This is a genomic window from Sorangium sp. So ce131 (assembly GCF_051519095.1).
Lineage (GTDB): Bacteria > Myxococcota_A > Polyangia > Polyangiales > Polyangiaceae > Sorangium.
The window spans coordinates 10,072,560-10,130,230 of sequence record NZ_CP150455.1; the positions used below are offsets into that span (position 1 = coordinate 10,072,560).

Genomic DNA, 57,671 nt, shown 5'->3' on the forward strand with positions numbered 1-57,671 from the left:
CGGCGACCTCATCCACCGCCTGCACCACCGGCCCACGTCCGACATCCTCGGCGCGCTGCTCGCCGAGGTGCGCAGGTTCGCCGGCCCGGCGAAGCAGATTGACGATCTCACGGCGCTGCTCGTCAAGCGCGACGCCTGACTTCCCCTCCCCGCGTCCTTGCGCTAGCTAGGCGCGCGATGAGCGCCGCAGCAGACCCCTCCGCCGCCCCCTCCCCCGCGCCTCCCCCGTTCCCCGGCGATCCGCCGGTCGATCTCGCGCTCGCGCAGGCGCACAAGCTCTCGGCGAGCGAGTGGGAGCGCGCGCGCGAGCGGCTCGGGCGGCAGCCGACGTTCACCGAGCTCGGGGTGCTCAGCGTCATGTGGAGCGAGCACTGCTCGTACAAGAGCTCGCGCGTGCACCTCGCCCGGCTGCCCACGACCGGCCCGCGCGTCATCCAGGGGCCCGGCGAGAACGCCGGCGTCGTCGACATCGGCGACGGGTTCGCGGCCGTCTTCAAGATGGAGTCGCACAACCACCCCTCGTACATCGAGCCGTACCAGGGCGCGGCCACCGGCGTCGGCGGCATCCTGCGCGACGTCTTCACCATGGGCGCCCGGCCCATCGCCAACCTCGACTCGCTCCGCTTCGGCCGGCCGGACCACCCGCGCACGGCCGCGCTCCTCCGCGGCGTCGTCGCCGGCGTCGGCGGCTACGGCAACTGCATCGGCGTGCCGACCGTCGGCGGCGAGCTCTTCTTCGACCGCGCCTACGACGGCAACTGCCTCGTCAACGCCTTCACCTGCGGCGTCGTCCGCGCCGATCGCATCTTCTACGGGCGCGCGAGCGGCGTCGGCAACAACGTGCTCTACGTCGGCGCGAAGACCGGGCGCGACGGCATCCACGGCGCCACCATGGCCTCCGACGAGTTCTCCGAGGGCGGCCCGAGCCAGCGGCCCACCGTGCAGGTCGGCGACCCGTTCATGGAGAAGCTCCTGCTCGAGGCCTGCCTCGAGATCTTCGCCGAGGACCTGCTCGTCGGCGTCCAGGACATGGGCGCCGCCGGGCTCACCTCGTCGTCGGTCGAGATGGCGGGCCGGAGCGGCAGCGGCCTCGACCTCAACCTCGACCTCGTCCCGCGGCGCGCCGCCCGGCTCACGCCGTACGAGATGCTCCTCAGCGAGTCGCAGGAGCGCATGCTCCTCGTCGCGAAGCCCGGGTGCGAGGCGCGCGTCATCGAGATCTGCACGAAGTGGGAGCTCGACGCGGCGATCATCGGCAAGGTGACCGACACGGGCCGCTGGGTCGTGCGCGCCACGCCCGGCTACGACCCGCTCGGCGGCGCGGCGGCCGGCCAGCAACAGGCCCCGGTCGTGGTCTGCGACATGCCGGTCGACTTCCTGACCGACGCCGCGCCAAAGTACGACCGCCCGCAGCGCGACGACGCCACGCTGCCCGCGCGCCGGGCGTTCGACCCGCGCGTCATCCCGGCGCCGCCCTCGTGGAGCGAGCTCTTCCTCGCGATGGCCGGCTCGCCGAACCTCGGCTCGCGCGCGTGGGTGTGGCGGCAGTACGACCAGATCGTGCGGGGCGGCACCGAGGTCCGGGCGGGCAGCGACGCGGCCGTGGTGCACGTCCCGTGCGAGCGCGACGGCCAGCGCGTCGAGAAGCTCCTCGCGTTCTCGAGCGACTGCAACGGGCGCCTCTGCGAGCTCGACCCGTTCCAGGGCGCGGCGATGGCGGTGGCGGAGGCGTGCCGCAACGTCGTGTGCGCGGGCGCGGAGCCGATCGGCCTGACCGACTGCCTGAACTTCGGCAACCCGGAGCGGCCGGAGATCATGCGGCAGTTCGCCCTCGCGATCGACGGCATGGCCGCGGCGTGCCGCGCGCTCTCCGTGCCCGTCGTGAGCGGCAACGTCTCGCTCTACAACGAGACCGACGGCCGCGCGATCCTGCCGACGCCGACGGTGGCGGTCGTCGGGCTCATCGCGGACGCGGGCGACGTGCTCCGGGCCTCGTTCCCGGCCGAAGGCCTCGCGGTCCTCCTGCTCGGCGATCCGCGCGGCGGCCCGCTCGGCGGCTCGGAGTACGTCGCGCGCCACACGGGCGAGGTGAAGGGCGAGAGCCCCGCGATCGACCTCGAGCGCGAGGCGCGCCTCCAGGCCCTGCTGCTCGCGCTCGCGCGCTCGCGGCCGCGGCTCCTCCAGAGCGCGCACGACATCTCGGACGGCGGGCTCGCGATCGCGCTCGGCGAGTGCTGCGCCGCCGCCGACGACCCGACCGCGGCGGTGGGCGCCAGCGTGCGGCTGCCCGACGGCGCGCGCGAGGAGCTCGCCGAGGCGCTGTTCGGCGAGGCGCCGAGCCGGATCGTCGTGAGCGCCCGGCCCGAGGACGTCGCGGAGATCGCGAAGAAGGCCAGCGCGGCGGGCGTGCCGTGCGTCGAGATCGGCAAGACCGGCGGCGCCCGCCTCACGATCACGTCGGGCAGCGCCGCGGTGATCGACGTGGCGCTCGGCGCGCTGCGCGAGGCGCGCGAGCGCTGCCTCGAGCCGATCGTCGGCGCGTAAGCAAGACAATCAACCCCATCAGGGCCCGCCCTGCGCTCGTCCGGTCCGGCCCCGCCCGCGGGACGGAATCCCCCGCGTTTGTCGCTGTCCGCATTGCGTGCGCAGCGTGGACAAGCGAACCTCGTGAACATGGCGCTGCGCAAGGCTGTGATCCTGCTCGTCGACGACAGCGAGATCGATCGCCGGATCTACGGACGGTATCTCAGGGACTGGGCGGACATCGAGGTCACGCTCATCGAGGCGCCGACGGGCAAGGCCGCCCTGGAGGCGTGCGCAGAGGTCGCGCCGGACTGCATCCTCCTCGATTACCGCCTGCCCGACGTGGACGGGCTGGAGCTGCTCGAGCAGATCAAGCGCATCACCGATGCCCCGGTGATCCTGATGACGGGCCAGCCGGCGCCGATGATGCTGACCCACGCGCAGTCGCTCGGCATCGCGGGGTACCTCTGGAAGGAGGTGCTCGGCTCGGCGAGGCTCCGCGAGGCGATCCTCATCGCGCTCAGGGTGGGTATCGACGCCGCGCTGCAGCGCGCGCCCGAGCGGGTCGGCTGACGGTATATTCCCCGCATGAAGCGCTGGCTCCCGCTCGGTCTCATCGCCGCCGGCGTCGCCCTCGCCGCCGCGGCGCTCCTGTCCTCTTCCTCCGAGGAGGAGCGGATCCGCGAGCGGCTCACCCAGCTCTCCGAGGCGGTGCGCATCGACGAGGGCGAGCGGAACCCGCTGGTGCGCCTCGGCCGCGTCCGCGGCGAGTTCGCCGAGATCTTCACGAAGGACGCGCGCGCGAGCGTCCCCGAGCTCGACGGCCGGATCTCCGGGCGGGACGAGCTCGCGGCGGCCGCGGCCAAGGCCGCGGGGCTCTACCAGTCCGCGGACGTGAGCTTCGGCGACGCGGAGATCCGGATCGACGAGGCCGGCATGACCGCCGAGGTCGTCGCCACCGCCACGATCGCCGGCGCCCGGCATGGGCAGCCGGTCCGCCGCGACGAGCGGCCCGTGACGTTGCGGCTCGAGAAGATCGACGACGAGTGGAAGATCGTCTCGGCCACCGTCGAGCCCGAGCGAGGGCCCGGCGACGACGGCCCCTGAGCCGCGCCCGGCCCCGGGATCACGGGTCCGTGAGCGGCGCCTCGGCGAGCGTGAAGTAGAAGATCGCGCCCCCGCTCGGGTGCGAATCCGCCCAGATCTTCCCCTTGTGCCTGCCCACGATCCGCTGGGTGATGGCGAGCCCCGAGCCGGTCCCTTCGCCGTGGTGCCCCGCGTACGACAGCCGCTCGAACATCTTGAAGAGCCGGTGCCGCTCGCCCTCGGGGATGCCCACGCCGTTGTCCCTGACGTAGAAGACCGTGGGGATGGAGGTCTCGTCGAAGCCCACCTCCACCCAGGGCGCGTCGCTGCTGTTGTACTTGATCCCGTTCGTGATCAGGTTGGCGAGCACCTCGCCGATCCGGACGCGGTCGCAGAACACCGCCGGGAGCGGGCGCGGCACGTGGACCTCGGCGCCGCGCGCCTTGAGCGAGCCCGAGAGCCGCACCGTGACGTCGGCCAGCACCTGGTTGAGGTCGACCAGCCCGAAGGCGAAGTCGACGTTGCCGAGGCGGGAGTACTCGTAGAGCGAGTTGATCAGCCCCATCGTGCTGGCGGAGAGATCGCTGATCCGCTGCAGGTTGCCCTGCGACTCCGCCGAGAGCGCCGCCCGGTCGTCCTCGATCACGAAGCCCGCGAGGGACTTGATGCCGCGGAGCGGCTCCTTGAGGTCGTGCGCCACGATGTAGCCGAACTGCTCGAGCTCGGCGTTGCTCTTCTCGGCCGCGGCGCGGGCGTTCCTCTCCCGCACGACCTGCCGCGAGAGATCGAGGTCGATGAGCGCGCGCCGCAGCTCCTCGGCGGCCTCGACCTCGGCGGGCCGGAAGGCGACGGCGGTCTGCTCCACGGTCTGCTTCCAGAGCGCGAAGGAGCGCCGGGGGCCGAGCACCGCGCCCTCCGCCGAGCTCTCGACCGGCTTCTCGGGGTTGCCGCCCCAGCGGACCGTCTGGATCACCTCGGGCCGCAGCCAGACCACGTACCAGGGGTCCGGCTCCGGGATCGAGAGGCACAGGAGGCCGCTCGCGACGTCCTTGATGCGGGCGAACGCGGGATCGAGCCTCGACAGGGAATCGGTGTGGAAGACCGGCTGGTCCGCGACGTGGCTCTGGAGCCACGCGTGCAGGCCGCGCAGCTCCTCGGGCGCCGGCGCGAGCCCGATCGGGCGCACCACGTCCCCGTGGTAGACGGCGCCGCCCGTCGCGTCCGCGAGCGAGAGGAGGTCCGCGGCGCTCTCCTTGAGCCCGGTGACGAGGTCCTCGTGGCGCGAGACCGTCGTGATGATCCGGGCGGTGAGCGACCGCATCTCCTGCACCCGATCCCTGCCCTCGAGCTTCTCCTTGGCCACGAGCTGGAGCGACAGGAACCTGCCGCAGAGCTCGCACGCCTGCCGGATCTCGTACGACAGCGGCCTCGCCGTGCGGTGGTGGCAGGCGATGAGCCCCCAGAGGACCCCGTCGCGCAGGAGGGAGACGCTCATCGACGCGCCGACACCCATGTTCTTGAGGTACTGGATGTGCATCGGCGAGACGCTCCTCAGCACGGAGAAGCTCAGGTCGATGGGCCTGCTCGGCTCGGGGACGATGTCGGCCGGCTGGTACGCGACGTCCGGGATGATCCGGAGCCAGCTCCGCGTGTAGAGCTCGCGCGCCTGCGGCGGGATGTCGGAGGCCGGGTAACGCAGCCCGAGGTAAGGCTCGATGTCCGCCTCCCTGGCCTCGGCGATGACCTCGCCGTTCCATTCGCGGTCGAACCTGTAGATCATCACGCGGTCGTACCCGGTCAGGCGCTTGACCTCCTCGGCGGTCGCCTCGCAGGCCTCGGCGAGCCCCGCCGCCCCCTGGATCCGCTCGATCGCCGCGTGCACGGCGCGGTACACGCCCGAGAACGACACGCCCCCGTACGAGGCCACGGGCTCGACCTCCACGATCAGCTGCTCGCCCGCTCGGTGCGCGATCGCGTCGAACCACGCCGTCGCGCCCGCCCGGGCGGCGTTCACCTTGAGGGGGTTCAGCGCGGCGGGGTCCGCGGACCGGAGGACGGACTCGATGTCTGTGCCCTCCGCCGGCCGGAGGAAGTCGAGGAGCGAGCTCCCGAGGAGCTGCTCGGGCTCGCGCCCGAGCAGCGCCCCGGCGTTGCGGCTGGCATGCCGGACGGCGAGATCGCGCGGGGAGAGGACGAGCAGCGCCCCGTGCGGCTGGATCCTGCCCGGGATATGGATGGGCTCGACCGCGCAGTTCGTGAGATCGACGCGCTGCTCACGCCCGCCGTGCATCTGCATCCTTGGCTCTCCTTCGCTGAAGCGCCCCTCGCGGAGGGAGGCAGCACGACGCGGGGGAGGCGTCGCTCCTCCGCGGGCCCGCGGTGTTACTGTGATTTGGTCTCGAGGTCGAGAAGTTCGGGCCGGATGGCCCGGAGCCCGCGGCGCGCACCGAGAGAGGCCGGCCGCTCGCCGCTCGCCGCATCACGCCCGGCTGCGGGCGGCGCGAAGAACGCTGCCGCGCGGCCGTCCTGCGCGCAAAAGAAAGGCCGGTCGGGAAGATCCCGCCGGCCTGAAGCCCGCCGCAGCGGGCCCACCGGGTCCGCAGGATCGCCGAGGAGGGGGGGAACCCTCGGCGGCCTCTGCTATGGCCCGGTCACGAGAAGACGAAAGCCAGACAAGTCAGCCAAGCAAAACGAAGGGTCCGACAAGTCAGTCAAGCAAGACGAAGGACAGCAAGGAAGCTCAAGCGACCGCGAAGGAAAGTAAAGCGAGAAGGATAAGAGAACGCTGAATTCTAGAGAGAGCCAGAGGAACAAGTCAAACAAGAAGATGAAGTGAAGCGACGAAGCAAAGAATCAAGCACAAGCTGGGTCAGGCAGAAGCCAAGCACCAGGCGGAAGCAAAACGTGAAGCCAGAGTCGAATCCGAGAGCAGCGTAAGCGGTAAGAGAAGCTCAGACCAAGATCGACGGGTTCATCACGATAAGCCAACCGAAGCACCTGCGCGCGTCGCGCGCCTGTTCACCACCCTCCTTACTCGCCTCGCAAGGCGGCTGTCATCCCATGAAAACGAAGTCCTCGCCGACGGGCGGCGACAAGTGGATGAAGGAGCTCGACCGTCATGACGCCCAGGTGGCGGCATCATCACAACCGCGCGGCGCACGCTGCCGTCGGCCCCTCGCCCGGCGACCCCCGAAGACTTGGGCATCACCTGCGGTTCACACTGCGAACGACGTGCCAGGGTAGTCGCACCCTTCCACTCCCCGTGAAACAGAACGGCGTTCGGGAGCGACATCTCGCGGACACATTCAGCAACCGGCGGGCCAACGGCGGAAGCGCCTCAGAACCCGGACGCTCGGCCCCGAATTCCGCAGAGAACTTGCTCCCCGGCGACGAATCGTGCTGCTGCGAGCTCGGAGCGCGGCGTACATTTCCGCAGGTGCCGCTTTGATCCAAGGGTGGATTCCGATCCAGAACGCAGACCCAACCTGGACATGAACAGGTCCTCTGCGGACGTCAGCAACCCCCCGGATCCGTGCGACGGAATCGAAGAATTGCGCTGATACGGCATAAGCTCACGTGAGTCCGCCGGCAGAGTACAACGCGGCGCACCGCAACCCACAACGGCGCAACGCGCTGCAACAGACCACGGCGCAACGCACAACCACACACCGCGGCGCAGCGCACAGCCACACACAGCGACGCGACGCGCGACCACGCCGCGACGCGGCGTGGCGCGTTACCCGTAGCGCGTTACCTGCAGCCGGCCTGGATCAGCGGCTCGACCACCTTGCCGATGTTCTCCTGGGGCGCGGAGAAGTGGTGGTCCTCGAGCTTCCTGAGCGCGCCGAGGAACCTCGGCCAGCTGCCGCCGCAGGTCGCGAGCAGCGCGCTGAGCTCCGGAGCGCCCGAGTTGTAGACGCGGAACTGCACGAGCGCGGCGTTGTTGAGCGGGCGGCGCGCGCCGATCTTGGCCGCGAGCCGGGCGAGCACCGCCTGCTTCTCGGCCCGCTTCTCGGCGTCGGGCGCCGGGGACGCGTAGAGCCGGTTCAGCTCGACGTAGGCCGCGTGCAGCGCGCTCACCCGCGCCTCGCTCCGCTCCTGCCCCCTCAGGTAGGACACCTTCTCCACGGAGGAGGGGCCCACCCGCTCGTCGAGGTACACCTTCGCGAGCTCGTTCCCCACGAAGTTCGCGAGGCTCTCGTTCAGCCGCGTCTGGCCCTTGAGGTACAGGGTCGCGTGCAGCGACTCGTGCAATACCACGTTGGCGAGCTCGCCGAGCGCCTCGTCGCCGTCGTCGATCATCGTGGACAGGACCGGATCCTCGAGCCAGCCGAGCGTCGAGTAGGCGCCCGCCGGGCGCACGTCGACGTCCCAGCCGGCCGCCTTGAGCGGCGCCGCGAACGCCTTCGCGTCGTCGAGGTCGAACCACCCGAGATAAGGCACCGTGCCGACGATCGGGAAACTCCATGTCTTCGAGCGGAACCGGAGCGGCTCGCACGCGCTCACCACCCACACCGCGGCCGGACGGTCCAGCTCGACATACGTGCGGTAGTTGTCGGTCGGGGTGAGCCCGTGGCGCTCCCCGAACCGCTTGATGTGCGGGACCTCGCGCAGCAGCGCGCGCGTCCGCCACGGCCGGCGGGCGTCGCTGGCCGCGTCCTTGAGCGGCTCCGCCCTCCACGCCATCGAGATCTGCCCGAGGCTCGCCTGCGCGACGTAGCGGACCTGGGTGCACGCGGAGAGCACGGAAATCAGCGCCAGCGCGAGGAGCGCGGCCGCCCCGCGCGGGAGGGAGGGAGCAGGAGGCGCCGGGGACGCCGCGGACGGCGCAGGGGAGCAGCGGCGGGCGCGCGGCGTGAGACAGGAGGGCGCGGCGCCGCGCGGGGCGGTGGCCGGTGGCCTTTGGCTCATGAGCTAGCTGATAGCTGGCCGCGCGGGCTTCACAAGATCTTCCACGCGCCTCCGCGCGCTTGCGCGTGATGCGCGCGCGCACGCGCGGGCGGAGGCCCCCGCCCGGCTCTCCCTGGAAGGGAAGTTCAGGCCGATTTGGCCACGGCGCGCGACGGCTCGGGGCGGCGCCCCGCGGCCCGGGGAGCGGCCTGCACGGAGGAGACGAGGGGCGCGCGCTCCCGCGGCGGAGGCTCCTCCGCGGCGTAGAGCGCCGCGCGCGCGAGCGGGATCTCGCGCTGCGGGCCGTTCGCAAGGACCATCTGGACGAAGCTCAGGTGCCCTGTGCGGAACGCCGCGACGGCGGAGGCCAGATAGAACTCCCACGTCCTCATGAACACCTCCCCGAAGCCGGTGACCCGCGCGATCCTCTCCCGGTTCTCGAGGAAGTTCCGGCGCCACCCCTGCGCCGTCAGCGCGGAGTGGCGCCGCAGGTCCTCCGCGTCGAGCACGTCGAGCCCGCGCGCCGCGGCGCGCGCCGCCATCCCCTCCAGCGAGGGCGCCCAGTAGCCGGGGAAGATGTGCTTCTCCACGAAGGGGTCTGTCCGCGGCGACTCCCTGTCCCGGGTGACGCTCTCGAGCAGGCAGAGCCCGCCCCGGGCGAGCAGCGCCTTCACCCGATCATAGAACACCTCGATGCGGCGCCCGCCGGCGTGGCACATCGATCCGAACGAGACGATCCGGTCCCAGCACGCCTCGTCCTCGAGCTCCTCGCAGCCCATCACGCGGACCTCGACCGGCAGCCGCCGCGCCGCGGCCTGCTCGCGGATGTACCGCGCCTGGTTGTCGCAGAGCGTGACGCCGAGGCACTGCACGCCGTAGGTCTCCGCGGCGTGGAACATGAAGTGGCCCCAGCCGCACCCGAGATCGAGCAGCCGCTGCCCGCGCCGGAGCGCGAGCTTCCGCGCGACGAGGGTGAGCTTGTGCGCCTGCGCGTCGTCGAGCGCCTCGCCCGCAGACCGGAAATAAGCGCACGACGTCTGAAGGCGCCTGTCGAGGAAGAGCGGATAGAAGTCGTTCCCGAGCCCGTAATGGCGCTCGACCGCGAGCTTCTCTCGCCGGGACGCGCCGCCGAGCAGCGAGGGCTTCAGCGCGTCGAGCACCCGCGCCGCGCCGCGCTCGAGCGGCAGCTCGAGCGGCGCGAGGCGCGGCAGGCGATCTCCCACGGTCCGCGCGAGCTGGAACAGCCCGGTCAGCGCGTCCTCGAGATCTCCCTCGAACACCAGCTCGCGCCGGACATACGCCTCGCCGAGGCCCAGCGTGCCCCGGAGCGCCGCCTCGCAGAGCGCCCGCCTGGTCCGGAACGTGACGGCGAACTCCGGCGCGCCCGCGCCGAAGCGCAGCCGCTCGCCGCCCCAGAGGCGCAGCTCGAACGGGATTCCGTCGTGGCGCTCCAGGAGGCGCGCGAGCGCCTCCCTGAACGGACGGGACAACAGGGACACTTCGCCCTTCCTGACGATGAACATCGAACCACCCCCACGCGGCCCCCCGGCCGCACGACGAGCTGAGCCGAACTGCGGCCCTCCGTCAAGCGCCATGTCGTCCACTCAATACACGACCGGAAGCTGCGGAATGCCCATGACGGCATCCGGAAACATTCACGACATGAACTCTCTCTATGCCCTCGCGAGAACAGAATACGGACAAGAAGAACGGAATCGCGAGGTCCGTGCAGCGCTGGAGGGGAGTCAGGGAGTTCCTGGTGGAGCGCGCGGTCGTGGCGCGCGGACGGGCGCTGCGGCAGCCTGGGTGTTCGTCGCGCGCGGCGCGGCGGCCTCGCGCGCGGCGACGCGCTCCGCCGCGGCGTGCACGCCGCGCGGGAGCGGCCGCGCTGCTCGGCGCTCGCGCCTCGACGACGCTGCACCCGAGGGCGCGGCGGCGGCCAGGGCCTTCACGGCGAGGTCGAGGGCGGCGGCTCGCCGTCGTCGGCCCTGATGCCGCCGCCTTCTCCGCGGGGTCGCGGGCTAGCGGGGCGAGCAGGAGATCGACGTCGCGCTCGGCGAACGCGCGGCGCTCGCGCTCGGTGAACGCGCGCGCCCACGCGACACAGGAATCGGCATACCGGAGCACATGCGCGCAAGTCGCTGGACTCCACCTTCCATGCACCCTCCTTGCAACGCGACGGCGCGCCTCCGCGTCTTCCGTTTCGCCGAGAGAAGGGCTCTACTGGATTGTGGGGGGACCGCGGACGAGCGGAAGACGACGAAGACGACACGCTGCATAGAGAACGACGTCGGCCATGGCCGACGTCGTCATCGAACGCGGCGGCGCCGGACGGCGAGCGGCGCGGCCCCGCCCCTTGAGACCAGAGGAGGAGGCATCAGTGAGCCAGGCTCGACCTCATGTGCTGGTCGTGGACGCCGAGAAGAGGGTCCGCGACAGGCTTGTCCACGAGCTCAACGACGGCGGCTTCGACGTCACGTGCGTCGACAGCGGGCTCGCCGCGATCGAGCTCGTCAAGGCGCGCCGGTTCGACCTCGCGGTCGCCGACGTCAGGGCGCCGGGCATGGACGGCCCGGAGACGATCGCCGCCCTCAAGGCGATCAGCCCGGACCTCGAGATCATCGTCGGCGCCGCGCGCCCGAGCGCGCAGGCCGCCGTGGAATGCATGAAGAGCGGGGCGTACGACATCCTCGAGAAGCCGTACGACATCGAGGACATGAAGCGCCTGCTCGGCGCCGCCATGCTGCGCACGCACCTCGATGCCGTCGCCGCCGTCCACCAGGCGAGCGCCGCCCTCGTCGCCTCCCTCGCGCGGAGCGACTTCCCGGAGCGCGCCGCCGATCTCGCAGGAAAGGTAATTTACACCACGTCCGCGGCGCTCGCGCTGGCGCGCGACGCGCTCGACGCCCGGGACGAGGAGGTCGCGGTGTACCTGGCGGCCTCCGGCGCGGCGGTGCCCGCGGCCTTCGTCGCGCGGCTCGCCGCCGAGGTGGAGGGCGCGAGCTCCCCTGTCCGGCTGTCCGCCGAGGACGCGCCCGAGCTGCTCCGCACCGACGAGGGCGACCGGTTCGGCGCGGCCATCGTGGCGCCGCTCCGGCTGGGCGAGTGCTGGTTCGGCGTCCTCCTGGCGCTCCGCGACGAACGTCTGCCGGAGTTCACCAGCCAGGAGGAGCAGGCCATCGGCATCTTCGCCATCGAGCTGGCGCTCGCGTTCTACGGCCGGAAGGCCCGGCGAGCGCGCGGACCACGCGCCGCCTGACGGCCGCCGGCGCGCCGACACGCGGACCGCGCGCCGCCTGACGGCCGCCGACGCCGACCGCGGGATCCGCCCGGCGATCGCGGGCCGAGACGCCCGCAAATTCTTCGGTGGCGGCGCGCGAGATTCCCTCTGGCGAACGCGAGCACACCCCACTAAAGGAGGGGGGCGATGAGCTCCACTGCTGCCCCATCGACTCTTCCCACCCGGGCCCAGCGCGTCGCACTCTTCTACCGGGACCTCGTCGGCAAGAAGTTCGCGATGGCGCTGAGCGGCGTCGTCTTCTTCGGCTTCGTCATCGGCCACATGGCCGGCAACCTCCAGGTCTTCCTCGGCCGACAGAAGTTCAACGACTACGCCGCCTTCCTCCACGGCACGCCCTCGCTGCTCTGGGGGACGCGGCTCGTGCTCCTCGTCTCGTTGATCGTCCACGTGTACACGGGCATATCGCTCGCGCGGCACAGCCGCGCTGCCCGGCCGGTCCGCTACCAGGTGAAGGGGCAGCGGCACCCGAACGTCGCCGCCCGCACGATGCTGCTGAGCGGCGCCGTCCTCGGCGCCTTCATCGTCTATCACCTGCTCCACCTGACGGTCGGCGCCGTGCACCCCGACTTCGTGCCGCTCGACGCCTACGACAACGTCGTGAAGGGCTTCAGCGTGGCGCCGGTGGCGATTGCTTACGTCGTGGCGATGAGCCTGCTCGCGCTGCACCTCTACCACGGCGCGTGGAGCATGTTCCAGTCGATGGGCCTCACCCACCCGCGCTACACGCCGGCGCTCAGGAAGTTCGCGGCCGCGGCGTCGATCCTGCTCGCCGTCGGCTTCTCCTCCATCCCGCTCGCCGTCCTGTTCGGCATCGTCCGCTGAGCCCGGAGCGTCGTCACACCATGCAGCTCAACGCCAAGATCCCCGACGGTCCCATCGAGAAGAAGTGGGACCAGCACCGCTTCAACCTGAAGCTCGTCAACCCGGCGAACAAGCGGAAGTACACGGTCATCGTCGTCGGGACCGGCCTCGCGGGGGGCGCCGCGAGCGCGACCCTGGCAGAGCTCGGCTACAACGTGAAGAGCTTCTGCTTCCAGGACTCGCCGCGCCGCGCGCACAGCATCGCCGCGCAGGGCGGGATCAACGCCGCGAAGAACTACCAGAACGACGGCGACAGCATCTACCGCCTCTTCTACGACACCGTGAAGGGCGGCGACTACCGCGCGCGCGAGGCCAACGTGTACCGGCTCGCGCAGATCAGCGTGAACATCATCGACCAGTGCGCCGCGCAGGGCGTGCCGTTCGCGCGCGAGTACGGCGGCGTGCTCGCGAACCGCTCCTTCGGCGGGGCGCAGGTGTCGCGGACGTTCTACGCGCGCGGGCAGACCGGGCAGCAGCTCCTGCTCGGCGCCTACCAGGCGCTCGAGCGGCAGATCGGCCTCGGCAAGGTGAAGATGTACCCGCGCACCGAGATGCTCGACCTCGTCGTCGTCGACGGCAAGGCGCGCGGCATCGTCACGCGCAACCTGATCACCGGGGCGATCGAGACGCACCTCGGCGACGCGGTCGTGCTCGCGTCGGGCGGCTACGGGAACGTCTTCTTCCTCTCGACGAACGCGAAGGGCTCGAACGCCACGGCCATCTGGCGGGCGCACAAGCGCGGCGCGCTCTTCGCGAACCCCTGCTTCACGCAGATCCACCCGACGTGCATCCCCGTCTCCGGCGACTACCAGTCGAAGCTGACGCTCATGAGCGAGTCGCTCCGGAACGACGGCCGCATCTGGGTGCCGCTGAACGCGGGCGACACGCGCGCGCCGGAGAGCATCCCGGAGCACGAGCGGGACTACTACCTCGAGCGCCGCTACCCGAGCTTCGGCAACCTCGTCCCGCGCGACGTCGCGTCGCGCGCGGCGAAGGCGGTGTGCGACGAGGGCCGCGGCGTCGGGCCGACCCGGCTCGGCGTGTACCTCGACTTCTCGGACGCCATCCGGCGCCTCGGCAAGGCGGCCATCGCCGAGCGCTACGGCAACCTCTTCGACATGTACGAGCGCATCACCGGCGACGACCCGTACACCGTCCCGATGCGCATCTACCCCGCGATCCACTACACGATGGGCGGGCTCTGGGTCGACTACAACCTGATGAGCACGGTCCCCGGCATGTTCGTGCTCGGCGAGGCGAACTTCTCCGATCACGGCGCGAACCGCCTCGGGGCGAGCGCGCTCATGCAGGGGCTGGCCGACGGCTACTTCATCATCCCCTACACGATCGGCGACTACCTCGCCTCGACGAAGCTCGAGCGGGTCGACGACACACACGCCGCCGTGCGGGACGCGGAGCGCGACGCGCGGGCCCGGCTGACGAAGCTGCTCGGCACGAACGGCTCGCGCACGGTCGACTCGTTCCACCGCGAGCTCGGCAAGATCATGTGGGAGCACTGCGGGATGGCGCGCAACGCGACCGGGCTCAAGGGCGCGCTCGCGCGGATCCCGGAGCTCCGGGAGCAGTTCCACCGCGACGTGCGCCTCTCGGGCTCGGACGTCGGCCTGAACCAGGAGCTCGAGAAGGCGGCGCGCGTCGCCGACTTCTTCGAGCTGGCCGAGCTCATGTGCCGCGACGCGCTCAACCGCGAGGAGTCGTGCGGCGGGCACTTCCGCGAGGAGCACCAGACGCCGGAGGGCGAGGCGAAGCGCGACGACGCGAACTTCACCTACGCCGCCGCCTGGGCGTGGAGGGGCGAAGGCCAGGCCCAGGAGCTCCACAAGGAGCCGCTCCAGTTCAACGAGGTTCACCCCACGCAGCGGAGTTACAAATAATGCGCCTCACGCTCCATGTCTGGCGACAGAAGGGCAAGTACGAAGTCGGCCGGTTCGTGACGTACGAGGTGCCCGACGTCAGCGAGCACATGTCCTTCCTCGAGATGCTCGACGTGCTCAATCAGCGGCTCATCCTGAAGGGCGAGGAGCCGATCGCCTTCGATCACGACTGCCGCGAGGGCATCTGCGGCATGTGCGGCTTCATGATCAACGGCCAGGCGCACGGGCCCCTCCGTGGGACCACCGTGTGTCAGCTGCACATGCGTCACTACAAGGATGGCGACGTGTTGTGGCTCGAGCCGTGGCGCGCGCAGGCGTTCCCGGTGGTGAGCGACCTCGCCGTCGACCGCAGCGCGTTCGATCGCATCGTGGCGGCCGGCGGCTACATCTCGGTGCCGACGGGCAGCGCGCCGGACGCGAACGCGGTCCCGGTGCCGAAGCCGATCGCCGAGCGCTCGATGGACGCGGCGGCGTGCATCGGCTGCGGCGCGTGCGTCGCGTCGTGCCCGAACGCGTCGGCCTCGCTCTTCACCGCGGCGAAGCTCACACACCTGAACCTCCTGCCGCAGGGCCAGCCGGAGCGCGACGAGCGCAGCCTCAAGATGGTGGGGCAGATGCGCGTCGAGAACTTCGGCCACTGCACGAACATCGGCGAGTGCGAGGCGGTCTGCCCGAAGGAGATCCCGCTCGACGTGATCGCGACGATGAACCGCGACTACCTGCGCGCGACGCTGCGCCACCGCGACGTGCAGGCCAAGGGCGGCACCGGCTGAGCCGCGGGCGGGCGCGCCGCCGCCGCCGCCGCCAGCAGGCGCGCCGCGCCGCGCCGCACCGCCGCCGCTGTCCCTCCTCTCCTTCCTCCCCTTCCCAGGCGCTGCCCCTTATCCAGGTGCCGCGGCGCCCCGCCCCGCGCATCCCGTCCCGAACGGCGGCGTCCGTCGCGCCCAGCCGGCAGCGCCGCCGTGCCCACAACCACCACCCTTCCCCGCGCGGCCCACGCGGCGGAAGTGTGCTCCCCGGATGACGCGGGCGATCTTCTCGGATCCATCGCTGGCCGTACGGTGGCCCCTCGCCCGCGCGCAGGCGTGGACCGCACGCGCCTAGGTGCCGCGGCCCCGCGATCCCACGCCGCGCGCTGACAGGCAAGCTGTGCATGCAGCAAAGCATTGATGTGTTCGCCGTGACATCCACGCGGGGCGATCCGAGATCGACCGAGGTTGAGCGCCCGCGTGCTCCTGTCCACCTCCAGGGCCGGGAGGCGCGCCATCTGTGGAGAACACGTCAGGCGTTCCCCGAACGCCGGCTCAGGGACATCCTAGATCCTGAGCGGCGCGCGGAGGCGGCTCGTACAGCGATCAAGGGATAACCACTCGTGATGTTTCAAGAACATCTCGATGCGATTCGCGCCGACACGAGTAGGCAGTTCCCTAATCGAACCAAGCCTGGACACTTCAGTAGCAGCGCAACGAGCGAAGGTGTCGAGACGATCTCCCGCACGGCAAAAAAACATGTCAGGTTCAACGTCCACTTGTTCGAGCTCGCCAGTTGCCATAGGCTTGAAAGCTGTCCGGAACGGGATCACACGTCATAAGACAATTGTGGTGACCCCACACGGTGTCGTAGACTAGGTGGAGCGTTGAGCGCCGCGGCGAGGGGGGGCTCCCGCCGCGAGCGATCCTGGGTTCAAGTCAGATCAGCTCTCTCTGCACGGAGCCGGTTCAAGGGGGGACCGGCAGCAGAGGGGGCCGGGACATTCTCCATAGCGGCCGCTCGCACCGCGGATCGACAGATCCGTTTTGGGTACGGGAACGACGCGCGTCGGGACCGCAGGCCAGATCAGGCTGGGTCGTACGCGCCCGCGCGCTCCGCAGGCCGGCGCCGCTGCCCCGCTCGGGGAGCGCGCGCCCTCGAGGCCGGCGCGGATGTTTGAGCACCAAGCACACCAGATCTCTCTGACGGGTGGAAGAAGCAGGAGGGGACCTTCATGAGCAGCTGCATCGACGGCCTTAACGTGCATCCCAGGAGCGTTCACGATGCTGCCGTCGTCCTCGACACCCTGACGGAGCGGCTCCTCAGGGTGGACGATCCGCGCGCGGCGTTCACCGACGTCTACGGCGTCGTCACCCGCGCTGTCGCGGCGCAGGTCGAGCGGCCCGGCGGCATGTTCCTCGAGCCGGCGTGGATCTCCCGCCTGGCGGGCCGGTTCTGCGAGCGGTACCTCGCGACGCTCGGCGCCTGCGAGCGGGGCGCGGCGCAGGACTGCGGCGCCTGGCGCATCGCGTACGCGAGCGCGTCCTCGCGGTTCGCGCTGCCCGTGCAGAACGCGCTGCTCGGGTTCAGCGCCCACATCAACTACGATCTGGTCTTCGGGATCCACGCGACGATCGTGGAGTTCGGGCACGGCGGCGACGCGAGGATGCTCGCGCGCCTCAAGCACGATCACGATGCGGTCAATATGCTGCTCCGCCGCTCGATCCCCGAGGCGCTCGCGCGGCTCAGCGCGCGGCACCGCTGCGGCGTGAGCTCGTTCTTCCGCGAGACCGCCCCGGAGACCGCGAGTTGGTTCGCCATGGAGCTTCTCTCGCGCTGGCGCGAGCGCGTCTGGGCCGACGTGCTCTCCCTGCTCGCGGCGCGCGGGTCGAGCGAGCGGGAGGCGCTCGCCCGCGGCGTGGAGCAGCGCTCGGCCCGCATCGGGCAGCTGCTCGCGCTGCCCGCGATCCACGTCGCCTCGAGCCCGGCGCGGCGCCTCGCGTCCGTGGTCTCTAGCGTCTCGAGCGCGGCGTGAGCGCGGGCGGGGCCGGGCCGGCGGCCTGCGCCGTCGTACACTACGGGCATGAGCAAGGTCCCCAAGGAACCGCCGGCGGGCGAGATCACCCCGGAAGCGCTGTACCTGCGGCGGCGCGAGCTCCTGAAGAACGCGGCGCTCTTCGCCGGCACGGCCTCGGCCATCGGCGGCGGCCTCGTCTGGCTCACGGGCGGCGCGGCGCGCCGCGCCGGCGGTGAGGCCGCGCCCGGCGGGGAGGCCGCGCCGCTCGCCAGCGCGCCGGCCGAGCTCGCCGCGCCGCCCGCCGGCGCGGGCGGGAGGGGCGCGTTCGTCACCGACGAGGCGCGGACGCCGTACGAGGACGTCATCTCCTACAACAATTTCTACGAGCTCGGCCTGAGCAAGTCCGAGCCGGCCGCGAACGCCGGCCGCCTCCGGCTGCGCCCGTGGACGGTCGCGTGCGAGGGTGAGATCAAGAAGCCCGCGGTGATCGACCTCGACACGCTGCTCGCGTGGTTCCCGCTCGAGGAGCGCGTCTACCGCATGCGCTGCGTCGAGGCGTGGTCGATGGTGATCCCGTGGCTCGGGTTCCCGCTCGCGGCGCTGCTCAAGCGCCTCGAGCCGACGTCGCGCGCCCGGTACGTCCAGTTCACGACGCTGCTCGACCCGAAGCAGCTGCCCGGCCAGCGCAGCGACGTGCTCGACTGGCCCTACGTCGAGGGGCTGCGGATCGACGAGGCGATGCACCCGCTCACGATGCTGGCGGTCGGGCTCTACGGGAAAACGCTGCTCGGCCAGAACGGCGCGCCCATCCGCCTCGTGGTCCCGTGGAAATACGGGTTCAAAGGGTGCAAGTCGATCGTGAACATCAAGCTCACCGAGCAGCAGCCGAAGACGAGCTGGAGCCAGGCCGCTCCGGACGAGTACGGGTTCTATGCGAACGTGAACCCCGCGGTCGATCACCCGCGCTGGAGCCAGGCGACCGAGCGGAGGATCGGCGAGCTAAGGCGGCGCCCGACCTTGCCGTTCAACGGCTACGCGGAGGAGGTCGCCGGGCTTTACAGCGGCATGGATCTCCGGGAGAGCTTCTGAGCATGAGCTCGCCCGCCATCACCGGCTCGCCGGCAGCACCGACGGCGCCGGCGCCGGGCCCCGCGCCGGCGCGCAGGCCGCCGCTCGGCGCCGGGGCGCTGGCGGGCCGCAGGTTGCCCTGGCTCGAGCCCGCCGTCGTCACGGGCGGCCTGATCCCGCTGGCCGTGCTCGCCGCGCGCGCCGCGACGGACGCGCTCGGGCCGAACGCGATCGCCGAGGCGCTCAACCAGCTCGGCCTGCTCGCGCTCGTGCTGCTCGTCGCCTCGCTCGCGGCGACGCCGCTCAAGCTCGCTTCGGGATGGACGTTCCCGATCCGCATCCGCAAGGCGCTCGGGCTGCTCGCCTTCTTCTACGCGTGCGCGCACTTCCTGATGTACGCGGTCCTGGATCAGGGGCTCGACGTCCCCGCCATCGTCGAGGACATCACGGAGCGCCCCTTCATCCTCGCCGGCTTCGTCGCGTTGCTCCTGCTCGTCCCGCTCGCGGCGACGTCGACCGCGCGCATGCTGAAGCGCCTCGGGTTCGCGCGCTGGAAGCGCCTGCACCGCCTCGCGTACGTCGCCGCCGTGCTCGGGGTCGCGCACTTCTTCCTGCGGGTGAAGCAGGACACGACGGAGCCCCTGATCTACGCGGGGCTGCTCGCGCTGCTCTTCGGCGCGCGCGCGGTGGGCGCGCTCGCATCGCGCGTCGCCGGGGCGCGGCGCGCGCGCGGGGCCTCGGCGGCGCGCGCCGCGGCGCCCCGGTCGGATCCGCCGGCGCGCTGACGACCCGGCGCCCGGCGCCCGGCGATACCGCCGCGCTGCAGCATGAGTTCGGTTACGATCGCGCCTCCACCTTGGAGGCGTGAGGACCGCAGCATGAAGCTCTTCACCATCGGGGACAGCATCTCCCAAGGCGTCATGTCGCTCGGCGTGGCGCGCACCCACCTCGCCTACGCGACGTGGATCGCGCGCTCGCTCGGCGTCGACGTGGGCGACGCGCTCTCGAGCCCGGCGTACCGTGTGCCCGACTACCCGGTCCACGGGCTTCTCCTCGACCTCGAGGTGGTGCTCCGCCGCCTCTACCTCGCGTTCGGCTCCAGGATCGACGGCCTCGAGTGGGCCGCCTTCGCCGGCGAGATCAGCCGGGTGCTCGACGAGTCCGAGGACTACTACGAGCGGGGCGAGGGGGCGGGGCCCTACCGCGGGGGGAGCGTGCCCTGGTTCCACAACGTCTCGGTGTACGGCTTCGACGTGGCCGACGCGTGGCTCGTGACCCCCGCGATCTGCAAGCAGCGGATCGCGGCCGCGCCCGGGGCCGGCGACGGGTTCCTCCAGGGGCCGAGCGCGTCGTTCTACCGGACCGCGCTGCGCGTCCTCAACCCGTCGCGCGACGCGCGCTTCGACGGCTACACGCAGCTCGACTGGCTGAGCCACCACGCGCGCGGCGAGGGCGTCGAGAACCTCCTGCTCTGGCTCGGCCCGAACAACGCGGTGGGCTCCGCGATCCTGCTCAGCATCGCGGCGACGGAGGACAGGCCGGACCGCCGGCCGGTCTCGCTCAGCTTCGACGAGCGCACCCGGGCGCAGTGGAACCTCTGGATGCCGGACGACTTCGTCGCCGAGTACGACGAGCTGCTCGACCGGATCGACGCGGTCATGCGCCGCAACGAGAGCCCGGGCTGGCGCGTGTTCGTGGCCAACGTGCCGCACGTGACGATCGCGCCGATCGCCGCGGGCGTCGGGGACCCGCTCCCGGGTGTGCCGCGCTACTTCCCCTATTACACCTACCCCCCGCTCGCGCAGAGCCCCCGCCTCATCGAGGCGGGCGCGCCGCACCTCACCGCGGACGACGCGCGGCGCATCGACACGACGGTCGACGCCTGCAACACGCACATCGCGCGGCTCCTGGAGGAGAGGAACACGCGCCACGGCGAGCGGCGGTACCACCTCGTCGACATCTGCGCGGGCCTCGACCGGATCGCGTACAAGCGCAACGGCGGCGAGCCGCCTTACGAGCTCCCGGCGTACTTCCACGACCACGTCGCGCCGCCGATGGACACCCGCTACTACCACGTCGACCGCGCGGGGCGCCGCAAGGCGGGCGGCATCGTCAGCCTCGACGGGGTGCACCCGAGCGTCATCGGCCAGGGCCTGCTCGCGCACGAGTTCCTCAAGGTGATGAAGGAGGCCGGCGTCCAGGGCGCGGACCCGAACCACCTGCCGTGGCCCAGGATCGTGGCGAGCGACACGCTCTACCAGGATCCCATTCCGCTCATGGAGGAGATCTACGAGCACGAGGCGCTCGCGGCCGCGGCGCTGTCGGCGCACCGCGCCATCTTCGGCGGGTTCCAGGGGCGCCGCGGCAGCATCAAGGACTTCTGAGGCAGGGACGCCGGCGCGCTCAGGGCACCGCGGGCGGGCTGCCGCGCAGCATGAAGTAGATGAGCACCCCCGTGACGGACACGTAGAGCCAGAGGGGGAACGTCACCCGCGCGACCCGGGCGTGCTTCGCGAAGTTCGCCTTGTAGGCGAAGTAGAACGACGTGAGCGCGAGCGGCACGATGCCCGCCGACAGCACGATGTGCGAGATGAGGACGAAGAAGTAGACGGCGCGGATCGGGCCGGTGCCCTGGTAACGCGTGTCCCCGTGGACGAAGTGGTACGCGAGGTAGCCGACGAGGAACAGCGACGAGGCGACGAACGCCGAGACCATCAGGTACTTGTGCACGACGATCGCGCGGCGCTTGATCGCGATCCAGCCGGCGACGAGCAGCGCGGCGGCGGTCGCGTTCAGGGCGGCGTTCAGCGGCGGCATGAAGCGAAGATCGGCGCCGCCGGCGCCGCGCCGGATGATCAGGATGTAGGCGAGGAACGCGAGCGCGGCCGCGGAGAGCACCGCGTTGAAGATGTAGAACGAGCGATCGCTCGTGCGGGTGAGCAGGCCGACGGGCTTCAAGGGGCTCGAGGCGTGGGTCGACATCGCGCGGTCCATACCAGAGGGGCGCGCTCGGCGCGAACACGAGCGGGCGAGCGGCCCGGGCCAACGCTGGCCTCGCCGAGCCCGGCGCCGCGCCGTCTCGGGCGCTGCGGGTAAGCGCTCGCGCCTACGCGGAGCTCGGCGCCCGCCCGATCGCGGGGCTCCGGTCCGCGTTCCGCAGCGGCTCGCGCATGGTCACGAACTCCTCCGCCGCCGTTGGGTGGATGCCGACGGTGGCGTCGAACTGCGCCTTGGTCGCGCCGCACTTCAGCGCCACGGCGAAGCCCTGGATGATCTCGCCGGCGTCCGGGCCGACCATGTGGCAGCCGAGCACCCGGTCGGTGGCGCGGTCGACGACGAGCTTCATCATCGTCTTCTCCTCGCGCCCGGACAGGGTGTGCTTGAGCGGACGGAAGATCGAGAGGTAGACGGCGACGTCGTGGTGCTCGCGCGCCTGCGCCTCGGAGAGGCCGACCGTGCCGACGTTCGGCTGAGAGAAGACGGCGGTCGGGATGCCGGCGTAGTCCATGGGCCGGTGCTCGCCGAGGAAGAGCCGCCGCGACAGCGACATCGCCTCGGCGATGGCGACCGGCGTGAGCTGCACGCGCGCGATCACGTCGCCGATCGCGCAGATCGACGGGACCGACGTGCGGAACGTGTCGTCCACGAGGATGGCGCCGCCGTCGTCGACCTGGACGCCGACCTCCGCGAGGCCGAGCCCCTGCGTGTTCGGCACGCGGCCGGTCGCGTAGAGGATCTGGTCGGCGGGAAGCTCGGTGCCGTCGGCGAGCTCGGCGGAGAGCGCGCCGTCGCGCCGCTCGATCTCCTCGACACACGCGCCCAGGCGGAGGTCGAGGCCCTTCTTCTGGAGCTCGGCGGCGAGGAAGGTCCGGATGTCGTCGTCGAAGCCGCGCAGGAGGTGCATGCCCCGGTGCACCAGCGACACCTTGGCGCCGAGGCCGTGCAGGATGCTGGCGAACTCGACCGCGATGTAGCCGCCGCCGACGATGATCACGCGCCGCGGCAGGTCGTCGAGGTAGAACGCCTCGTCGGAGGAGATCGCGAGCTCGCGGCCGGGGAGCTCGGGGATCCACGGGCGGCTGCCGGTCGCGACGAGGATGTGCTCGGCGGTGACCGCGACGCCGTCGATCTCGACGGTGTGCGGGTCCACGATCTTCGCGCGGCCCCAGCGGACCTCGGCGCCCGAGTTCTTCAGGAGCCGCTCGTAGATGCCGTTGAGCCGCTCGATCTCCTTGTTCTTGTTGCGGAGGAACGTCGGCCACGCGAACGAGGGGCCGCCGTGCCCATCGCCGCCCGCGGCGGCGGCGCCGTGGCCGGGCACCGTCCAGCCGTAGCCACCCGCGTCCTCGAAGTCCTCGGCGAAGTGCGAGGCGTAGACGAGGAGCTTCTTCGGGATGCACCCGACGTTGACGCAGGTGCCGCCGAGGTGGCGCGCCTCGGCGACGGCGACCCGGGCGCCGTACGAAGCGGACATGCGGGCTGCGCGCACGCCGCCGGAGCCGGCGCCGATGACGAACAGATCGTAATCGTACTTGGACATGGGGGACGACTATGCCCCACGACGGGCGCGGTCGCCGCGCCGCGCGCGCGGACCCGGCGCGGGTTTCTGCTAGGGTGCCGCCGTTGCGCTCCTCGCCCCACACCGGACCCCTCGGCGCCGCGCCTGCGCCCGCGCCCGCGCCGGAGCCGCGCGACGGCGCTCTGCCCGAGCGGGGCGCGCCGCGCCCGCGCGACGGCGCTCTGCCCGAGCGGGGCGCGCCGCGCCTCCTCCGCCACGCGCGGCGCGCCCTGCCCTTCGTGCTCGCGGCCGCGCTCGTCGCCTTCACGCTCGGCCGGCTCGACGTCAGCAAATTCCTTGCCGCGCTCGCGCACGTCGACGCCCCGCTCTTCCTCGGGTTCGCCGTCCTCTTCGTCCTGGCGCTGCTCGCCGCCGACACGTTCGCGACCGTGCTCGTCTACCGGCGCGCCGTCGCCCCGGTCGCCTTCCGCGATTTCTTCGTGCTCCGCGGCGCCTCGTACCTCCCGTCGCTGCTCAACCACCACGTCGGCCAGGCGTTCATCACGGTCTTCCTCTCGCGCGTGCACGGCGTGCCGCTCGCGCGCGTGGCGGGCGCGACGCTCGTGGTCTACGCGTCGTGGCTCGGCTGCCTGCTCGCGCTGGGCGCGGTCGCCTTCCCGGCGAACGGCGCGTCGCTCGGCTGGTCGGCGCTGCTCCTCGCGGCCGGCGGGCTCTACCTCGCGCTGCTCGCGCTGCGCCCCGCCCGGCTCGCGCGCGCGCGGCTCCTCGCCCCGCTCTTCGAGGCGGGCGTGCGCGGCCACCTGCTCGCCCTCGCCGCGCGGGTGCCGCACCTCGTCGTCCTGTTCGTCGGCACCTGGCTTCCGTTCTGGTTCTTCGGCGTGCGGATCCCCGTCGGCGCCGCCCTGACGTACATCCCGATCCTGATGGTCGCGGTGACGCTCCCCCTCACCCCGCAGGGCTTCGGCACACGCGACGTGCTCGCCGCCGCGCTGTTCGAGCGCTTCGCCGCCGGCGCGACGCACGAGGAGCGCCTGGCCGCCATCGCCGCCTCGACGACGGCGTGGGCCGTGGCGATCACCCTCGTCGAGGCCGCGCTCGGCCTGGCGCTGCTCCGCGTCGCCCTGCCCGGCGAGGGGAACAAGGACCGCGCGGAGCTCTCCCGGGAAGCGGCCTGACGCAGGGCAGGGCCGCCGTCGCCGCGGCGATCTCACGTCGAGACGGCGGCGCGAGGCGGGCGAGGCGGAACCCGGAAGGCGCCCGGCGAAGGGGGCCGGAGCGAACCATCTCCAAAGCAGATGGGTCCCATGAACTTAATGCCGATTCACAAGATGGGTCGCCGGGCACAAGCTACGGGCATGAACAACACGTCCTCGATGCAGATTCGTCGGTCCGGCGAGCGCGGCTATGCCGATCACGGGTGGCTCCAGTCGTTCCACACGTTCTCGTTCGCCAACTACTACGACCCGGAGCACATGGGGTTCCGCGCGCTGCGGGTCATCAACGACGACCGTGTCGCCCCGGCGCGGGGGTTCGGGAAGCACCCGCACCAGAACATGGAGATCGTCACGTACATGCTCGATGGGGCGATCGAGCACAAGGACAGCATGGGGAACGGGTCGGTGATCCGCCCTGGCGAGGTCCAGCGGATGTCGGCGGGGACCGGCGTGTTCCACAGCGAGTTCAACGCGTCGAAGGCCGATGTCGCGCACCTCCTGCAGATCTGGATCGTGCCGGACAAGAGCGGGTACGAGCCGAGCTACGAGCAGAAGGCGTTCTCCCGCGAGGAGCGGTCGGGTCGGCTGCGCCTCGTGGCGTCGCGGGACGGGCGCGAGGGCTCGGTGACGGTCCACCAGGACGTCAGCGTGCTCGCGGGGCTCTTCGGGCAAGGTGATGAGGCGCGGTACGAGCTCGCGGCAGGGCGGCACGCGTGGGTCCACGTGGCGCGCGGGCGGGTCGAGCTGAACGGGACGGCGCTCGAGGCGGGCGACGCGGCGGCCATCGGCCCGGGAGGAGCGGTCGAGCTGCGCGGCGGCGAGGCGGGCGAGGTGCTGGTGTTCGACCTGGCGTGAAGGGGTGGCGCCTCGACGAGGGGCGCCTCGCGGCGCCGCGGGACAGAGGGCTCACTCTCCGCTCCTCGGAGCGGCGAGATCACGAGCCCTCGACCCGCCGGAGCAGCCCCTCGACCACCACGTCGGGCACCCACCCGCTCCACCCCACCGCGATCACGTCGTCCCCTTCCCTCACCGCGCCTTGCACGCTCGCCGACGTCACCAGGATCGCCTTCGGCCAGCCCGACAGGTGCTCGGCGTACTCCCACCGGTAGAGCATCGCCTCGTGAAAGCCCTGGAGCACGTACCCCGGGTCTTCCGTCAGCTTGATCTCCACCACGGCCGCCGTCCGCTCGCCGCCCTTCTCGACCACCACGGTCGCGTCGGGGCGCATCCTCCCGGTGTGGCCGAAGTAGTGCCGCGCTCCGAGGTCACACGCGCCGGCGTCGAGGTGCGACTGGTTGTAGAAGACGCGCACGCGCGCGCCGTCGTCGCGCGCCAGGGTGGCCACCTCGCGCCGATCCCTGCGCACGAGGCTCCGGTGGAGGGTCCAGCGCCCGCCCTCGGCCTGCTCGAGCCGCGCCCACATCGCCTGGAGCAGCCGCATGACGACGGCGATCTCGAACCGCGCGTGGTCCTTGAGCGGCCGGAGCGCTCCGTCCGCGACGACGGCCGCGATCCGCGCCGGGTCGTCCGCGTCCAGCCCGCGCCCGAGCGCGCGGTGCCACCCGAGGGCGGCCGCGTGGCACGGGTGCCGGCTCCCGTGCGCCGCCTCCTCGTGGCGGGGCCCGGGCCGCTCGCGCGGCACCTCGCGCAGGACCGTCGACGCGAGCAGGTGCCGGAGCTGGCCCTCGCACGCCGCCGCGTCCGTGCCCCATCCGGAGCCGCCCAGCACCTCCGCCTGCCGCAGGTCGACCAGCACGTCCAGCAGGCGCTCGGCGGTCGCGCGCACGAGCACGTTCTCCGGCAGGGCGAAGCTCCTCTGCCGCGCGCGGGTCACTAACCGGGTGCGCTGGCCCGCAGACCAGAAGGCGAGCGTCGGCTCGAGATCGAGCCGCCCCTGGAATCCGCCCTCCCACTCGCGCCGCGACACCTCCGTCTGCGACGGCAGCGAGCGCACGAGCTCGGGCAGGAGGCGAAAGGAGAAGGTCCGGAGCGCCTCCATGCGCGGCGAGAGCGTGCTCGCCGCCCGGAGCAGCGCGAGCTCGTGGGGTCTGCCCGTCAGCCGCTCGAGGAACAACGCGGCGTCCTCGGCGGAGAGCGACGTGCGCGCCGAGTCCGGCAGGAGGTAGCCGGGGAAGTGCTCGCGGAGGAAGGCTTCCCAGGGCGCGCCCGTCATGCGCGCCGGAACGTCAGGTGGGGAAAGAGCTCCTGGTAGCGGCGCGCCAGCGCGGAGGTGGCCTCTGCCGAGGTCCAGCCCGCGAGGCTCGCGAGCAGCAGGTCGAGCGCCTTGGACGCGGGATCCTGCTCGAGGCCCTCGAGCTGGGGCAGGAGGTACATGGCGACGGCCTCCGCCATGCCGTCGCCGGACGCCTGCCGGCGGCGCATGTAGCGCACCATGTCGAAAGGAGCCAGTTGCGACGAATCGAGGATTGGGTGGTGGTTCTCCACACCGTGTCGAGCAGGGCGGGCAACAGCTCGTTGACACGCGCGGTGTCCGCGCGACCGAGCGCGCTCGCGATGACCAGCACCTCGATCAGCCCCGTATACGTCCGGTGCAGGCGCTCGAAGAGCGCGCGGGGCAGCGGGTCGAGCAGGTAAGCTTCGCCGTCCGGCGTGAGCGCGAAGCGCCCGTCGCGCAGCTGTGCGAGGCCGAGGTTCAGGAGCAGGTTGGTGTACCCGCTCCGCGCCGTCGCGCCGGTGACCTCGTATCGTTCCCGAAACAGGGTGGAGAGCTCCTCCTCGGTGAGCGGCTGCTCCCGGAGCTCGTCGAGCAGATCGTCGAGCGTCTGTTTGAAATGCCGGACACCTCCGGGCAGCGACCATAGAGAGTCGCGTCGAGCCTCCGCGGCGGGCGCGCCGCCCTGCACCCCGCTGCGCTCTTCGCTCGAGGCCCCTCCTGACCCATTCGTTCCAGCGTCGAGCAGCCGGTCGGGGTCGAACGGGAGCTTGCCTTTGATGCCTTCCTGCTCGCCGCGCACGAAGAACGGCAGCTTCAGGAGGGCAATGTGCACGAGCCGCGCAAAGCCCTCTCGCGGAGAAGGGAGCACGTCCCCCTCTGGCAGCTTCACCGAGAACGTCTCGGCCCACCACGGCGAAATGAGCGGCAACTCCGACCGGTCCACCGCGGTCTTGATCTGATGTTTCCGGCGCAACGCGGTCTCGACGTCGTGCTCCTTGCGCTTGAACGGGCTGAACGATGTGCCGATCGCGACGCTCTGCCCATCCTGCCCTTCGCGCAGGGCGAGCGCGACCGAGATCCACGATATCTCCTGGTTGGTCAAGGCGATCGCGGCCTTGATCCTGGTGAGGTGTCGATAGGCGTTGGTCGTCTGCCACCAGGCGACCTGGAGCAGCAGATCGACGCTCCCCCCTGGCCAGGAGCACCCGACGAGCACCGCGCGCGGGAGCGGGCCATCGACGGCCTCGTCCAGGCCGAGGAGCCCTCGCGCGGGCCACGGGGGCGAGGCCAACCGATCCACCTGCACGTCGACGGGGGTCCCCACGACCGAGAGCTTCAGCGGCTCCGCGGCGTCGAGGATGGCGCGCACCGCGCGCAGGGCGATCCGGTTTGCGTCGGCCCTTGCCGTCGGGGAGCTCTGCGTCACTGCCCGTTCCTCGACCTCATCAGGCGCGCCATCTCGAGATCGTCGGGCTTCCCGCGCTCCTCGAGCGCGCGGGCGACGCGCGCGTGGTCTGCCGGCGACCGGTTCTGGCTCAGCTTGAACTTGGCCTCGACCCGCTCGATGTCGATTGAAAATCCAACGATTCCCTGGACGAGGCCCTCGAGCACCCCCTCGTCGAGCTTCCCCGTGCTCCACGGCTCCGCGGCCCCGCGCTCGTGGATGGCGGCGAGATCGTCGACGAGCTTCACCAGCTCGTCGCGGCTCATCGGCCCTGCCGCGCGCCCGTGCGCGTGCACCACGGCGTAGTTCCATGTCGGCACCTGCCTCGTGGGCTGCTCGTACCATCGTGGCGAGACATAGCCGTGCGGCCCCGAGAACACGGCGACGACCGGTCTCCCTTCCGTCGCCAGCTTCCAGATGCGGTTCCCCCGCGCCATGTGCACGCGGAGCCGCCCCCACGCCCCCGCGTCGCGATCGATCACGAACGGCAGGTGTGCGATCTCCACCCCCCCGTGCTCCTCCGTCACCATGAGGCAGCCGAAGCTGTATCCCTCCATGATGTCGAGCACCCGTTCACGGTCCGTCTCGACAAACAGCCTGGGCGAGTACATCCCGCGAGCATACACCCCCGCCCCACCCCGGGGAACAACCCACGCGGCGGCCAGCTCGCCGGCGCGCTAGGTCGACACGCCGCGATGCCGCGGTGGTCTCGCCCTCTCTCCGGGCCCTACACCACGGCGCGCAGCTCGAGACCGACGTCGCGCGTGAGCCACCAGCGAATGGCCGCGAACTCCGTGCGGCTCGACGACGCCACCGCGACGGCGAGCGGGGCGCCCGGCAGCCGCTTGGCCACGATCACGGAGTCGCCGGTCTCGACGATCTTGGTGATGTCGCTGGAGAACCAGGCGAGGCGCATCTCGTTCTCGTCCACCATGGCCTGGAAGCGCGGCCAGGCGTCGTCGCGCGGGCCGGCGTGGGCCAGCGTGGCCTTGAAGGGCCTGGGCTGGTAACGGACCCTGACGAACACGGGGAGGCAGAGCCACTCGGAGAGCGCCCCGGAGACGACCTGCGCGTGCGCGGCCGGGATGCGGCCGAAGTCGCCTCCGATCACGGAGTGCATGGCGACGACCCTCGGCTCGCGGCCCTCCGTGTGGTGGAGGAACAGATCGAGATAAGGGTCCTCCTGCGAGACGCCGAAGAGCTCGTACTCCGCAGGGAGCGATCCCTCCGTGCTCTCGTACGCGCCCACGAGGGCGTCCGCGTCGAGGTCGAGCGGATCGACCTTCATCCCTCCGGGCGCGCCGAAATGCTCCAGGAAGCGGCGGTGCGGCGCGCTCGGCGGACGCCCCAGCGCGCGCTCCAGCGCGGCGAGGCTCTCCGGGGAAGCGCCGCGGTGGACATCGATCGTCGGTTCCAGGCTCGTCATGTAGGTGACGGCTCGATCCACGGGGTCGTCGTGCGTCTCGCTCATGGCCTCTGTCTCGCTGGCTCAGAATCCGCGGTTGATGGGCGCCGGCGCCGGATCGGGGTTGGGCAGCACGAACGGGAACGCGTCCGCGCGCGGGTTGCCGCCGAACTCGCAGATCATCCGCCCGATGTAGATCCGGCAGTTGTTGCACGAGGCCTGGAACTGGCCGTCGACCCGGGCGCTCCGCGTGGCGCCCACCCAGATCTCCGCCATCGAGTCGATGGTGAGGCCGAGGTGCAGCGCGTGGCTGAGGAGCTTGGTCGCCGCGCACTCACCGAACGTGTTGCCGATGTTCTGCAGCGGGTTCGTGGGATAGGCGGTCGTGTTGCGTGTGGCGTTGTGGATCGTCGTCGCCGCCGGGGGCGCCGGAGACCAGTAGCCGTTGGGCTGGACGCCTGCCCCTCCGGGGAAAGAGCCCGAGATCGCGCGGAGCCGCACGGGGTTGCCCGCGCTGTCCTGCCCGCGCAGGACACCGAACATCTTGGGCTTCTTCAGTCCGTACGCCGCGGGATTGGGAGGCACGCGGAAGAACTTGACCGGGATGTTCGCGAGCCACGGCCAGCCCTGGTTCCCGATGTGGTTGTTCAAGGTGATGTTGGCGGCGTTGTTCTTCACGGCGTTGCTGCCGACCGCGGCGTTCCACGCGTTCCAGTGGACGGCCACGCAGTCCTGGATCTGGTTGCGCAGCTCCAGCGCGTCGATCGCCGCCTCATTGCCGGCGAAGTCGGGCTCGATCCAGTGATAGACGGTGCCCTGCTGGGCGTTCGAGCAATCCTCGCAGAGGTGCCCGTGGTGGTGCGGCACCGCCGGAAGGGCCGTGGCCACGCCGTTTCCCAGGACGTGGGCGAGGACCGGCGCGCCGTGGGGGCGCTGCCGGGTCGCCTCGTGCGGACAGGCGCCGCCGGCCTGCGCCTGGATCGGGACGCGGACGGCGACCGGCGGCAAGACGGCCGGCGTCCAGCGGATCTGCGAGCACATCGGGACCACGTCCACCTGCGCGGTGGCCCGCACGGTGCGCCCCATGGCCGTGTACGCGACCCGGAAGCTCCCCGTCGCGCGCGTGACGCCCTCCACCTGGATTGCGGCCTGGTTGCCGGGGTTCGCCCCGCCCTGGAACCGGACGATACCCGCGTTGAGCTCGGTCCACGCGTACGTCCCCGCAGCGGGCGCGCCGACCGCCGTGAGGGTGCATGTCGCCGGCGCCACGTTGGGAAAGGGGAGCAGCGTCTGCGGGTTGGGGCCGCCGCCCACGGTCTCCTGGATGAACACGGAGACGACGTGGCAATTCATGGTGGCCGTCGCCGTCACCCCATGAACGGCATAGTGCACCTGCGCCGTGGTGCTGCCGCCGGCGACGCTCTCCAGCGTGATGTTGGCGCTGTTGCCAGGGTTGGCGTGGCCCTGGAAGTCGGCGATGGTGGGATGCGCGATCTGCCAGGTGAACACACCGCCGCCCGGCCTGCCCACCGCCTGGAGAGGCGACGTGTCCGGCGGCTGGCCGCCCTGGTGCGCCAGCACCAGCGGCCCGGCCTGCACGAAGGTCACCTCGACGACGTGGACCAGCGCCGACGCGGAGGCCGTCACGCCCGCGAAGGTGTATTCCACGGTCACGCGCGAGCTCCCCGGCGCCACCGTCTCGAGGGTGGCCTGGGCGGCATTGCCGGGATTGCCGCCCTGGAAATCGAGGTGTGTGCCCCTGTTGGCGATGGTCCAGCGGTAGACACCGCCGCCCGGCGTCCCCTGCGCGTTCAGCAGGAGGGTGTTCGCCCCCGCGCCGGGTGCGTGGCAGAGCACCGCCGCGACCGGCGCCTGCTGCAGCGTGACGTCGACGACGTGGACGTCGACCTCCGCGCTCGCCCGCGCGGTGCCGACCGTGTATCCCACCTGGACACGCGCGGTGCCGGCCGCGACCGGATCCAGGGTGGCGGTCGCGGTGTCGCCGGGCGGCCCACCCTGGAATTGTACGCTGCCCCCGTGCATCAAGACCCAGTCGTAAACGCCGTGCGCGGGGCGGCCGTCGGCGTGGAGCACGACGGACGCCGGCCCGTCCCCGGGGTGCGGCAGGAGGATCGCGGTCTGGGGCGCCTCGCGCAAAGCCACATCGCAGACGTCGATCGTGATGGTGTCGCTGACGGTGCAATTGGCCACCGTGTAGCGGACGTCGACGTGCACCGTGCCCACGTTCGCGGTCGCGACCGTGATCTGATTGGTGTTGCCGGGGTCCGCCCCGCCCTGGAACTGGACGACGCCGGACGCGATGCTCCAGGCGTGGACGCCGCCGCCCGGCGTCCCCACCGCGTCGAGCACGAGCGTGCTCGGCGCCGGGCCGGGCGCATAACGGGTCAACGACGCCGCGGGCGCCTGCGTGATCCGGACCTCGCAGACGTGGACCTGGATCGTGTCGTGGGCCGTGCAGCCGCCGAGCTGGTAGTCCACATCGACGGTCACCGTGCCGGGCTGGACGGTCTCGATGGTGATCTGATGGACGTTGCCGGGGTTGGCGCCGCCCGGGAACCGGGCGGCCGCGCCCGTGATCCGCCAGGCATAGACGCCGTTGCCCGGCGCGCCCTGCGCGTGCAGCGTGAGCGTGTTCGCCGCGGCGGGCGGCGTGTGGCACGGGACCGCGGCGACCGGCGCCTCCTGGATGCGCACGGCGACCACGTCGACGATCGCCGTGTCGGTCGCGGTGATGCCCTGGTAGGCATGCAGGATCTCGACGGTCTCGGTGCCCGCCTGCTGGAGCGCGAGCGTGAGGGTCGCGCCGTGCACGTGCGGCGGGAGCGCGATCGCGCCCTGCGGCGCGACCGGCCTCCAGGTGAGCACCCCTCCGCCGGGCGGGGTCCGATTGACGGCGTGGAGCGTGAGCGTCCCGGCGGCGAGCGCGACGGCGACGCGCGGCGCCTCCTGAATGGCGATGGTCACGACCACCCGCGCCTCCGAACAGCGCTGGACCGGCACCACCGGCGGCGCGGCGCTGAACGCCTCGGCCTCTTGCTCGATGAGCGCCAGGAGCCGCTCGAGATCCGGTTTGGACGGCACCGGCAAGGGCGGCGCGAAGGGCGGGAGATCGGGCTTGGGCCGCGGGACCTTGGGCTCCTGCGCGAACCGCGGCGCGACCTCGGTCGGCTCGGGGAAAGGGCTTCGACGGGACTCGCTCATGACCCTCGATGAGCGCGATGGTATCACAGGGTCGATCCGAGAGGATCGAGAGCGTGCGCCCGCATAGCCTTGCGCTGCGCGGCGTCGCTCTGTACAAGAAACCATGCTCGTGATTCGCGGCGCGCAGATGGAGGCGCTGGGCGGGGAGCTGGAGGCTCGCTTCGAGCGCCGCGTCATCGATAGCGTGAAGCGCCTCTGGCCGGGGGCGTGCGAGGCGCGCGGCGGCGACGCGGAGATCACCACCGCCGTGCGGGCCGCGCTGGAGAAGGGACAGCGCTACGGCCTCGAAGCGGAGCGCGATCTCGTCCGCTTCGTGCATCTCGTCTTCATGCTGGGCGACGCGTTCGACGCGGACGGAGGGCACGATTGGGCGCACGCGGCGCTGTCCGATTCGGCGCTCGCGCCGTCCGCGAAAATCGACGCCTTGTTCGAGCGGCTCGCGCGCGGCTGATGGGCCGCGAATAGCTCATCGGCCTTTCCGTCCCCGCCCCTCTCCGTCACGGAAGAACACAAGGTCCCAGCCGGCTCGACACCCCGGGCACGCCTTGTGTGGCGCGCACCATAACGTCCCAGCGAGCGAGGCCCGAAGGGAGACATGCCGGCGGTGTCCCCAGCTTCAGCTCCCACGCCCCCGCCTCGGCGGATCGCCAGCGCCCCCCGCGCCACGCCGGCGAGCGCGGACCCTCCCGCCGGCGCGCTCCCCCGGCGGGGCCGCCCACCCCCACGTGCCCCTTGCATTTCCCGGTCGATTTGGATCTCCTCTCGCTCCCATGCCCGACCAGCGACGCACGATCGAGCACGACCGCCTGGAGCAGGACGAGCACCGCCAGACGTACTGGAAGCGCTGGGGCCCCTACCTCTCCGAGCGCCAGTGGGGGACCGTGCGCGAGGACTACTCCGCGTACGGCGACTGCTGGAACTACTTCCCTCACGACCACGCCCGGAGCCGCGCTTACCGCTGGGGAGAGGACGGCCTGCTCGGCATCTGCGACACGAAGGCCCGGCTGTGCTTCGCGATCGCCCTCTGGAACCACCGCGACCCCATCCTGAAGGAGCGGCTCTTCGGCCTGACCGGCCCCGAGGGCAACCACGGCGAGGACGTGAAGGAGTGTTACTTCTACGTCGACTCGACCCCGACGCACTCGTACCTGAAGGGCCTCTACAAGTACCCGCAATCCGAGTTCCCCTACGCGTGGATCGTCGAGGAGAACCGCCGCCGCAGCCGGCACCAGCCGGAGTTCGAGCTCGCCGACACCGGCGTCTTCGACCAAGATCGGTACTTCGACGTCCAGGTCGAGTACGCGAAGGCGTCCCCGAACGATATCCTGATCTGCATCACCATCAAGAACCGCGCCGACGTCGCCGCGCCGCTCGACGTGCTGCCGACCCTCTGGTTCCGCAACACCTGGTCCTGGAACCGATCCGGCGAGGGGTACGCCCCGAAGCCGGAGCTCTGGCAGACCGCGCCCGGCGCCGTCTCCGCGGAGCACGAGCAGCTCGGCAAGATGACGCTCTACGCGGAGGGCGAGCCGGAGCTGCTCTTCACCGACAACGAGACCAACGCCGAGCGGCTCTTCGGCGTGGCGTCGCGGTCTCCCTACCGGAAGGACGCCTTCCACGATTACCTCATCCGCGGCGCGCGCGACGCCGTCAATCCCGCGAAGCGCGGCACCAAGGCGGCGGCGCATTACCGCCTCGTCGTGCCCCCGAGCGCCGAGGTGACGCTCCGGCTGCGGCTCGTGGCCGACGCGGAGGCCCCGGCGGCGCCCTTCGGCCCGGACTTCGACGCCACCTTCGCCGCGCGCCTCCGCGAGGCGGACGACTTCCACGACAGCGTCGCGCCGGAGAACACCTCCGCCGAGGAGCGCGCGGTCCTGCGGCAGGCGTACGCCGGGCTGCTCTGGTCGAAGCAGTTCTACCATTATGCCGTCGGTGAGTGGATCGAGGGCGACCCGCCGCTGTTTCCGCCGGAGTCGCGGCGACACGGGCGCAACGCCGAGTGGCGGCACGTCTACAACCGCGATGTGATCTCGATGCCGGACAAGTGGGAATATCCCTGGTACGCGGCGTGGGATCTCGCGTTCCACATGATCCCGTTCGCCCGGATCGATCCGGCGTTCACGAAGGACCAGCTGGTGCTGTTCCTGCGCGAGTGGTACATGCACCCGAACGGGCAGCTGCCTGCGTACGAGTTCGCGTTCGGAGACGTCAATCCGCCGGTGCACGCCTGGGCGGCGTGGCGCGTGTACAAGATCGCGGCGCGCCGCGGCGAGCGCGATCGCGCCTTCCTCGAGCGGGTGTTCCAGAAGCTCTTGCTCAACTTCACCTGGTGGGTCAACCGCAAGGACGAGGACGGCAACAGCCTCTTCTCCGGCGGCTTCCTCGGGCTCGACAACATCGGCGTCTTCGACCGCTCGCGGGCGCTGCCGACGGGCGGCCGGCTGGAGCAGGCCGACGGGACGGCCTGGATGGCGTTCTTCTGCGGCACCATGCTGTCGATGGCGCTGGAGCTCGCGCACGACGACCCGGTGTACGAGGACATGGCGACCAAGTTCTTCGGCCGCTTCATCGCCATCGTGGACGCCATGAACGAGTTCGGCGGCACCGGCCTGTGGGACGAGCAGGACGGCTTCTACTACGATCACCTGAACGTCGACGGCCGGGCCATGCCGCTCCGGACGCGGTCGATGGTCGGCGTGATCCCGCTGTTCGCCGTCGAGGTCCTGGAGGACGACACGTTGAGCCGGCTCCCGGGCTTCCGGAAGCGGATGCTCTGGTTCCTCGAGAACCGCCGCGATCTCGCGCGCCACATCGCGCACCTCGAGGGCCGGCAGGGGCGCCGGCTGCTCGCGGTGCCGTCGCGGGAGCGGCTCGAGCGGGCGCTGCGCTACGTGCTCGACGAGTCGGAGCTCCTCTCGCCGTACGGCGTGCGGTCGCTCAGCCGCCATCACCTGCAGCACCCGTACTCGCTGTGGGCGAACGGGGAGCTCTACACGGTCGCGTACACGCCGGGAGACTCGGATACCGGGCTCTTCGGTGGCAACTCGAACTGGCGCGGCCCCGTATGGTTTCCCCTGAATTTCCTCCTCGTCGAGGCGCTCGAGCGGTATCACCACTTCTACGGGGACACACTCCGCGTGGAGTGCCCCACGGGCTCGGGTCGGTTCATGACGCTCGACGAGGTGGCCGGCGAGCTGTCGCGCCGCCTCGGCGCGCTGTTCCTGCCGCGGGAGGACGGCTCGCGGCCGTGCCACGGGCCGGATCCGCGCTTCGCCTCGGATCCGCACTGGAGGGACCTCGTGCTCTTCAGCGAGTACTTCCACGGCGACGACGGGCGCGGCGTGGGGGCCAGCCATCAAACGGGCTGGACCGCGCTCGCGGCGCGCTTCATCGAGGGCAGCGCGCAGCGGCGCCGGGCGCCCGAATGAGCGCGGCGCGCCCGGCGCGCCCGGCACGCGAAGCGCGAGCGGCTCCGGGGCGGCGGTGAGCTCGTCCTTCCTTGCTCGCGAGGCGGCGCCGGCTAAATAGTCGGTTCTATGGACGCCATCGACCTCCTCGAACGCCACCACCGCGAGCTCGAAGATAAGTTCTCCGGCCTGAAGAAGGCCTCTTCCGTGGAGCCTGATCAGTTCGCCACGGCCGCCGACCTCCTCGCCATCCACATCACCATCGAGGAGCAGCACTTCTACCCTGCAGTCAGGGCCCGCCGTACGGAGGACATCCTGCTCGAGTCGCTCGAGGAGCACCTGTCGCTCAAGCGCGTGCTGGCCGACCTCCTGGCCATCGACACCAAGGACGAGAAGTTCGGGCCCAAGCTGCACGTCCTGGCCGAGCAGCTCGAGCACCACCACAAGGAAGAGGAAGAGCACCTGTTCCCCAAGGTGAAGAAGCTGCTCGACGACGGCGCGCGCGCGGAGCTCGGGGAGGCGATGCAGGCGCGCATGAGCGAGCTGAGGCAGGGTGAGCCCCGCAAGCTCGTCCTGGGGCAGACGCGCGCTGCGGCGCCCTTGCCCTGAGCCGCGGCGCCGCCGCCACCCACGGGAGCGGTGCGTGTACGCAACCAGGCGCAATGCGGGGCGGAGGCCACGCTGCGGGCGAGAGGCGCGGTGGGCGGCGGGCGGCGGGCGGCGAGCGGCGAACGAGACTGACGAGGCGTGTCTCGTGACGAAATTCTATCCGGCCGGGCGACGATTTCGGTCGCAGGGATTCTCCTACGCTTGTTAATGTATCCTGCCGCGTTCTCCGCGGCTTGAGCGAAAGCGCGCAAGGGCTCGGCGAAGGAGGTAAGATGACTGGTCTGCCGGTACTCTCCGTTGATACATCCTTCGACACGGACAGCGCCTGGTTCGCGGCTGGCCGCGTAATGCTCTACAGCCGGCTGGGAGAGCAGTTCTCGATCGTGACGTTCGGGCGCGCCAGCGCGGAGCGGCGGCGGATCCTCCGGCAGATTGCGCGCGCGGAGAGCGCGGGCAACCCGTTTCGGGCGATCGTGGTGTCGTCGCACGGCAGGCCGAGCTGCGTCGTCGACGACGACTCTCCTGATGGAATTTTGCTGTCACACGAGAGCCCGGACCAGGAGCTCGAGCTCTGGGCGCGCGGGCGCGTGCTCTATTTCTGCTGTTGCGAGACGGCGAGCGGGCCCCTCTTCGACAAGCTCCTGGACGCGGGCGCGAAGACCGTGGTCGGGTTCACGGGCAGGCCGTGCGCCGCGACCAGCGACGGGAAGTTCTTCTGGCGGCAGCTCGATCAAGAGCTGGTGTCCTGCGCGGTGCACGACCAGCGGGCGCCGGGGTTCGAGAGGGCCCGAGAGCAGGTCATGGAGCGGGTCGCGAACCGGCTCGCGGGGGTGCCCGGAGGGGCGGTGCGGGATGACCTCGCGCGGATGATGGATCTGCTCGCGTCGATGGTGATCCGGGGGCAGGAGAAGAACTAGACGGGGCGGGGGTGCCCAGACGAACGCGCCGGCGGGTGGGGGCCGCGCTCGCCGGCGTGGCGCGGGCGGGCGCTGGCCAATCGGCAAGACTGGGGTGGGGAGAAAACGGTAGAAAGAAGAAAAATTGCGGTAGGTTCCAGATGCAGTCGGCCCGGTCCTCGTGAGGTGTGGCCCAACGCGGGCCCAACCGCGCTGCGGTAGACTTGCAGGGCTTCGCGCCGGTAGTCGAAGTTGCGCGTGAGGCGCGCGCCGTACGCGGGCAGGTCCGTCGCGTCGCTGCGTGCATCCGCTACGAGCGCGCGGGCGGCTGTCGATGCCCGTGCGCGAGCGAACGCGATGTGCCAAGCCCCCATTCGGGGTGCCTCGCGTATGCGGCGGCGCCTCGAGGCAACCGCCCCCCTTGTACAAACAGGGCAGAACGACTCTGTCTGGCGGCCGGGGCGGAAGCTTCTTCATTCGGAAATCTACCCAACGGCCACGGCTTGCAGACGGACGGTGCCGCGCGCTTCCCTCGCGGCACCGTCCGTCTGCAAACCATCGTTGGGCCGCCCGGCCTTCGCTCCCATCAGGGCTCGTACGAGAGCAGCGCAAGCTCGTCGGCCGGCAGCAGGTACGGCCATAGTTCGTCCTTCTTCCCGCGCCATGCCCGCTTCATATATCCGAGTGGCTTGCTCCACCGCTTCAATTCGTCATACTGGCTACGATCGAACGCCTCCTTCACCCGGTCAAACGCGTCCACATCGAGCTTGCGGAAAACGGCTTCTTTTCGCCACAGCGATTCGGCCCACTCGATCCACTCCGAATGGAAGTAATTGCGATATATAAAATCGAAGAAATCTATGATAACATTCGGGGTTGACATCATCGGGAACCGTGGTTCGCCGTCTGGACGAATGTGGACGTGCGGCAACGGCTCACGAAACATTGCGCCGAGAGCACTCATGTCATAGTCGAGCCGCAGGTATTGAGCCTCGGTAGAACTATCGAGGTAATAATCCTCAAGCGTGCCCCCAACCGTTACGAGCGCCTGAAAGTTGAGGTATGCGATAACATCATTTCGCCAGTGCACGACCACGAACACTGCCAGTCTGTCCGCGACCTGGCAATGCCCGAGGTCGCCACCCAAGTGGTCATTGACGCAGCGAACGAACCATTTATGGACGGACTCAGTGGCACCTATGCGACCATGCTCGAGCTGCCAACTTCGTGGGAAACTCGATCGGTTTTCACCCTTAGCCTTGAGCACTGTGCAAACGTTCTCAACACCGGCCGAGAAGTATGCGCTCATGCCGCCGCCCCGAGGCGGCCAAGTACTGCGCCGAACCGCTGCTCAAGCGGCTCCACACCGCTAAACGCCAAGGGCTGAAGTTCGTCGCGAGAGGCGACATACAACTTGAGCGAGCAACAGTCAGGGCGTAGACTCATGGGCTTTTTGAGGTCGAGCCAAACCTCGTAGGCCATGCTCACCGGGTCTCCGGTGATTGCATCGAACTCGTATGCGATCTTCAGTGGTGCTTCCCCGAGCGCCTGTGACGTCACATCGTGAAGGACCTCTACTTCGATGTCATACGCGGCTCGGATCGCCTCGTGGACCCGCCTGCATCGGTCGTCGTGACTCGTAAAAATGCGCATTTGGGTCGCTTCGAACAATTCGTGAAAGATGCGGATCTGAGGCTCGTTGACAAGGACAGAGAGGGGTTCTACTTCGGTCCGAGTCACCACACCTTCCAGATCCAGCCTCCCGAGAACGTCCTCGAAGGACCGCTCGGTCATCCCCAGCCGCGCCGCCGCCCACTTACGCGGGAGAAGCTTGTTTCTCTGGAAGAACGTCTCCAACCAGAAGCGATCGATGCGTCCTTCGTGCTCGCCGATGACCCCCCGGAGCCTGCGCCACCAGGCGCGGTACCGCCCCATGACATCGTCGGCGGGAACGGCACCGAGCCCGTAGAGCGCATCGATCAGTTCGTAGCTGCAGAAGCGGTTTTGCAGCTCCGCCAGTCGCTGGTGTTGTGCTTGATTCATCGGAGATACGAGATGCCAGAAGGATCGCCCGTGTCAAGCTCCGCGTCGCCGACGCTCCAGGCGCCCATTGCTCTACACCTGCCCGCTCCGCCAGAGCACCCCACTCCGCCCGCTCACCTCCGTGTCCAGCCCACCCAACGTTCGCGCTCAGCGGCGAAGGCGGTGCGCAGCGCCGGCCTCGTCCGCTGCAGCGGGTTGTTGGTCCCACTTGGACGAATGTGCTGAAGTGAGGTTGCCGGACGGCCATGGTGTTGTCGGATCGCAACAACCTCCCTGCCGTTTGTGGTAAAAATTCACGTCGGGAGCGCGCGCCGTATGCGATGCAGCTGGAATGCCACCTCGGCCGCGCGCCGGTCGAGCGCGCGGCGCTCGCCGTCCGAGCGCGGCGCCGGGGTCTGGCTCGCGATCGGCGGGCGTCGCCGACACGGGACGCATCAAGGCCATCGACGAGCCTGTGTACGCCGTCTATCCGGAGTGGCTACAAGGCCAGAAGCAACTCCTGACGCCCCACCCCGGTGCCAGCGGCAGCCCGAGCAGCCGACCGATCGCCTCGTGAACGACCTTGGCCCCCCACCTCATCCCCGAGGGCGACGGCGCGGCTCAGGATGCTGGCGAGCGACGCGACCACCGCAGCCCAACGCCCGTGCTGGGCGCCCACCCGGCGGCGCTCGCGCCAAGGGTGTGGACGGGAGAAGGAGGCAGGGTGGGCTGCGCAGGAGCATGGTATGATGCGGCGCTGGGGGCAAGGGCTGAAACACAATGAGACGCACGGGGCTGGGGGTGGTCGGGGCGGCGCTCCTCTGGGGCGGCGGGGCAAGGGACGCCATCGCCTGGCCGAGCGCGGGGGCGGCGGAGACAGGGGCGTGGATCGTGGACGGGGGACGGCGCGTCGCGGTCGAGCGGCTCAGGGGTAGCGCGCGAGATGCGTCGGGGCGGACGCTCGCGCCGGTGCGGCTCCACTATCCGGGAGGACAGGTCGTGGAGGCCAGCGTGGGCACGACCGCGATCGTCGAGATCGAGGCGGGCATGGAGGGCGCGCTGGCAGCGGCCGGGGTCGAGCTGGTGCGACCGCTCATGCCCTCGATCGGGAGCTGGCTCGTCAAGGACTCGGGCGGGGGGGATGGGCTCGACCTCGCCCAGCGCCTGAGCGCGGCGCGCACGGCCGGACTTCGAGAGGTGATGCCGGATTTTTATGTGCGGCTCAAGGCGTTCGGACAGCCGTTCACGCCGGACGATCCGCGGCTGCCGGGACAGTGGTACTTCGACGACCTCAGGATGGAAGAGGCGTGGGGACGCACGCTGGGGGACCCGGCGACATCCATTGTGGTGATCGACAACGGGTGCGACCTCGATCACCCGGATCTCGTGGCAAAGATGGATCCGGGGCGGGACGTCATCGATGGAGACGACGAACCGACCTATACTCCCGGCGAGACGAGCGTGAACCACGGGACGGCCTGCGCAGGGCTCGTGGCTGCGGAGACCAACAACGGAGAGGGGATCGCAGGCGGCTGCCCGGCATGCAGGGTGCGGTGCGTGCGGCTGCTCGACGACGAGCCGCAGCCGCTCTCCATGACGGTCGAGGCATTTGACTTCGCGCTGGAAGTGAACGCCTCCGTCGTGTCGAACAGCTGGGGATACGCCGAGCCGATGCCGGTGCCCAGGGTGGTCGAGAACGCCATCAACCGGCTGTTCGACGCCGGACGCGACGGCAAGGGGGCGCTCGTCCTCTTCGCCGCCGGCAACGACGACCGGGAGATCGGGGACGACGAGATCCAGGCGGTGCGCGGCGTCCTCAACGTGGGCGCCGTCAACCACCTGGAGGAAGAGACCGCCTTCACGAACCACGGGAACTCCCTCGATCTCGTCGCGCCGGCGGGGACGCTGACCACCGACATCGCAGGCAGCGAGGGAGACGACCCGACCGATTACACGTCGCTCTTCGGAGGCACCTCGTCGGCGTGCCCGGTCGCCGCCGGCATCGCGGGATTGCTCGTCAGCGCGGCGCCCGAGCGAACCGCGGTCGAGCTCTATGACATCCTGACCCGCACCGCGCGGGCGGCGCCCTACGCCCTGCCCGATGAGAACGGGCACGATCCCATCTTCGGATACGGGATCGTCGACCCGGTCGCCGCGCTGAGGGAGGTGCTCGGAGACGAGCCGCCGCCGCCACCTCCGCCGCCGCCGGAGGGCGAGGGCGGGAGCGGAGACGAGGAAGACGAGCAGGCCGGCTGCACGTGCGCGGCCGCCGGCAGCGGGTCAGGCGAGCGGCGGAGCGCCCATTACGCGGTCGCGGGGGCGGTCGGGCTGGCCGCGCTGATGCGCTGGCGCCGAGCAGGCGGCGCACGCCGCGGAAGACAGCGTCACACGACCGAAGGTCGCCTCCCCTTGGGCTGAGCGCCTCCGCCGGCGCGCCGGCGCCGGCGCAGCGCCAGCACGAGCAGCGAAGCGCCCGCCGCCGCGTAGCTCCCCGCCGTCGCAGCGGGCGAACCGACGCGGCAGCCGCAGCCGCCACCGTCTCCGCTCGGCCCTGCCTCGATCGGCGCCTCGCCGCCGCTGCCGCTGCCGGCGCCACCAGCGCCGCCCTCCCCTCCGACGCCGCCGCCGCCTCCGCCGCCCTCCACGTCGGCCCGGCACGACGCGACCTCCTCCGCCGTTCCGATACACAACGTCGGCTTCCGCGAATCGCCCGCTTGCAAGGCGTTCACCGCGATCACGACCAGATCCTCGGCGCCCTCCGTGTCGACCACCGCCGCGCCCGCGGCGACGTCGGCGGCGCGCACGACCTCGCCGTAGACGCCGCCGCGCCGGCGCGCGGCGAGCAGCAGGGCGAGGCCGTCGTGCTGCGCGGGATCACCCGGGGGCGCCGCGAGCGCCGCCGTCATCGCCGCGCGGCCGCCGGGCCGGACACGGAAGTACTGCGCTGACGCGTGGAAAAGGCGGAGCCGGCCGGCGTGGGGCAAGGCGACCTCCTCGACGTGGAGGCCCTTGTAGCCGTCGCCCGCGGCGTAGGAGCGCTCGGGATCGGCGAAGGAGCCGGTCAGCAGGTTCCAGGTGGCGAACTCCACGAACGCGTCGGCGAACGTCGCCTGCGCGCGCGACGCGAGCAGCGGATCGAGCTGCTCGAACCACACCGGATCCGCCTCGCCGCCCGCGCCGTCCTCGACGCGCTCCCAGAGCGAACGGACGGTGCCGTCACCGTAACGCTCCTCGAGGAACTGGAAGAAGAGGGCGCTCCCGTAGCTGAACGGGTCGACCGGGCCGGCCTGAGGCACGTCGAGCGAGCGGTCGGTGCTCCCGAGATACCCGTCGACGAACCCCTCGAAGTCCCGCAGCGAGGGATCGAACGACTCGGTCGCCCACACCGCGGTCCCCTCCTGGATCACCGTATCCTGACCGTGATCATAGGCCGCCTGCACGGCATGAAAAAACTCGTGGCTCCCGAGGATCCGGTTCGCGGTCAGCGTCGACGGGTAGCCGTAACCGCTGTAGTCGTTCTCCTGGGTCATGAAGCCGGCGCACTGATCCGCGTTGTCCGCGGCGCAGGCGTCGATGCGGAACACCCCGTCGCCGATGCCGGCGAAATCGACGAGATAGACGTCGAAGCGGCCGTCTCCCCCGTTGTCGGTGAGATCCTCGTCGCTCCGCGGCGGCCGGAAGCCGAGGACGTCACGGTAATGGAGGAGCACCTCGTCGTAGACGGCGGCGACCTCCTCCACGAAATCGGGGACGCCCGTGGCGTCCGCGTCGGCGCCGGGCACCGCGTTGCGCCCCTCGCGCGCGAAGTGGACCAGGAAGCCCCCGGAGGCCGACGCGAACGTCTCGACCACGTCGTCCGCGTCGAAGCGGTATTGCAGGTCGGTGCCGCGCGAGTCCGGCCGGTCGAGCGGCGCGGCGGCCGGTCCGTCCAGCGGCCCGGCGGCCCCGCCGTCAGCGCCGCACGCGGCGAGCACCGGCGCGAGCGCGAGCAAAGCCGCGGCGCGGGCAAAGCCGCGGCGCGACGCCCCGACCAGGCGGCGGGTCACGGGAGGAAGGCCCACCGGACCTGGAAGTGAGCCGCGGAGGCCGTGTCCGAGACCATCCCTGTCTCGTTGCACTCCGCCTGGTTCTCCTCGTCGTAGTAGTGCGTGACGGTCAACTTGAGCTTCCGATCGTCGGCGAGCGCGAGGATGTACACGGTCCCGCTCATCGCCAGGCACATCGAATAATCCCAGTAGCCGGAGAGCGCCGTGGCAGGGCCGTTCAGCCCGGAGCCGTCCGTGATGAGCTCGCAGCTTTCGGTGAAGTACTCGTCGTTGCGGAACCGCGCGTTGTCGGGGACGGCGGTGAGCGCGTCGTAGTCCGGCGTGCCCGCGAGCCGCGCCGCCGCGACGCAGGACGGCCCCGAATGACCGCTGTTGATGCGCACGAGGTAGCGCCGGAACGCGATGTCCCAGTCCATCGAGGTGAGCGACTGCTCGTCGGAGATCTCGACCTTCTCGAGGCCGCCGTCGGTGAACCGCGCATAGACGTAGGGCTCGTCGTCCGCGAACGCGCCGCCCGCGCTGGCGTCGATGGAGGAGCGGAAGCCGTCGCCGTCCGCCGCGCTGCTCACCTCGCCGGACGAGACCGTGTCCTGCAAGCCCATCTGCTGGAAGACGTCGTCCTCACACGCCACCGGGGTCGGCTCCGCGCACCGGGCCGCCGGGGCGCCGCCTCCGCCGGAGCCGCCGGAGCCGCCCTCGCCCGTCGGGGCTCCGCCTGCCCCTCCGTTGCCTGTGTCGACCGGGTTGACGGGTTCGTCGGAGCCGCAGGCGGAGAGGGCGAGGAGAACACCAGCGGCGGCGAGGAGGGTGGATGTGCGAGAAGACGACATGCCGGCATCGTACACAAAAAAGCCGGATCAAGGCGCCCGCTACGGCGCGCTGGTCCGCCGGTAGAGCCACCAGTCGCCGACGTGATCCACCGGGACGATGCTCGGGTCCTTGGCGAAGAGGTTGCGGGCGCCCGCCCGCCGCCGGACGAGGAACCAGTCGAAGAAGGCGCCGTGGCGGCGCACGTCGAACTTCTCCGGCGTCCACTCCCACCGGAGCGGCGTGGGCGGCGGGACGACGGCGCCCGGCTCGGTGCGCGGCCGGTACGCGACGGGAGAGGCGTCCCAGACGGCGAAATGGAAGCTGAGCCAGCCGCCCCGCGTGGCCTGCACCCACGCGGGGAGGTGGATGAAGGGAGTCGTCGTCCGGGTCGAGCCGCCGTGATCGAAGATGAGGTAGAGCAGCTTGGGCGCGGGCGGGATACGGGCGATGATGGCGTCGAAGTCCTGCGTGGCCCGGTCGAACCGGCGGTAGTTGTCCAGCGTGACGGCGCCGAGGGAGACCGCCGCGCCCGACAGCGCGAGCACGACCGGCACCTTGAGCCAGGGCGATCGCGGCAGATCCGGGAACGCGCCGAACGCGAGGAACAGGGCCGCGACGATCTCGCGCGGGTAGACGTACCACCAGAGGCCGATCTGCAGCGGCAAGGTGAGGAACAGGCCGAGGAAGACGGCCGCGCAGGCGATCGGGACGAAGGCGGCGGCGCGGGTGAAGGTCCACCGCCGCGCGAGCCATGCGAGCGGCGAGGGCGGCGCGGGGGGCTCGGATGGCGCGAGCGGCGCGGGGGGCGCGGGTGGCTCGGATGGCGCGAGCGGCGCGGACGGCTCGGGGGGCTCGGGCAGCACGGGCAGCTCGGGCGCGCTGGCCGGACCGGCGGAGGCGCCGGCGCGACGCAGGACGGCGCCGGCAGCACACACGAGCAGCGCGGCGAACACGAGGCGCGCCGCGCGCCCGGCGGCCGTCGCCTCGGCGGGATCGGTGAAGCTCGTGAACAGGAGCGAGGGGATCTCGCGGAGCCGATCCCAGTGGGGCTCGATCGCGAACGGCTCGCCGCGCAGGGTCTTGGGGCGGACGACGAGCCACGCGGCGAAGAGGACCAGCGAGGGCGCGAGCGGGAGCGCGATGGGGCGGAGCCGGCGCGTCGCCGGGAACAGGACGATCGCCGTCCCGACGACGGCGGCGAGCGCGAACGGGAAGCGGAAGATGTGGGTGAAAAACAGCGCGACGAGCGCGAGAGCGAGCGCGATCTGCCGGCCGCGGGAGGGGCGATCGAGGAGCAGGAGCGTCAGGCCGACGACCATCGCGAAGAGGCCGAGCGCGCCCATGTGATTGAGGAAGCCCCAGTGGGTCAGGTTGCACCAGGCGACGCTGAGCCCGAGCACGCCGAGCAGCGGGCTCCGCTTGAGGCCGTGAAAGAGCACCGCGAGGCCCGCGGGGAGCAGCGCGAGCATCGCCGCCGCCGCGACCTTCACCGCCGCGACGGGCGGGAGCACGACCATGAGCAGCGCGCCCAGCGCGTACATGGACAGGTACGGGACCGCGATCGGCTGCAGCGTGAACTGCTCGCGGAAGTGCCACGCCGGGTCGAGGTAGTGCCGGAGCGCCGCCGTCTCGGCCGCGTGGAACGGGAGGTCGGTCATCGGCGGATAGCGGACGGCCGCGAGCGGGACGGCGATCACGTAGACCGATGCGGCGACGACGACGAGCGCGAGGGCGGCGCCGAGCGGCGCGCGGCGGGCGGCGAGGGCCGCGCAACGGGCGGCGCGCGCCGCGCGGCGGAGCGGGCCGGAGGGCGGCGCTCGGCGCGGCGGGGCCGCAGCCGGAGGCTCCGCCGGGGGGGACGGGGTACCCAAGGTGGGCGGAAGCTACCATCTCGGAGCAATCTCGGAGCAGATCGAGGAGGAGGTCCGCGGCGGCGGCACCCCCACGGGGCGCACCCCCACGGGGCGCCCCGCGCGCTCGCGCGCCCTCGGGATGCGGCAGCCCCAGGGGGCGCCCCGCGCGCTCGCACGCCTCGGGCACGAGATGTGGTACCCTCCTGACATGGATCGGCGACCGATGCCTGGAGCGGGAGACGAAGCGGCCATCCTCAGCCGGCTCATCCGCCCCGAGCGCGACGACCTCTCCCCGGAAGCCGCCCAGTCGATCCTCCAGCTCGCCTTCGACGAGCAGGATCGCGCGCGCATGCACGAGCTGGCCGTGCGGGCGCAGGGCGGCGAGCTCACCGACGGAGAGCAGGTCGAGCTCGAGAGCTACCGCCGCGTCGGGCGCATCCTCGACCTCCTGCGCTCGAAGGCGCGGAGATCGCTGAAACGAGCCGGGCTCGCCGCATAAGCTGCGATGGACGCAGCCCTCGCCGCGCTGGTCTGGCAGCGCGCGAACGCGACGTGTGAGTACTGCCTGCTCCCACAGGCCATCTCCTCGATTCCGTTCGAGATCGATCACGTCATCGCGCAGAAGCACGGCGGGCCGACCGAGACGGACAACCTCGCGCTCACCTGCTTCTACTGCAACAGCTACAAGGGCCCGAACATCGCCGGAGTCGACCCGGAGTCGGGGCGCATCGTGCGCCTCTACCCTCCGCGCAAGGATCCGTGGAACAGGCACTTCCGATGGGAGGGCTCGCGCCTCGTGGGCCGGACGGCCACCGGCCGCGCCACGATCGCCGTGCTCGTGCTCAATCACCCCGACGCCCTGGCGCTGCGGGCTGAGCTCATCGAAGAGGGCGTGTTTCCGCCGCGCCCCTGACGCTGCTCCATCCGTCTTGCTTCCCGCCTTCCCCCGGGAAGAATGGTGGAGGAGCCGCCGAGGCGCGGCGTGACAGGGGGGGCGAGCATGGGCATGGAGACAGCGCCGACCGTCAAGGACCTCGACGGCGCGCCGGCGTCCGCGGCGTTCCGGGCCGTGCTGGACCGGAACGCCGTGCGCCGCGCCGAGCACCCGGAGCGCACCGCCGACGGCGAGGGCCAGCGCCGCGCGCTCCGGCGCGCGACGTACGTCGGCCTGTGGGGGTGGCCCGCCTTCTTCCTGCTCGACGTGTACATGGTGACGTGGGTCTACCCCGGCGCGCCGTTATGGCATTTCGCCGCGCTCCGGCTGGTGGAGCAGGCCCTCATCGTCGTCGTCTACCGGATGACGCTCAGGGACGATGTCCCCCTCCGGCGCATCGCCGCCGCCCGGGAGCTTGTGTTTCTCGCCGCCGCGCTGTTCATCTCGATGATGGCGCTCGAGCTGGGCGGGATCCGCAGCTTTTACATGGACGGGCTCTCCATCATCATGCTCGTCCGCTGCGTCGTCGCGCCAGCCCCCTGGTGGTCGGCATTGCGGTCCCTCGCGCTGCTCGCGCTCACGTACCCGCTCGTGATCGGGGCAGCCGCGGTGTTCTCCGCGTCGACCCGCGCGACGCTGCTCGACGTGTCGGCGCTGGCCGCCGTCGCCGGGCATTACGTGTTCGTGCTCGCCTCGGCCTTCCTGGGCGGGGTCTCGAGCCACCTCGTCTGGTCGGCGCAGCAGCAGGTCTATCAGGCCCGCAAGCTCGGCCGGTACCGGCTGGAGGCGCGGATCGGCCAGGGAGGCATGGGTGAGGTCTGGCTCGCGTGGGACGACACGCTCCGCCGCAGGGTGGCGCTCAAGCTGCTCCGCATGCAGGAGGCGCCCGAGCCCGGCGCCGTGCGGCATTTCAAGCGAGAGGCGCGCGCCGCGAGCATGCTGAGCAGCCCTCACACCATCCGCATCTTCGACTTCGGCGCGAGCGACGACGCCATCTATTACATCGCCATGGAGTACCTGCCGGGCGCGGATCTCGGCGCGCTGCTCGCCGCGTACGGCCCGATGCCGATCCCGCGCGCGGCGCGCTTCATCGCGCAGGCGTGCGAGTCGCTCATCGAGGCGCACGACGCGGGGGTCATCCATCGGGACATCAAGCCGCAGAACCTGTTCGTGACGCGCGTCGGCGACGATCACGATTTCGTCAAGCTGCTCGACTTCGGCATCGCGCGGGTGGTACCCCGGGGAGAGCCCGTCTCCGGGACCAGCACGGGCGTGATCCGCGGGACCCCCGAGTACATGGCGCCCGAGCTGTTCTGCGGCGAGCAGGCGGACGCGCGCAGCGACATCTACGGGCTCGGCGTGACGCTGTATGCGCTGCTCACGGGCGGGCCGCCGTTCGAGGGCGGCTCGCTCGCGCAGGTCATCGCGGCGCAGCTCTCGCAGCAGCCCGCGCCGCCGTCGGTCCGCCGCGGGGAGCCGATCCCCGCGCCGCTGGAGGCCATCGTGCTCCGCTGCCTCGAGAAGGATCCGCGGGCGCGTTTCCAGTCGATGCGGGAGGTCGCCAGCGCCGTGCAGGCCCTCGCCGACGACGGCGGGTGGACCACCCGGGACGCAGAGCGCTTCTGGCGGGATCACGTCGCGCAGCTGGCGAGGATGGAGGCGCCGACCCGGTAAACGCCGGTCGCCGCGCCCGGTGTACGCCGAGAGCGAGCAGGGCGCCTGACGATGCCGCGCCGTCGTGCGAGCACCGAGATTCCACGAGATCATCGGCGCAGAGATCACGACCCTTCACCCCACGCCTCAGTCGCACCGACTGCGGCGGCACCTGTGGTGAGCAAGGTTCGCTATATCAACCAGGACGTGCAGCGTGACCGTACGGTGGGGCGGTGACACCGCGAGCCCTTCACCGCGGGCGATGCGGCGGCGGGAATAAGGCGTCGAGCGACGGCCGTTCTGCGCCGGTGCTGCGCCCCCACGGACGACCGCCGGGTCGGCTATCCTCCGCTTCGGACATGCTGCTTCCGGAACGTCCTTCATCGTCCAGCCACGCTCCCTCGGCGCGGTCGCGGGCGCGCCTGCGCCGGGCCGCGCTCACCTCGCTCGCGCTCGCCGCGTGCGCTGCGCCGCCTGGACCCCGTGACGCGCCGCGGAGCGCGCTCCGCGCTGCCCCTGCGGCGGCGGCGCGCCCGCCCCTCGCCGCTCCCGAAGCGCGGACGCCTGTCGCGCACGGCGAGACGGGCCCGCCGCCGCCGCAGCTATCGCTGGTCCTCACATCGACCGTCGGCCAGGTGGAGGTGGCGCCGTTCCCCGGAGGAGCGGTGCTGTTGGATCGCTCGCTGCTCGCCATCGTTCGTGGGCGCGAGGCGCGCCAGGATCCCGCCTGGCTCGCCGGCCTGCCCGAATACATCAACTGGTGGAACTTGCGCGGGGACGCCCGGTATAAAACTGACGCCGACCTCCGGCTGCCCCCCGGTCAGCCGACGCCGACAGCCGACGCGCTCCCCCGCGGTGCCATCTTGGACGTCCAGGCAGGGCTCTCGGCCGCGGGTCAGTCCTGGGAGATGCCGCGCCATTTCTTCACATGGAACGGAGCTCGCTGGTCGCGCGCCCCCGCGAATGCCGCCGGCGGCCCCCCGACCGATCCCCGGCTGGGGAACGTCGCGCAGCGCTGGGAGCGCTATGAAGCGGCGGCGGTGACAGCGGGGCAGCTCCTGGTGATAAGCGACGACAGCTTCAACGACAGGGCGGCGTTCTTGCTCGGTCCGGGGCGCGGGCCGGCGATGCCGTCATGGCTTCCGCTCGACGACGAGTCGCCGTGGAGCCTCGTGCAGCTCGCAGGCACGGGGGCGGGTGAGGCGTACCTGTGCACCTACGACGCGCTGTTCCGGTGGGGCGAGGGTCGCTGGGAAGAGCAGGATCTCCCGGAAGGACGCATCGCCTCCTGCGCGGGCACCGCCGACGGGACGCAGTGGCTCGTCGTGGCAAGAGAGGTGGCGGGTGCCGCGCCGTCTCACCGCAGGCCGGAGCTGCTTCACCGCCCGCGGGGAGGAGCGTGGAGCGCTGTGCCGCTGCCGGGCGGCGCCTGGCCGGTGCGCGTCGCAGCGTCCGGCGAGCGGCTCTGGATCAATGCGTCGGCGGGAGAGACGCGGTCGCCCTCTCGCTTCGAGGTTTACTCGAACGCGCCCGTCGAGGTCCCCCTGATGCTCGGCGAGGTGCAGATTCCATGGTGGCACGATCCGGAAGGGCGCGAGCAGGATCCGCCGGCCGTCGGTGACTGGCCCCCGGGTCCGGCCACGAGCGCGTGCACGTCGCCCGTCGTGTACCTCGGCAGATCACGTACGCCGGCGCTGCAGAGCGCGCTCCGCAAGCACACCGAGACCGAGGGCTTGCCGCTCGTCGAGGTCCAGGGGACCGCGCACGGCAAGACGTCCGAGGTCTGGAGCGGCCCCGACAAGCCTCGCGGCCTGCGTTACCATCCCACGCGCGCGCGGGTCCGGGGCGTCGCGATCCTCCCCGCGACGGCATCCGACGGGATCCACATCGCCGAGTTGCTGGCGCCCGACCTCCCTGACCTGCCGCCGAGGGTCGTGTGCGCGAAGCCGCGCACACGACCATGACCGCCTCGCCAGCGATGGGCAGGCAAGCGGTACCCCACCTCGATGTGCGGCACGCCGTAGAACGAGCGCGTCACCGTGCGCTCCGCGGCGTGCTCGACGTTGGTGCCCAGGAGCTCGGCCGCGACGCCCAGTTACTCTCCTCCCTGCCGGTCCCCCATGAGCAACATGGTGCGTGTACAGCAGGCCGGGATCCTCGATCAGATTCGAATAGGAATCTATGTAATAATCGATGAAGTTGACAGCCCCAGCGGTTACAGTCGGCGCGGAGATGCTCGTGCCGCATGCGGAAGTCGACTACCCGAGGCTCATATCAGCTGGCCGGGCGCCTCCGGAGAAGACGTGCTCTCGGCGCACGACCGGATGGGAGTGACTCTCAGGTTGCCTGCGATGGTTCAACCGTCGCCAGAGCCGACTCGACAGCCGCCAGCGGTCCTCGGCTCGGCATCGACGGATGGCTTCCTGCACGACGACGAGATCTGGAGGAGCTTGCGCGCATGCGTCCACACGACGACCCGCCGAGGACGCTCCGCGCCATGGCGGCCGAGCGCTAGCCGGGCGCGTCGATCGAGAGCGACTTGTACGCACGGCTGCCCGCCGCAGTCCTGGCCGGCGGGGATGGCGCTCGCGGCGGTGCAGGCGCCGTCCCAGGCCTCGGGCGCCGCGAAGGTGGTGGAGCCGCCCCTCCCCCTCGCCCCCCAAAACCCCCTCCCCGCCCCCGCCATCGGCGATAGCCTGCGCCCGCCTTGCTGCCGCCCCGACCCCCTCCCCGCCCGCTCGACGCGCGCGGCCTCCCCGCCGCCTCCCGCCTCGAGCGCCGCGCGGCGCTCGCCGTCGCCGCGATCGCCACGGCGTGGTTCGCGCTCGCGGCGGCGTGGGAGATGTTCGGCCCCCTGCTCGCCGGCCATTACGCGTCGTCGGCGAGCGTCGGGATCATCGCGGAGAACATGCTTCGCTGGAAGATCCTCGGGCCCGTCTGGGAGTACACCGCCGCCCGGCCGACGCCGGACATGTACTACTGCCACCACCCGTGGGGGATCTTCTGGACGACCGCCGCGTTCATGGAGGTCTTCGGCCGGCACGACGTCATCTGCCGCCTGCCCGCCGTCCTGCTGAGCGCCGCGACGCCGCCCCTGCTCTACGTGATCGGCCGGAGCGTCTACCGCCCCGCGGCGGGCGCGGCCGCGGCGGCGGCGTTCGTCGTCCTGCCGATCACGCTCTCGTTCGCGAACTTCAACGCGCTCGAGGTCCCGGTCATGGCGTGGACGCTGCTCGGCCTCTTCGGGTACGTCCGGCTGACGCAGACGGGCCGGCGCCGCCACCTCGCGGCGAGCGTGATCGGGTTCACGCTCGGCATGCAGGCCGACTGGCCGGCGTTCGTGCTCGCGGGCGGGCTGCTCGCGTTCGTGGCGCTCCGGGCGGCCCTCCCGCGGCGCGCCTTCGGGCCGGTGCTCCACGCGCGGAGCACCGCGGCGTGGTGGGCGCTCACGGCCCTCGCGGGCGCGCTGACCCTCGCGCTCTACGCCTTCCTCTTCCACCGGAGCGGCAAGCTCGACGACCTGCTCGCGAGCTACCGGTTCCGCTCCTCCGGCAACGCGGAGCCGCTCCGCCAGGTGCTCGCGAGCCGGCGCTACTGGATCGAGCTCTCGTTCACGCCGATCGCCGTCGCCGCCGGCAAGCTCGGGGCGGCCCTCTGCGCCGCGCGGCTCGCCCTGCTCCGGCGCGAGCACGACGCGCTGCCGCTGCTCTACCTCGCGACCGCGACCGCGCAGTACGTCGTCTTCCGCCAGGGCGCGGACATCCACATCTTCTGGCCGCACTACTTCGGCGCGTACTTCGCCCTCGCCGCCGCCGCCCTCGTCGAGAGCGGCGCGGCGCTGATCGAGCGCGCCGCCGCCCGGCGCGGCCTGCTCGCCAGGCCGACGCCCGCCGGGCCGACGCCCGCCGAGCCGACGCCCGCCGAGCCGACGCCCGCCGGGCCGACGCCCGCCGCGTGGCCGGCGCTCGCCGCGCTCGGGCTCTGGCTCGTCCCGCTCGCCGCGATCCTGCGCGACGGGATCCCGGCCCTGCGCTACGCGCGCGAGACGGGCGGGCGCTTCAACGAACGCGGGCACCTCATCCACTCCGACGGCGCGAAGACGGCCTTCCTGCGCTGGCTCGCGCCGAGGCTGCCCGCGGACGTGCGCGTCGAGATGCACGAGGGGATGAAGGCCACCTGGGCGCAGGTCTGGGCGCTCGGCGGGCGCGTGGTGGCTGCGGCCCGGCCCGCGCCGAAGGGCGAGCCGCCGCGCGGCGCCTACCTGGCCGACACGCGCTTCCTGCCCGACAGGGAGCAGGCGAGCCTCGCGCGGCGCTTCGACGTCACCGCCGTGGGCCCGTTCTGGGCGCTCGGCGCGGGGCTCGGCGCGACGCCGGCCCCAGCGCCGGAGCGCGGCATCGAGGCGTTCTCGTTCCGCGAGCGCGAGCCGGGACCGTTCGCCTGGTATTTCCTCTCGGGCACCGAGCCCGCGCGCGAGATCGTGCCGGACCCGTTCCTCACGTGGGAGCTCCGCACACACTTCGGGCAGCCGGCGGAGCCGCCGGCCGCGGCGCCGGAGACGCTGGATCAGAAGCGGATCGCCCACAACATCGCGCTCGCCGCGGGCGACGGCACGCGCGCGGCGGCGCTCCGGGCGGAGATCGACGCGGCGCTCACGCCGCTCGGGGCGCGGTTCGACGACGGCACGGAGCTCGTCGGGACGACGTTCCACGAGGGCGCGCGGCCCTTGCTCACGATCGTCGTGCGGGCGGGCGGCCCGCTCCCGGCCGACGTGACGCTCGCGGTGCGCTCGCGGGTCGTCGCGCGCGCACCGCTGTCCACGACGATGGCGGATCCGCTCGTCCGCGAGGTGGGCCTGCCGACGGCGATCGCGCCGCAGCGCTGGCGGGCGGGCTTCCTCTACGCCGATCCGGTGCCGATCCGGAAGCGGCCCGGGACGGAGGTGTTCTGGGCCGCGCTGACGGGTCGCGCGCCGAAGCTCGAGGGCCGCGGCGGCGCGCAGCAGGTCGAGGTGCTGCGGCTGCGCTGAGCTGCGGCGGCTCTATCCTCGTGGACAAGGGCCCGCGTTCCGGTTTTACCTTCGGGCATGAGCTCTCGACGATCAGGTCTGCTTCTGCTCATCGCGCTGCTCGGGGGCTGCGCCTCCGCGCCGCCGCCCGCCCCGGAGCCGGCGCAGTCCGGCTCGCCGGCGCCCGCGGGCGCGGCGTCCCCGACCCCCGCCGGCGCGGCGTCCGCGGCGCCCGCGGGCGCGCCCGCCGGGGCGCCGGCAGGGCCGACGCCCGCGGCCGGCGAGGCGCCCCCGCCGGGCGCGCAGGTGCCTCCGACGAAGCCGGGCGCGGCGGCCGCGACCGACACGACCGGGAAGCCGCCCCCGGGCCACGGGAGCCTCCGGCCGAGCACGGGCGTCGCGACCGGGACGCTCGGCGGGAACATCTCCGAAGCGGACGTCCGCGACGTCGTGGAGAAACACGGCGAGTTGTTCGACGAGTGTTACAAGATCGGCATCAAGGCCTCGCCGAAGTTCACGGGGAAGGTGACCGTGAAGGCGACCATCGGGCCGTCCGGCAAGGTCAACAAGGCCGACGTCGTCAGGTCGACCGCGAAGAACGCGCAGGTCGACGCCTGCGTGGCCGACGCCTTCGAGAAGATGACCTTTCCCGTGCCGAAGGGCGGCGTCACGACCGTCGTCACCTTTCCTATCGAGTTCAGCGGCCTCGAGGTCGTTCAGCCCTGAAGCGACCGCCGCGCGGCGCGGCGTTGCCCGGCAAGTCGCCGGGGCAGTGCGTGGCAATTTGCGACAGGTGGGGCGCCTCGACCGCAGTCGTGCGCAGAGCGCAGGGCACGGAGCAACGGGCGCCCTCCGGCTCGGCCGCCAGGGGTGCTGCGGCGCCGGGGGCATGAAAGGTGCTTGCCGTGCCGGGTGCGACCCTGCGCCAACGCGCATTCGAGACCAACCCTCTCCAGCCACGACACGGGTGAAGAAGCATGGATCGGATGGAAGTTCAGCGGGATGTTCGGAGCGCCATCGCGATAGCCTATGAGCTCGCGCGCCACGAACACGTGCAGCACAAGGAGCATGTGGCCCAGGCGCTCAACGAGCTCAAGGACGAGCTCGGACGCATCGAGGCGAAGCTCGGCGGCGAGCGTGCCCACGAGGTCACCCCGGAGGCCTTGCCGCCCGTGCTCAAGCAGATCGAGGGGCTCGTCGAGGACGCGGGGCCGGTCGTCGGCGACCAGATCAAGACGCTGATGCAGAGCGTCGAGCGCATCGCCAAGGACATCGAGTCGACGAAAGCGTCGTAACGACGGTCTCGAGCAGAGACCGGCGCGTCGGGTCCTCGGGCAGCTGCCGATTCGATGGGCGGGCTGACCCGGGGACGTGTAATTCCATCGCTGGCGGGGTCGACTCGCCTTCGTGGCGAACGAGCTCTCGCCGGAGCCGCCGAAGCTCGTCGGCGCGCTCCGGATCGAGGCGCGGAGCGCGCGGTCAGTTCACGTCGACGTAGAAGTCGACGCTCTGCAGGTTCGTGATGGGGCCCTCCCAGATCTCGAACCCGACGGCCACCGCGTTCACCTGATCGCCGGGCACGCTGAGGCCGCGCGTCTCCGCGTCGCGCACGAAGTCCATCACGTCGAACTCTATTTCGTAGCTGTCGTTCCCTTCGGCGCGCACCCAGTTCACGATCGGCAGGCCGTTCACCATGCCGTTCCAGATGTTCCACGTGCCGGGGACGTTCGCGACCGTCACGCCCTGGTGCGCGGGGTTCGGCTGCCCGGCGGGCTGGTAGCTCGGCGGATCGCGCAGCCACACCATGAGATAGCCGCGGAGCTGGCTGCCATTGCCCATCCAGATGTCGTACGCGGCGTTGTACTCGCCCTCGTTGCCGTTCTTGGCCCAGCGCCAGCCGGTGCGCAGGCTCGTGATGGAGTTGCTCGGCGCCGGCAGGCCGCAGTCCGGCACCTCCCTCACCGAGTAGCGGCCGCAAAATACGGTCGGGTACGAAGCGGGCTGCCCCATCGACCCGGCCGAGCCGCTCATGCTCTCCACCGTGAACGACGTGCCTTCCCACGAGATGGTGTGGCTGCCGAAACCGGGGCCCCAGCCGTTGGTGATGAGCACATACGGCGTGTCGTCGCGCGAGACGAGGGCTGTCTCGTACCGCTCGCTCGAGCTGCCGGAGCCCTCCATGGCGCCGGAGCCGAGCCCGGAGCCCGGGTTCTCGGTGCCGCCCGTGCCGCTGCTGGCTCCGGTACCTGCCGCTTCGCCGCCGGTCCCCGCCGTGGTGCTGCTGCTGCCGCTCGCGCTGCCGGGGCCGCCGCTGGTTGCACCGGGGCCGCCGCTGGTTGCGCCGGGGTCGCCCGCGCCGCCGCCCCCTGAGCCGCTCGCGCTCGGCAGCCCGCCGGATCCCGCCGCGCCGCCGGTGTTTCCGTCGTCAGAAGATCCAGAGCAACCGGCGGCGAGGGTCGCCGCCAGCGTGAGCAGTGCGAAAGCCAAGGAACGTGTGTGCATGGGGCGGGACATACCACATGGGCACCGGCGCAGGGCGGTGCGCGGCGTCGCTGTGCGCAAAAAACAGCGCGCGAATCGAACAATTGCAGCAACAGCGATGGCGCCACCCGCCCTGCGCGGCTCGGCGCGCCGCGACGGAGCGGTCGCCTCCGGGCAGCAGGCGAATTTCGCCTCGACGGCGTATCCCCCGCACCCGGCGCCGCTCCAAACGTCGAACCAGCCCAGGTCGAGCCCCGCGGCGACGAGGCGAGAGATGTACCGATAAGCGGAGCGATGTCGCACCACGGGGGCAGCCTCGTCCAAGGTGCCTGTACAACTCTCTCCACAATGAGCGTCGCATCCGGAGCGGACCGCGCGAGGAGGCCACAGACGGCGTGGCGACGGACACGCCATGTGATGGAGCGGGCGCATACCGCAGCTCGGGTCGGACAGCGGCGCACACGCTCTGCGATCATCGAGTCAAACAAATATCGCTTTTTGGAATTGCGGAGCGACGCGCCAGTGCGGACAATAGAAGGATTCGACTCGGTGCTGACGGCGGCTCGGCGGCGACGTCGTCATCGAATCGGAAACGCTTGGAGAGAACCATGAATTCAAGATCTTGCTCTTGGTCTTTTGGCTGGGTTCCGGGCCGACGGCTGGCTCGAGGTCTGCTCCGCGCCGCGTGCCTCGGGGCCGCCCTGCACGCGGCCGCGTGCTCGGGCGGGAGCAGCAGCAGCCCCGGCGGAGAGGGCGGCGGTCCAGGGGGCGACCTCGGCACCGGCGGAGACGACATCGGCGGCATCGACCCGGGGATCGGCGGCGGCGACAGCACCGCGAGCGGCCTGCCCGGCGCGGGGGAGCGCTGCGACGGCGTGGACAACGACGGCAACGGCATCATCGACGACGTCGACGCCGGGCAGGACGGCGTCTGCGACTGCATCCGCATCGCCACGCTCGGCGAGCCGGGCGAATGGGGCCAGGGCGACGTCTTCGACGCCTGGCTGGACGAGCGCAGCACGAACGGGGCCGTCGACTTGAACGACGCCGAGCTCACCCCCGAGGAGCTGAGCAAACACCAGGTCATCATCATCCAGGACGTGAGCGGCATCGGGCGCTCGTACTCGCCGAGCGAGGTCGAGGCGCTCGCGGCGTGGATCGAGGACGGCGGCGGGCTGATGACCCTGATCGGCTACGGCGACCCGGACGAGCGCGAGAACGTCAACACGCTGCTCGAGCCGCTCGGCGTCGGCTACGACCGGGAGCAGATCCTGGCCAGGGGGCAGGGCGGCTCCACGATCCCGATCACCGAGTGGTCCGGATCTCACCCGGTCCTGGCAGGGATCGAGCGGGTCGGCGTGGACAACGGGTACCCGGTGATCGGCGAAGGCACGACGCTGGCCACGGGCGACGGCCACGACGTGCTGAAGGCCCTGGAGTCCGGGAAGGGCCGCGTCCTGGTCTGGGGCGACGAGTGGATCACGTACAACAGCGAGTGGGTCGACCACCCGGATTACCAGGTCGAGCGCTTCTGGCTGAACGCCATCAAGTGGATGACGCCGGCCAACGAGTGCCAGGTCG

General features: G+C 71.3%; 44 protein-coding genes (2 of these 44 cut by a window edge). 28 read left to right on the forward strand and 16 right to left on the reverse strand.

From position 1 onward, the window contains the following. The 4 genes from WMF43_RS36600 to WMF43_RS36615 form a co-directional block, all read left to right on the forward strand. Positions 1-139 carry the 3' portion of a SpoIIE family protein phosphatase gene (locus tag WMF43_RS36600; protein ID WP_437671936.1) on the forward strand. The gene continues 1,136 nt to the left of window position 1, outside the view, so the window shows 139 of its 1,275 coding nt (coding positions 1,137-1,275); its start codon lies off the left edge, out of view; the stop codon is at positions 137-139. Between the two features lie 38 nt (positions 140-177). Further along, positions 178-2,544 (forward strand): phosphoribosylformylglycinamidine synthase subunit PurL, encoded by a 2,367-nt coding sequence (purL, locus tag WMF43_RS36605; protein ID WP_437671938.1) that lies wholly within the window; start codon positions 178-180, stop codon positions 2,542-2,544. 129 nt (positions 2,545-2,673) lie between these two features. Next, positions 2,674-3,096, forward strand: coding sequence for a response regulator (locus WMF43_RS36610; RefSeq protein WP_437684158.1), 423 nt, complete (start codon positions 2,674-2,676; stop codon positions 3,094-3,096). Positions 3,097-3,111: 15 nt separating this feature from the next. Continuing rightward, a complete protein-coding gene (locus WMF43_RS36615) occupies positions 3,112-3,630 on the forward strand; it encodes a nuclear transport factor 2 family protein (protein ID WP_437671940.1) in 519 nt (172 codons plus the stop codon). A 19-nt stretch (positions 3,631-3,649) separates the two neighbouring features. Here WMF43_RS36615 and WMF43_RS36620 read toward each other — a convergent pair whose 3' ends face one another. The 3 genes from WMF43_RS36620 to WMF43_RS36630 form a co-directional block, all read right to left on the reverse strand. Then, a complete protein-coding gene (locus tag WMF43_RS36620; protein WP_437671942.1) occupies positions 3,650-5,905 on the reverse strand; it encodes an ATP-binding protein in 2,256 nt (751 codons plus the stop codon). Between the two features lie 1,454 nt (positions 5,906-7,359). Continuing rightward, complete coding sequence (locus WMF43_RS36625) at positions 7,360-8,520, reverse strand: aminopeptidase (protein WP_437671943.1); 1,161 nt, start codon at positions 8,518-8,520, stop codon at positions 7,360-7,362. 125 nt (positions 8,521-8,645) lie between these two features. Beyond that, a complete protein-coding gene (locus WMF43_RS36630) occupies positions 8,646-9,998 on the reverse strand; it encodes a class I SAM-dependent methyltransferase (RefSeq protein ID WP_437671945.1) in 1,353 nt (450 codons plus the stop codon). Between the two features lie 797 nt (positions 9,999-10,795). On the opposite strand from WMF43_RS36630, the gene WMF43_RS36635 reads away from it, so the two are divergent. The 8 genes from WMF43_RS36635 (at position 10,796) to WMF43_RS36670 (ending at position 20,775) form a co-directional block, all read left to right on the forward strand. Then, entirely contained in the window at positions 10,796-11,758 is a 963-nt protein-coding gene (locus WMF43_RS36635) for a response regulator (protein WP_437671947.1), read from the forward strand. Positions 11,759-11,926: 168 nt separating this feature from the next. Then, positions 11,927-12,622 carry a succinate dehydrogenase cytochrome b subunit gene (locus WMF43_RS36640; protein ID WP_437671949.1) on the forward strand — a complete coding sequence of 232 codons (696 nt, stop codon included), beginning with the start codon at positions 11,927-11,929 and terminating at the stop codon, positions 12,620-12,622. 20 nt (positions 12,623-12,642) lie between these two features. Next, positions 12,643-14,556, forward strand: a complete 1,914-nt coding sequence (locus tag WMF43_RS36645) for a fumarate reductase/succinate dehydrogenase flavoprotein subunit (RefSeq protein WP_437671951.1) — start codon at positions 12,643-12,645, stop codon at positions 14,554-14,556. Further along, a complete protein-coding gene (locus tag WMF43_RS36650) occupies positions 14,556-15,329 on the forward strand; it encodes a succinate dehydrogenase/fumarate reductase iron-sulfur subunit (protein ID WP_437671953.1) in 774 nt (257 codons plus the stop codon). Before WMF43_RS36645 ends, WMF43_RS36650 begins: the two co-directional genes overlap by 1 nt. 1,211 nt (positions 15,330-16,540) lie before the next feature. Further along, positions 16,541-17,341 (forward strand): DUF5995 family protein, encoded by an 801-nt coding sequence (locus WMF43_RS36655; protein ID WP_437671954.1) that lies wholly within the window; start codon positions 16,541-16,543, stop codon positions 17,339-17,341. Between the two features lie 48 nt (positions 17,342-17,389). Continuing rightward, positions 17,390-18,412 (forward strand): protein-methionine-sulfoxide reductase catalytic subunit MsrP, encoded by a 1,023-nt coding sequence (gene msrP, locus WMF43_RS36660; protein WP_437671956.1) that lies wholly within the window; start codon positions 17,390-17,392, stop codon positions 18,410-18,412. A gap of 98 nt (positions 18,413-18,510) precedes the next feature. Further along, complete coding sequence (locus tag WMF43_RS36665) at positions 18,511-19,176, forward strand: sulfite oxidase heme-binding subunit YedZ (RefSeq protein ID WP_437684160.1); 666 nt, start codon at positions 18,511-18,513, stop codon at positions 19,174-19,176. Between the two features lie 93 nt (positions 19,177-19,269). Next, on the forward strand, positions 19,270-20,775 hold the full coding sequence (locus WMF43_RS36670; protein ID WP_437671958.1) for a hypothetical protein: 1,506 nt from the start codon (positions 19,270-19,272) through the stop codon (positions 20,773-20,775). Positions 20,776-20,794: 19 nt separating this feature from the next. On the opposite strand, the gene WMF43_RS36675 is transcribed toward WMF43_RS36670, so the two are convergent. Continuing rightward, the gene (locus WMF43_RS36675; RefSeq protein ID WP_437671960.1) at positions 20,795-21,385 is read right to left on the reverse strand and encodes a DUF420 domain-containing protein; all 591 of its coding nucleotides are present in this window, start codon (positions 21,383-21,385) and stop codon (positions 20,795-20,797) included. A 112-nt stretch (positions 21,386-21,497) separates the two neighbouring features. Further along, positions 21,498-22,931 carry a glutathione-disulfide reductase gene (gor, locus tag WMF43_RS36680; RefSeq protein ID WP_437671962.1) on the reverse strand — a complete coding sequence of 478 codons (1,434 nt, stop codon included), beginning with the start codon at positions 22,929-22,931 and terminating at the stop codon, positions 21,498-21,500. Positions 22,932-23,014: 83 nt separating this feature from the next. On the opposite strand from gor, the gene WMF43_RS36685 reads away from it, so the two are divergent. Both WMF43_RS36685 and WMF43_RS36690 read left to right on the forward strand, forming a co-directional pair. After that, a complete protein-coding gene (locus tag WMF43_RS36685) occupies positions 23,015-24,085 on the forward strand; it encodes a lysylphosphatidylglycerol synthase domain-containing protein (protein ID WP_437671963.1) in 1,071 nt (356 codons plus the stop codon). 198 nt (positions 24,086-24,283) lie between these two features. Beyond that, positions 24,284-24,979, forward strand: a complete 696-nt coding sequence (locus WMF43_RS36690) for a pirin family protein (RefSeq protein WP_437684162.1) — start codon at positions 24,284-24,286, stop codon at positions 24,977-24,979. A 79-nt stretch (positions 24,980-25,058) separates the two neighbouring features. Here the strand turns inward: WMF43_RS36690 and WMF43_RS36695 are convergent, their stop codons facing one another. Then, on the reverse strand, positions 25,059-25,958 hold the full coding sequence (locus tag WMF43_RS36695) for a hypothetical protein (RefSeq protein ID WP_437671964.1): 900 nt from the start codon (positions 25,956-25,958) through the stop codon (positions 25,059-25,061). Between the two features lie 7 nt (positions 25,959-25,965). Here WMF43_RS36695 and WMF43_RS36700 point away from each other — a divergent pair, with 7 nt between their 5' ends. Then, positions 25,966-26,250, forward strand: a complete 285-nt coding sequence (locus WMF43_RS36700; protein ID WP_437671965.1) for a hypothetical protein — start codon at positions 25,966-25,968, stop codon at positions 26,248-26,250. Positions 26,251-26,310: 60 nt separating this feature from the next. Here WMF43_RS36700 and WMF43_RS36705 read toward each other — a convergent pair whose 3' ends face one another. The 4 genes from WMF43_RS36705 to WMF43_RS36720 form a co-directional block, all read right to left on the reverse strand. Then, positions 26,311-27,726 (reverse strand): hypothetical protein, encoded by a 1,416-nt coding sequence (locus WMF43_RS36705; protein WP_437671966.1) that lies wholly within the window; start codon positions 27,724-27,726, stop codon positions 26,311-26,313. Continuing rightward, positions 27,723-28,355, reverse strand: coding sequence for an FMN-binding negative transcriptional regulator (locus tag WMF43_RS36710; protein ID WP_437671968.1), 633 nt, complete (start codon positions 28,353-28,355; stop codon positions 27,723-27,725). Before WMF43_RS36710 ends, WMF43_RS36705 begins: the two co-directional genes overlap by 4 nt. Before the next feature lie 116 nt (positions 28,356-28,471). Then, a complete protein-coding gene (locus tag WMF43_RS36715; RefSeq protein WP_437671970.1) occupies positions 28,472-29,215 on the reverse strand; it encodes a hypothetical protein in 744 nt (247 codons plus the stop codon). A gap of 18 nt (positions 29,216-29,233) precedes the next feature. Further along, positions 29,234-32,371 carry a hypothetical protein gene (locus tag WMF43_RS36720; RefSeq protein WP_437671972.1) on the reverse strand — a complete coding sequence of 1,046 codons (3,138 nt, stop codon included), beginning with the start codon at positions 32,369-32,371 and terminating at the stop codon, positions 29,234-29,236. Between the two features lie 103 nt (positions 32,372-32,474). Between WMF43_RS36720 and WMF43_RS36725 the strand changes: the two genes are divergently transcribed. From WMF43_RS36725 to WMF43_RS36740, 4 genes are all read left to right on the forward strand, one after another. Further along, a complete protein-coding gene (locus WMF43_RS36725; RefSeq protein ID WP_437671974.1) occupies positions 32,475-32,822 on the forward strand; it encodes a hypothetical protein in 348 nt (115 codons plus the stop codon). A 319-nt stretch (positions 32,823-33,141) separates the two neighbouring features. After that, positions 33,142-35,799, forward strand: coding sequence for an MGH1-like glycoside hydrolase domain-containing protein (locus WMF43_RS36730; protein ID WP_437671976.1), 2,658 nt, complete (start codon positions 33,142-33,144; stop codon positions 35,797-35,799). 108 nt (positions 35,800-35,907) lie between these two features. Beyond that, positions 35,908-36,387, forward strand: coding sequence for a hemerythrin domain-containing protein (locus WMF43_RS36735; RefSeq protein WP_437671978.1), 480 nt, complete (start codon positions 35,908-35,910; stop codon positions 36,385-36,387). A 272-nt stretch (positions 36,388-36,659) separates the two neighbouring features. Further along, entirely contained in the window at positions 36,660-37,304 is a 645-nt protein-coding gene (locus WMF43_RS36740) for a hypothetical protein (RefSeq protein WP_437671980.1), read from the forward strand. A 565-nt stretch (positions 37,305-37,869) separates the two neighbouring features. Here the strand turns inward: WMF43_RS36740 and WMF43_RS36745 are convergent. After that, entirely contained in the window at positions 37,870-38,592 is a 723-nt protein-coding gene (locus tag WMF43_RS36745) for a hypothetical protein (RefSeq protein WP_437671982.1), read from the reverse strand. Further along, a complete protein-coding gene (locus WMF43_RS36750) occupies positions 38,589-39,326 on the reverse strand; it encodes a hypothetical protein (protein WP_437671984.1) in 738 nt (245 codons plus the stop codon). Before WMF43_RS36750 ends, WMF43_RS36745 begins: the two co-directional genes overlap by 4 nt. Positions 39,327-40,085: 759 nt before the next feature. On the opposite strand from WMF43_RS36750, the gene WMF43_RS36755 reads away from it, so the two are divergent. Further along, on the forward strand, positions 40,086-41,723 hold the full coding sequence (locus tag WMF43_RS36755; RefSeq protein ID WP_437671986.1) for a S8 family peptidase: 1,638 nt from the start codon (positions 40,086-40,088) through the stop codon (positions 41,721-41,723). Here WMF43_RS36755 and WMF43_RS36760 read toward each other — a convergent pair. The 3 genes from WMF43_RS36760 to WMF43_RS36770 are packed head-to-tail and all read right to left on the reverse strand — an operon-like array spanning position 41,690 to position 46,032. Further along, complete coding sequence (locus WMF43_RS36760) at positions 41,690-43,351, reverse strand: MXAN_6640 family putative metalloprotease (RefSeq protein WP_437671988.1); 1,662 nt, start codon at positions 43,349-43,351, stop codon at positions 41,690-41,692. The two genes, WMF43_RS36755 and WMF43_RS36760, sit on opposite strands and share 34 nt — an antisense overlap. Next, positions 43,348-44,181: an HmuY family protein gene (locus tag WMF43_RS36765; protein ID WP_437671990.1), complete on the reverse strand. Its 834-nt coding sequence runs from the start codon at positions 44,179-44,181 to the stop codon at positions 43,348-43,350. The genes WMF43_RS36760 and WMF43_RS36765 overlap by 4 nt, the downstream gene beginning before the upstream one ends. 39 nt (positions 44,182-44,220) lie before the next feature. Next, positions 44,221-46,032, reverse strand: a complete 1,812-nt coding sequence (locus tag WMF43_RS36770) for a hypothetical protein (RefSeq protein ID WP_437671992.1) — start codon at positions 46,030-46,032, stop codon at positions 44,221-44,223. Positions 46,033-46,237: 205 nt separating this feature from the next. Between WMF43_RS36770 and WMF43_RS36775 the strand changes: the two genes are divergently transcribed. The 7 genes from WMF43_RS36775 to WMF43_RS36805 all read left to right on the forward strand — a co-directional run bounded on the left by WMF43_RS36775 (position 46,238) and on the right by WMF43_RS36805 (position 54,904). Next, positions 46,238-46,513 (forward strand): hypothetical protein, encoded by a 276-nt coding sequence (locus tag WMF43_RS36775; protein ID WP_437671994.1) that lies wholly within the window; start codon positions 46,238-46,240, stop codon positions 46,511-46,513. A 6-nt stretch (positions 46,514-46,519) separates the two neighbouring features. Next, complete coding sequence (locus WMF43_RS36780) at positions 46,520-46,927, forward strand: HNH endonuclease (RefSeq protein WP_437671996.1); 408 nt, start codon at positions 46,520-46,522, stop codon at positions 46,925-46,927. A gap of 93 nt (positions 46,928-47,020) precedes the next feature. Further along, positions 47,021-48,622 carry a serine/threonine-protein kinase gene (locus tag WMF43_RS36785; protein WP_437671998.1) on the forward strand — a complete coding sequence of 534 codons (1,602 nt, stop codon included), beginning with the start codon at positions 47,021-47,023 and terminating at the stop codon, positions 48,620-48,622. Positions 48,623-49,266: 644 nt separating this feature from the next. Beyond that, positions 49,267-50,565, forward strand: a complete 1,299-nt coding sequence (locus tag WMF43_RS36790; protein ID WP_437672000.1) for a hypothetical protein — start codon at positions 49,267-49,269, stop codon at positions 50,563-50,565. Positions 50,566-51,308: 743 nt separating this feature from the next. Then, the gene (locus WMF43_RS36795) at positions 51,309-53,630 is read left to right on the forward strand and encodes an ArnT family glycosyltransferase (protein ID WP_437672002.1); all 2,322 of its coding nucleotides are present in this window, start codon (positions 51,309-51,311) and stop codon (positions 53,628-53,630) included. A 57-nt stretch (positions 53,631-53,687) separates the two neighbouring features. Continuing rightward, the gene (locus WMF43_RS36800; RefSeq protein ID WP_437672004.1) at positions 53,688-54,335 is read left to right on the forward strand and encodes a TonB family protein; all 648 of its coding nucleotides are present in this window, start codon (positions 53,688-53,690) and stop codon (positions 54,333-54,335) included. 260 nt (positions 54,336-54,595) lie between these two features. Further along, positions 54,596-54,904 carry a hypothetical protein gene (locus tag WMF43_RS36805; RefSeq protein ID WP_437672006.1) on the forward strand — a complete coding sequence of 103 codons (309 nt, stop codon included), beginning with the start codon at positions 54,596-54,598 and terminating at the stop codon, positions 54,902-54,904. A 184-nt stretch (positions 54,905-55,088) separates the two neighbouring features. Here the strand turns inward: WMF43_RS36805 and WMF43_RS36810 are convergent, their stop codons facing one another. Beyond that, positions 55,089-56,096 (reverse strand): GH12 family glycosyl hydrolase domain-containing protein, encoded by a 1,008-nt coding sequence (locus tag WMF43_RS36810; protein ID WP_437672008.1) that lies wholly within the window; start codon positions 56,094-56,096, stop codon positions 55,089-55,091. 602 nt (positions 56,097-56,698) lie between these two features. Here WMF43_RS36810 and WMF43_RS36815 point away from each other — a divergent pair. Next, positions 56,699-57,671, forward strand: partial view of a hypothetical protein gene (locus tag WMF43_RS36815; RefSeq protein WP_437672010.1) — the 5' portion only. Its footprint extends 23 nt past the window's final position; 973 of the gene's 996 nt are visible here — the first part of the coding sequence; the start codon lies at positions 56,699-56,701; its stop codon lies off the right edge, out of view.

What these genes read in the sequence shown, in the direction of transcription:
- purL (WP_437671938.1), top strand. Translation starts at nt 178, where the DNA reads ATGAGCGCCGCAGCAGACCCCTCCGCCGCCCCCTCCCCCGCGCCTCCC.
- WMF43_RS36610 (WP_437684158.1), top strand. Translation starts at nt 2,674, where the DNA reads ATGGCGCTGCGCAAGGCTGTGATCCTGCTCGTCGACGACAGCGAGATC.
- WMF43_RS36615 (WP_437671940.1), top strand. Translation starts at nt 3,112, where the DNA reads ATGAAGCGCTGGCTCCCGCTCGGTCTCATCGCCGCCGGCGTCGCCCTC.
- WMF43_RS36620 (WP_437671942.1), bottom strand. Translation starts at nt 5,905, where the DNA reads ATGCAGATGCACGGCGGGCGTGAGCAGCGCGTCGATCTCACGAACTGC.
- WMF43_RS36625 (WP_437671943.1), bottom strand. Translation starts at nt 8,520, where the DNA reads ATGAGCCAAAGGCCACCGGCCACCGCCCCGCGCGGCGCCGCGCCCTCC.
- WMF43_RS36635 (WP_437671947.1), top strand. Translation starts at nt 10,796, where the DNA reads ATGGCCGACGTCGTCATCGAACGCGGCGGCGCCGGACGGCGAGCGGCG.
- WMF43_RS36640 (WP_437671949.1), top strand. Translation starts at nt 11,927, where the DNA reads ATGAGCTCCACTGCTGCCCCATCGACTCTTCCCACCCGGGCCCAGCGC.
- WMF43_RS36645 (WP_437671951.1), top strand. Translation starts at nt 12,643, where the DNA reads ATGCAGCTCAACGCCAAGATCCCCGACGGTCCCATCGAGAAGAAGTGG.
- WMF43_RS36650 (WP_437671953.1), top strand. Translation starts at nt 14,556, where the DNA reads ATGCGCCTCACGCTCCATGTCTGGCGACAGAAGGGCAAGTACGAAGTC.
- WMF43_RS36655 (WP_437671954.1), top strand. Translation starts at nt 16,541, where the DNA reads ATGAGCAGCTGCATCGACGGCCTTAACGTGCATCCCAGGAGCGTTCAC.
- msrP (WP_437671956.1), top strand. Translation starts at nt 17,390, where the DNA reads ATGAGCAAGGTCCCCAAGGAACCGCCGGCGGGCGAGATCACCCCGGAA.
- WMF43_RS36670 (WP_437671958.1), top strand. Translation starts at nt 19,270, where the DNA reads ATGAAGCTCTTCACCATCGGGGACAGCATCTCCCAAGGCGTCATGTCG.
- WMF43_RS36675 (WP_437671960.1), bottom strand. Translation starts at nt 21,385, where the DNA reads ATGGACCGCGCGATGTCGACCCACGCCTCGAGCCCCTTGAAGCCCGTC.
- gor (WP_437671962.1), bottom strand. Translation starts at nt 22,931, where the DNA reads ATGTCCAAGTACGATTACGATCTGTTCGTCATCGGCGCCGGCTCCGGC.
- WMF43_RS36690 (WP_437684162.1), top strand. Translation starts at nt 24,284, where the DNA reads ATGCAGATTCGTCGGTCCGGCGAGCGCGGCTATGCCGATCACGGGTGG.
- WMF43_RS36710 (WP_437671968.1), bottom strand. Translation starts at nt 28,355, where the DNA reads ATGTACTCGCCCAGGCTGTTTGTCGAGACGGACCGTGAACGGGTGCTC.
- WMF43_RS36715 (WP_437671970.1), bottom strand. Translation starts at nt 29,215, where the DNA reads ATGAGCGAGACGCACGACGACCCCGTGGATCGAGCCGTCACCTACATG.
- WMF43_RS36720 (WP_437671972.1), bottom strand. Translation starts at nt 32,371, where the DNA reads ATGAGCGAGTCCCGTCGAAGCCCTTTCCCCGAGCCGACCGAGGTCGCG.
- WMF43_RS36725 (WP_437671974.1), top strand. Translation starts at nt 32,475, where the DNA reads ATGCTCGTGATTCGCGGCGCGCAGATGGAGGCGCTGGGCGGGGAGCTG.
- WMF43_RS36730 (WP_437671976.1), top strand. Translation starts at nt 33,142, where the DNA reads ATGCCCGACCAGCGACGCACGATCGAGCACGACCGCCTGGAGCAGGAC.
- WMF43_RS36735 (WP_437671978.1), top strand. Translation starts at nt 35,908, where the DNA reads ATGGACGCCATCGACCTCCTCGAACGCCACCACCGCGAGCTCGAAGAT.
- WMF43_RS36740 (WP_437671980.1), top strand. Translation starts at nt 36,660, where the DNA reads ATGACTGGTCTGCCGGTACTCTCCGTTGATACATCCTTCGACACGGAC.
- WMF43_RS36745 (WP_437671982.1), bottom strand. Translation starts at nt 38,592, where the DNA reads ATGAGCGCATACTTCTCGGCCGGTGTTGAGAACGTTTGCACAGTGCTC.
- WMF43_RS36750 (WP_437671984.1), bottom strand. Translation starts at nt 39,326, where the DNA reads ATGAATCAAGCACAACACCAGCGACTGGCGGAGCTGCAAAACCGCTTC.
- WMF43_RS36755 (WP_437671986.1), top strand. Translation starts at nt 40,086, where the DNA reads ATGAGACGCACGGGGCTGGGGGTGGTCGGGGCGGCGCTCCTCTGGGGC.
- WMF43_RS36765 (WP_437671990.1), bottom strand. Translation starts at nt 44,181, where the DNA reads ATGTCGTCTTCTCGCACATCCACCCTCCTCGCCGCCGCTGGTGTTCTC.
- WMF43_RS36775 (WP_437671994.1), top strand. Translation starts at nt 46,238, where the DNA reads ATGCCTGGAGCGGGAGACGAAGCGGCCATCCTCAGCCGGCTCATCCGC.
- WMF43_RS36780 (WP_437671996.1), top strand. Translation starts at nt 46,520, where the DNA reads ATGGACGCAGCCCTCGCCGCGCTGGTCTGGCAGCGCGCGAACGCGACG.
- WMF43_RS36785 (WP_437671998.1), top strand. Translation starts at nt 47,021, where the DNA reads ATGGAGACAGCGCCGACCGTCAAGGACCTCGACGGCGCGCCGGCGTCC.
- WMF43_RS36800 (WP_437672004.1), top strand. Translation starts at nt 53,688, where the DNA reads ATGAGCTCTCGACGATCAGGTCTGCTTCTGCTCATCGCGCTGCTCGGG.
- WMF43_RS36805 (WP_437672006.1), top strand. Translation starts at nt 54,596, where the DNA reads ATGGAAGTTCAGCGGGATGTTCGGAGCGCCATCGCGATAGCCTATGAG.